50 protein-coding genes, 2 tRNA genes and 1 other RNA gene (1 of these 53 running past the window's edge) are annotated in these 57671 nt (G+C 72.3%); 35 read left to right on the forward strand and 18 right to left on the reverse strand.

Going from position 1 to position 57671, the window contains the following annotated elements; all coding sequences use genetic code 11:
* From nusG to L332_RS18760, 6 genes are all read left to right on the forward strand, one after another.
* Positions 1 to 465, forward strand: a 465-nt coding sequence (gene nusG / locus L332_RS0114815) for a transcription termination/antitermination protein NusG (protein WP_031223317.1), incomplete at its 5' end; no start/stop codon positions are given.
* Positions 466 to 543: 78 nt separating this feature from the next.
* Positions 544 to 975: a 50S ribosomal protein L11 gene (gene rplK, locus L332_RS18740; RefSeq protein WP_021009780.1), complete on the forward strand. Its 432-nt coding sequence runs from the start codon at positions 544 to 546 to the stop codon at positions 973 to 975.
* An 80-nt stretch (positions 976 to 1055) separates the two neighbouring features.
* Positions 1056 to 1745: a 50S ribosomal protein L1 gene (gene rplA / locus L332_RS18745; protein WP_021009781.1), complete on the forward strand. Its 690-nt coding sequence runs from the start codon at positions 1056 to 1058 to the stop codon at positions 1743 to 1745.
* A gap of 474 nt (positions 1746 to 2219) precedes the next feature.
* A complete protein-coding gene (locus tag L332_RS18750; RefSeq protein ID WP_021064901.1) occupies positions 2220 to 3836 on the forward strand; it encodes an ABC transporter substrate-binding protein in 1617 nt (538 codons plus the stop codon).
* Between the two features lie 108 nt (positions 3837 to 3944).
* The gene (locus L332_RS18755; RefSeq protein ID WP_021009783.1) at positions 3945 to 4949 is read left to right on the forward strand and encodes an ABC transporter permease; all 1005 of its coding nucleotides are present in this window, start codon (positions 3945 to 3947) and stop codon (positions 4947 to 4949) included.
* 14 nt (positions 4950 to 4963) lie between these two features.
* Complete coding sequence (locus tag L332_RS18760) at positions 4964 to 5884, forward strand: ABC transporter permease (protein WP_052588619.1); 921 nt, start codon at positions 4964 to 4966, stop codon at positions 5882 to 5884.
* A gap of 248 nt (positions 5885 to 6132) precedes the next feature.
* Here the strand turns inward: L332_RS18760 and L332_RS18765 are convergent, their stop codons facing one another.
* Positions 6133 to 7779, reverse strand: coding sequence for an ABC transporter ATP-binding protein (locus L332_RS18765; RefSeq protein WP_021009785.1), 1647 nt, complete (start codon positions 7777 to 7779; stop codon positions 6133 to 6135).
* A gap of 36 nt (positions 7780 to 7815) precedes the next feature.
* Positions 7816 to 8769 (reverse strand): NADP-dependent oxidoreductase, encoded by a 954-nt coding sequence (locus L332_RS18770; protein WP_021009786.1) that lies wholly within the window; start codon positions 8767 to 8769, stop codon positions 7816 to 7818.
* 92 nt (positions 8770 to 8861) lie between these two features.
* On the opposite strand from L332_RS18770, the gene L332_RS0114820 reads away from it, so the two are divergent.
* Entirely contained in the window at positions 8862 to 9578 is a 717-nt protein-coding gene (locus tag L332_RS0114820) for a DUF998 domain-containing protein (RefSeq protein WP_021009787.1), read from the forward strand.
* Positions 9579 to 9582: 4 nt separating this feature from the next.
* Here the strand turns inward: L332_RS0114820 and L332_RS18775 are convergent, their stop codons facing one another.
* Both L332_RS18775 and L332_RS18780 read right to left on the reverse strand, forming a co-directional pair.
* Positions 9583 to 10326, reverse strand: a complete 744-nt coding sequence (locus L332_RS18775) for an alpha/beta fold hydrolase (RefSeq protein WP_021009788.1) — start codon at positions 10324 to 10326, stop codon at positions 9583 to 9585.
* 16 nt (positions 10327 to 10342) lie between these two features.
* A complete protein-coding gene (locus L332_RS18780) occupies positions 10343 to 10939 on the reverse strand; it encodes a YqaJ viral recombinase family protein (protein WP_021009789.1) in 597 nt (198 codons plus the stop codon).
* A 64-nt stretch (positions 10940 to 11003) separates the two neighbouring features.
* Here L332_RS18780 and L332_RS18785 point away from each other — a divergent pair, with 64 nt between their 5' ends.
* The 6 genes from L332_RS18785 to L332_RS29750 all read left to right on the forward strand — a co-directional run bounded on the left by L332_RS18785 (position 11004) and on the right by L332_RS29750 (position 15763).
* Complete coding sequence (locus L332_RS18785; protein WP_021009790.1) at positions 11004 to 11993, forward strand: phosphotransferase enzyme family protein; 990 nt, start codon at positions 11004 to 11006, stop codon at positions 11991 to 11993.
* Between the two features lie 92 nt (positions 11994 to 12085).
* Complete coding sequence (locus tag L332_RS18790; RefSeq protein ID WP_031223321.1) at positions 12086 to 12829, forward strand: response regulator transcription factor; 744 nt, start codon at positions 12086 to 12088, stop codon at positions 12827 to 12829.
* Positions 12830 to 12869: 40 nt separating this feature from the next.
* Positions 12870 to 14357 carry a sensor histidine kinase gene (locus L332_RS18795; protein ID WP_200860946.1) on the forward strand — a complete coding sequence of 496 codons (1488 nt, stop codon included), beginning with the start codon at positions 12870 to 12872 and terminating at the stop codon, positions 14355 to 14357.
* Positions 14358 to 14547: 190 nt separating this feature from the next.
* Positions 14548 to 15066: a 50S ribosomal protein L10 gene (gene rplJ, locus L332_RS18800; RefSeq protein ID WP_021009793.1), complete on the forward strand. Its 519-nt coding sequence runs from the start codon at positions 14548 to 14550 to the stop codon at positions 15064 to 15066.
* A 33-nt stretch (positions 15067 to 15099) separates the two neighbouring features.
* Entirely contained in the window at positions 15100 to 15489 is a 390-nt protein-coding gene (rplL, locus tag L332_RS18805; RefSeq protein ID WP_021009794.1) for a 50S ribosomal protein L7/L12, read from the forward strand.
* A 106-nt stretch (positions 15490 to 15595) separates the two neighbouring features.
* The gene (locus L332_RS29750) at positions 15596 to 15763 is read left to right on the forward strand and encodes a helix-hairpin-helix domain-containing protein (protein ID WP_268743628.1); all 168 of its coding nucleotides are present in this window, start codon (positions 15596 to 15598) and stop codon (positions 15761 to 15763) included.
* A gap of 7 nt (positions 15764 to 15770) precedes the next feature.
* On the opposite strand, the gene L332_RS29295 is transcribed toward L332_RS29750, so the two are convergent.
* A complete protein-coding gene (locus L332_RS29295) occupies positions 15771 to 16247 on the reverse strand; it encodes a DUF6226 family protein (protein WP_144061011.1) in 477 nt (158 codons plus the stop codon).
* A gap of 274 nt (positions 16248 to 16521) precedes the next feature.
* On the opposite strand from L332_RS29295, the gene L332_RS18810 reads away from it, so the two are divergent.
* Positions 16522 to 18375 (forward strand): ABC transporter ATP-binding protein, encoded by a 1854-nt coding sequence (locus tag L332_RS18810; RefSeq protein ID WP_021064904.1) that lies wholly within the window; start codon positions 16522 to 16524, stop codon positions 18373 to 18375.
* A 133-nt stretch (positions 18376 to 18508) separates the two neighbouring features.
* On the opposite strand, the gene L332_RS18815 is transcribed toward L332_RS18810, so the two are convergent.
* A complete protein-coding gene (locus L332_RS18815; protein WP_021009797.1) occupies positions 18509 to 18886 on the reverse strand; it encodes an MGMT family protein in 378 nt (125 codons plus the stop codon).
* 81 nt (positions 18887 to 18967) lie between these two features.
* Between L332_RS18815 and L332_RS18820 the strand changes: the two genes are divergently transcribed.
* From L332_RS18820 to L332_RS18845, 6 genes are all read left to right on the forward strand, one after another.
* Complete coding sequence (locus L332_RS18820) at positions 18968 to 20194, forward strand: ROK family transcriptional regulator (protein WP_021009798.1); 1227 nt, start codon at positions 18968 to 18970, stop codon at positions 20192 to 20194.
* A gap of 75 nt (positions 20195 to 20269) precedes the next feature.
* Complete coding sequence (gene mmsA / locus L332_RS18825; protein ID WP_200860950.1) at positions 20270 to 21781, forward strand: multiple monosaccharide ABC transporter ATP-binding protein; 1512 nt, start codon at positions 20270 to 20272, stop codon at positions 21779 to 21781.
* Positions 21782 to 21817: 36 nt separating this feature from the next.
* Entirely contained in the window at positions 21818 to 23053 is a 1236-nt protein-coding gene (mmsB, locus tag L332_RS18830) for a multiple monosaccharide ABC transporter permease (RefSeq protein WP_374222128.1), read from the forward strand.
* Between the two features lie 33 nt (positions 23054 to 23086).
* Positions 23087 to 24196 (forward strand): substrate-binding domain-containing protein, encoded by a 1110-nt coding sequence (locus tag L332_RS18835; RefSeq protein ID WP_031223326.1) that lies wholly within the window; start codon positions 23087 to 23089, stop codon positions 24194 to 24196.
* A 113-nt stretch (positions 24197 to 24309) separates the two neighbouring features.
* The gene (locus L332_RS18840) at positions 24310 to 25680 is read left to right on the forward strand and encodes a cystathionine beta-synthase (RefSeq protein ID WP_021009802.1); all 1371 of its coding nucleotides are present in this window, start codon (positions 24310 to 24312) and stop codon (positions 25678 to 25680) included.
* Between the two features lies 1 nt (position 25681).
* The gene (locus tag L332_RS18845; protein WP_021009803.1) at positions 25682 to 26848 is read left to right on the forward strand and encodes a cystathionine gamma-synthase; all 1167 of its coding nucleotides are present in this window, start codon (positions 25682 to 25684) and stop codon (positions 26846 to 26848) included.
* Between the two features lie 104 nt (positions 26849 to 26952).
* On the opposite strand, the gene L332_RS18850 is transcribed toward L332_RS18845, so the two are convergent.
* On the reverse strand, positions 26953 to 28320 hold the full coding sequence (locus tag L332_RS18850; protein WP_021009804.1) for an MFS transporter: 1368 nt from the start codon (positions 28318 to 28320) through the stop codon (positions 26953 to 26955).
* A gap of 86 nt (positions 28321 to 28406) precedes the next feature.
* Here L332_RS18850 and L332_RS18855 point away from each other — a divergent pair, with 86 nt between their 5' ends.
* On the forward strand, positions 28407 to 28850 hold the full coding sequence (locus L332_RS18855; protein WP_021009805.1) for an SRPBCC family protein: 444 nt from the start codon (positions 28407 to 28409) through the stop codon (positions 28848 to 28850).
* Between the two features lie 14 nt (positions 28851 to 28864).
* Here L332_RS18855 and L332_RS18860 read toward each other — a convergent pair whose 3' ends face one another.
* Complete coding sequence (locus L332_RS18860) at positions 28865 to 29458, reverse strand: hypothetical protein (RefSeq protein ID WP_021009806.1); 594 nt, start codon at positions 29456 to 29458, stop codon at positions 28865 to 28867.
* A gap of 123 nt (positions 29459 to 29581) precedes the next feature.
* Here L332_RS18860 and L332_RS18865 point away from each other — a divergent pair, with 123 nt between their 5' ends.
* Genes L332_RS18865 through L332_RS18880 form a run of 4 tightly spaced genes read left to right on the forward strand, consistent with a single transcriptional unit; the run spans position 29582 to position 35400 of the window.
* Positions 29582 to 30799, forward strand: coding sequence for an amidohydrolase (locus L332_RS18865; RefSeq protein ID WP_021009807.1), 1218 nt, complete (start codon positions 29582 to 29584; stop codon positions 30797 to 30799).
* Positions 30800 to 30819: 20 nt separating this feature from the next.
* Positions 30820 to 32016 (forward strand): multidrug effflux MFS transporter, encoded by a 1197-nt coding sequence (locus tag L332_RS18870; protein ID WP_031223327.1) that lies wholly within the window; start codon positions 30820 to 30822, stop codon positions 32014 to 32016.
* 55 nt (positions 32017 to 32071) lie between these two features.
* On the forward strand, positions 32072 to 33763 hold the full coding sequence (locus L332_RS18875; RefSeq protein WP_021009809.1) for a helicase HerA-like domain-containing protein: 1692 nt from the start codon (positions 32072 to 32074) through the stop codon (positions 33761 to 33763).
* Positions 33760 to 35400 carry an ATP-binding protein gene (locus L332_RS18880; RefSeq protein ID WP_021009810.1) on the forward strand — a complete coding sequence of 547 codons (1641 nt, stop codon included), beginning with the start codon at positions 33760 to 33762 and terminating at the stop codon, positions 35398 to 35400. The genes L332_RS18875 and L332_RS18880 overlap by 4 nt, the downstream gene beginning before the upstream one ends.
* Here the strand turns inward: L332_RS18880 and L332_RS18885 are convergent.
* The 5 genes from L332_RS18885 to L332_RS0114835 all read right to left on the reverse strand — a co-directional run bounded on the left by L332_RS18885 (position 35365) and on the right by L332_RS0114835 (position 42429).
* The gene (locus L332_RS18885; RefSeq protein ID WP_021009811.1) at positions 35365 to 36840 is read right to left on the reverse strand and encodes a glycosyltransferase family 2 protein; all 1476 of its coding nucleotides are present in this window, start codon (positions 36838 to 36840) and stop codon (positions 35365 to 35367) included. The genes L332_RS18880 and L332_RS18885 overlap by 36 nt on opposite strands.
* Complete coding sequence (locus tag L332_RS18890) at positions 36837 to 37790, reverse strand: HEAT repeat domain-containing protein (RefSeq protein WP_021009812.1); 954 nt, start codon at positions 37788 to 37790, stop codon at positions 36837 to 36839. Before L332_RS18890 ends, L332_RS18885 begins: the two co-directional genes overlap by 4 nt.
* 8 nt (positions 37791 to 37798) lie before the next feature.
* Positions 37799 to 38158, reverse strand: coding sequence for a response regulator transcription factor (locus L332_RS18895; protein ID WP_021009813.1), 360 nt, complete (start codon positions 38156 to 38158; stop codon positions 37799 to 37801).
* Between the two features lie 156 nt (positions 38159 to 38314).
* A tRNA-Ser gene (locus tag L332_RS18900) sits at positions 38315 to 38399 on the reverse strand.
* Positions 38400 to 38490: 91 nt separating this feature from the next.
* Positions 38491 to 42429: a cell wall-binding repeat-containing protein gene (locus L332_RS0114835; protein ID WP_021009814.1), complete on the reverse strand. Its 3939-nt coding sequence runs from the start codon at positions 42427 to 42429 to the stop codon at positions 38491 to 38493.
* 143 nt (positions 42430 to 42572) lie between these two features.
* On the opposite strand from L332_RS0114835, the gene pta reads away from it, so the two are divergent.
* Together pta and L332_RS18910 are read left to right on the forward strand one after the other, a co-directional pair.
* The gene (gene pta, locus L332_RS18905) at positions 42573 to 44693 is read left to right on the forward strand and encodes a phosphate acetyltransferase (protein ID WP_021009815.1); all 2121 of its coding nucleotides are present in this window, start codon (positions 42573 to 42575) and stop codon (positions 44691 to 44693) included.
* On the forward strand, positions 44690 to 45880 hold the full coding sequence (locus L332_RS18910; protein WP_021009816.1) for an acetate/propionate family kinase: 1191 nt from the start codon (positions 44690 to 44692) through the stop codon (positions 45878 to 45880). Before pta ends, L332_RS18910 begins: the two co-directional genes overlap by 4 nt.
* A gap of 162 nt (positions 45881 to 46042) precedes the next feature.
* Here the strand turns inward: L332_RS18910 and L332_RS29300 are convergent, their stop codons facing one another.
* Complete coding sequence (locus L332_RS29300; RefSeq protein WP_021064907.1) at positions 46043 to 46828, reverse strand: cytochrome b5-like heme/steroid binding domain-containing protein; 786 nt, start codon at positions 46826 to 46828, stop codon at positions 46043 to 46045.
* Between the two features lie 71 nt (positions 46829 to 46899).
* On the opposite strand from L332_RS29300, the gene ffs reads away from it, so the two are divergent.
* The 5 genes from ffs (at position 46900) to L332_RS18930 (ending at position 52319) form a co-directional block, all read left to right on the forward strand.
* An RNA gene (ffs, locus tag L332_RS29755) (signal recognition particle sRNA small type) lies at positions 46900 to 46996 on the forward strand.
* 64 nt (positions 46997 to 47060) lie between these two features.
* Positions 47061 to 49301 (forward strand): DNA polymerase III subunit gamma and tau, encoded by a 2241-nt coding sequence (locus L332_RS18915; RefSeq protein WP_021009818.1) that lies wholly within the window; start codon positions 47061 to 47063, stop codon positions 49299 to 49301.
* Between the two features lie 3 nt (positions 49302 to 49304).
* Positions 49305 to 49904, forward strand: a complete 600-nt coding sequence (recR, locus tag L332_RS18920; RefSeq protein WP_021009819.1) for a recombination mediator RecR — start codon at positions 49305 to 49307, stop codon at positions 49902 to 49904.
* A gap of 67 nt (positions 49905 to 49971) precedes the next feature.
* Entirely contained in the window at positions 49972 to 51246 is a 1275-nt protein-coding gene (locus tag L332_RS18925; RefSeq protein WP_021009820.1) for an aspartate kinase, read from the forward strand.
* Positions 51243 to 52319 (forward strand): aspartate-semialdehyde dehydrogenase, encoded by a 1077-nt coding sequence (locus tag L332_RS18930; protein ID WP_021009821.1) that lies wholly within the window; start codon positions 51243 to 51245, stop codon positions 52317 to 52319. Before L332_RS18925 ends, L332_RS18930 begins: the two co-directional genes overlap by 4 nt.
* Before the next feature lie 32 nt (positions 52320 to 52351).
* On the opposite strand, the gene L332_RS18935 is transcribed toward L332_RS18930, so the two are convergent.
* Positions 52352 to 52720: a hypothetical protein gene (locus L332_RS18935; protein WP_021009822.1), complete on the reverse strand. Its 369-nt coding sequence runs from the start codon at positions 52718 to 52720 to the stop codon at positions 52352 to 52354.
* A gap of 103 nt (positions 52721 to 52823) precedes the next feature.
* On the opposite strand from L332_RS18935, the gene L332_RS18940 reads away from it, so the two are divergent.
* From L332_RS18940 to L332_RS18950, 3 genes are read left to right on the forward strand one after another with little or no spacing between them, the layout of a single operon-like run.
* On the forward strand, positions 52824 to 54344 hold the full coding sequence (locus L332_RS18940; RefSeq protein ID WP_021009823.1) for a malate:quinone oxidoreductase: 1521 nt from the start codon (positions 52824 to 52826) through the stop codon (positions 54342 to 54344).
* A 10-nt stretch (positions 54345 to 54354) separates the two neighbouring features.
* Positions 54355 to 54975: a helix-turn-helix transcriptional regulator gene (locus tag L332_RS18945; protein ID WP_021009824.1), complete on the forward strand. Its 621-nt coding sequence runs from the start codon at positions 54355 to 54357 to the stop codon at positions 54973 to 54975.
* Between the two features lie 2 nt (positions 54976 to 54977).
* Complete coding sequence (locus tag L332_RS18950; RefSeq protein ID WP_021009825.1) at positions 54978 to 55586, forward strand: thymidine kinase; 609 nt, start codon at positions 54978 to 54980, stop codon at positions 55584 to 55586.
* A 273-nt stretch (positions 55587 to 55859) separates the two neighbouring features.
* Here L332_RS18950 and L332_RS18955 read toward each other — a convergent pair.
* From L332_RS18955 to L332_RS0114850, 3 genes are all read right to left on the reverse strand, one after another.
* Positions 55860 to 55933: transfer RNA gene (locus tag L332_RS18955), tRNA-Pro, on the reverse strand.
* A gap of 46 nt (positions 55934 to 55979) precedes the next feature.
* Positions 55980 to 56882, reverse strand: a complete 903-nt coding sequence (locus L332_RS18960; RefSeq protein WP_021009826.1) for a metallophosphoesterase — start codon at positions 56880 to 56882, stop codon at positions 55980 to 55982.
* Positions 56883 to 56913: 31 nt separating this feature from the next.
* Positions 56914 to 57671, reverse strand: partial view of a transglycosylase domain-containing protein gene (locus L332_RS0114850; protein WP_021009827.1) — the end only. The gene runs 1807 nt beyond the window's last position; only the last 758 of its 2565 coding nucleotides appear in the window; its start codon lies off the right edge, out of view — the gene reads right to left on this strand; its stop codon occupies positions 56914 to 56916.

The raw sequence follows: 57671 nt of genomic DNA on the forward strand, positions 1-57671 counted from the left end.
TACGAGATCCAGGTCCCGACCGAGGACGTGCTGGAGACGAAGAACGGCCAGGCCAAGCGCGTGAACCGCGTGCGCGTGCCCGGCTACGTGCTCTGCCGCATGGACCTGAACGAGGACACCTGGTCGGTCGTGCGCCACACGCCCGGCGTGACCGGCTTCGTGGGCAACGCCCACAACCCGGCCCCGCTGCGCTTCGACGAGGCGTTCACGATGCTCAAGCCCATCGCCGACGAGCAGCTCGCCGAGCAGCAGAAGGCGGCGCCCTCGCAGCAGCCCAACCAGGTCACGGTCGAGGTCGACTTCGAGGTCGGCGAGACCATCACGATCACCGAGGGCTCGTTCGCGGGCTTCCCCGGCACCATCAGCGAGATCCAGCCGGCGAGCCGCAAGCTCACCGTGCTCGTCAGCCTGTTCGAGCGCGAGACTCCGGTCGAGCTCGGCTTCGGCCAGGTCAGCAAGCTCTAGTCCCTCTCAAGAGGGCTGGATGCGGTCCCGGGCCCCGAGCGTGCCCGCGCGACCGCGACACATCAAGAAGGAAGAGACATGGCACCCAAGAAGAAGGTCACGGGTCTGATCAAGCTGCAGATCCAGGCCGGCGCCGCCAACCCCGCCCCGCCGGTCGGTCCGGCGCTCGGTCAGCACGGCGTCAACATCATGGAGTTCTGCAAGGCGTACAACGCCGCGACGGAGAACCAGCGCGGCAACGTCATCCCGGTCGAGATCACCGTCTACGAGGACCGCTCGTTCGACTTCGTGCTCAAGACCCCGCCGGCCGCAGAGCTCATCAAGAAGGCCGCTGGCGTCAAGAAGGGCTCCGGCGTCCCGCACACCACGAAGGTGGGCAAGCTGACGATGGCGCAGGTCGAGGAGATCGCGCAGCAGAAGCTCGTCGACCTCAACGCGAACGACATCGAGGGCGCGAAGAAGATCGTCGCCGGCACCGCCCGATCCATGGGCATCACCGTCGAGGGCTGACCTCGGCATCCGAGCCGCTCGGCTCATCAGTGGGAGCGCCGGCCAGGCGCGCACCGCGAACTCTGATCTAGGAGATCCACATGGCACAGAAGTCCAAGGCCTACCGGGCCGCAGCCGAGAAGATCGAGGCTGGCAAGCAGTACACCCCCGCCGAGGCCGTCGCGCTCGCTCGCGAGACCGGCTCGGCCAAGACCGACTCGACCGTCGAGGTGGCGCTCAAGCTCGGCGTCGACCCGCGCAAGGCTGACCAGATGGTCCGCGGTACCGTTTCTCTTCCTCACGGCACCGGCAAGACCGCTCGCGTCATCGTCTTCGCGCAGGGCCCGGCCGCTGAGGCCGCCATCGCCGCCGGCGCCGACGAGGTCGGCTCCGACGAGCTCATCGAGAAGGTCGCGGGCGGCTGGACGCAGTTCGACGCCGCCGTCGCGAGCCCCGAGCTCATGGGCAAGGTCGGCCGACTCGGCAAGGTGCTCGGCCCCCGCGGCCTCATGCCGAACCCGAAGACCGGCACGGTCACCCCGAACGTCGCGCAGGCCGTGACGGACATCAAGGGCGGCCGCATCGAGTTCCGCGTCGACAAGCACGCCAACGTGCACTTCATCGTCGGCAAGGCCTCGTTCTCGGAGGAGCAGCTCAACGACAACATCACTGCAGCGCTCGAGGAGGTCGTCCGCCTGAAGCCGTCGTCCTCCAAGGGCCGCTACATCCAGAAGGCCACGGTCTCGACGACCTTCGGCCCCGGCATCCCGGTGGACGTCACGTCCATCTGAGATGCGTCTCGCGCGAGAGCCCCGCTTCGGCGGGGCTCTCGTCGTATCCCGGCGCGCGGGACGCGCGCCGGCGCTGGCGTCGCGGCGGAGGCGCGAAAGCGCCTCCGCTTCCAGCTCCAGCGCGCGCTTCGGCGGGGCTCTCGTCGTATCCCGGCGCGCGGGACGCGCGCCGGCGCTGGCGTCGCGGCGGAGGCGCGAAAGCGCCTCCGCTTCCAGCTCCAGCGCGCGCTTCGGCGGGGCTCTCGTCGTATCCCGGCGCGCGCTTCGCCGGGGCTCGTCCTGCATCCGGCACCGTCGTCACGCAATCGTGACCGCGCCGTGACATCGTTCGCGCTCTCCAGCGGCTAGGTTGGCCCTACGCATGCTCACGGCAGAGCCGCGAGCACTGCGATCAGTCCCTTCCACGAAAGGTCCAAGATCGTGAATCGATCCGCAAAGCGGCGCCTCCTCGCAGGCCTCGCGGGCGGCGCGGCGATGACGCTCGCGCTCACCGGCTGCGTGCAGTCCCAGCGCGACTCCGGCACCGACGACAGCGCTGCCCCCGAAAGCGACGTCAACTCGACGTTCATCTTCGGCGCCTCCGCCGATCCGTCGGGCCTCGACCCCGCATTCGCCTCCGACGGCGAGACGTTCCGCATCTCCCGCCAGATCTTCGAGGGCCTCGTCGGTGTCGAGCCCGGCACGGCCGACCCCGCGCCGCTGCTCGCGACCGACTGGGAGTCGAACGAGGAGGGCACCTCTTACACGTTCGACCTGCAGGAAGGCGTCACCTTCCACGACGGCACCGAGTTCAACGCCGAGGCCGTCTGCGCCAACTTCGACCGCTGGTACAACTGGACCGGCCTCACGGCGACCGAGAGCCTCTCGTACTACTACGGCTCGCTCTACGGCGGGTTCGCCGGCGACGAGAACGCGCTCTACGAGTCGTGCTCGGCCGACGACGAGCTGACGGCGACCGTCAACCTCACCCGCCCGTTCTCGGGCTTCATCGCCTCGCTCTCGCTGCCCGCCTTCGCGATGCAGAGCCCGACGGCGCTCGAGGAGTACGGCGCCGATGACGTCGGCGGCTCGGAGGAGGCGCCCGAGTACAGCGAGTACGGCGAGGCCCACCCGACCGGCACCGGCCCGTTCGTGTTCGAGTCCTGGTCGCCCGGCAGCGAGGTCGTCCTGCAGGCGAACCCCGACTACTGGGGCGAGCAGGGACAGGTGCAGGAGATCGTCTTCCGCGTGATCGACGACCCGACCGCTCGCCGCCAGGCGCTCGAGTCAGGCGACATCGACGGCTACGACCTCGTCGCTCCCGCCGACACCGCGGCGCTCGACGAGGCCGGCTTCAACGTCATGCAGCGCGACCCGTTCACGATCCTCTACCTCGGCTTCAACCAGCAGATCCCCGAGCTGCAGGACATCCGGGTGCGCCAGGCGATCGCCCACGCGATCGACCGCGAGGCGCTCGTGACGCAGGTGCTCCCCGAGGGCACCGAGGTCGCGTCGCAGTTCATCCCGCCGGTCGTCAACGGCTACAACGAGGACGTCACCGACTACGAGTACGACCCGGCGCGTGCGCAGGAGCTGCTCGCGGAGGCCGGCTTCGCCGATGGCCTCTCGCTGCAGTTCAACTACCCGGTCAACGTCTCGCGCCCGTACATGCCCAACCCCGAGCAGATCTTCACGGCGCTGTCGTCGCAGCTCGAGGCGGTCGGCATCACGGTCGAGCCCGTCGCCGACGAGTGGACGGACTACCTCGACCGCATGCGCGGCACGGCCGACCACGGCATCCACCTGCTCGGCTGGACCGGTGACTACAACGACACCGACAACTTCGTCGGCGTCTTCTTCAACGGCTACTCCAACGAGTGGGGCTTCGAGAACGCCGAGCTGTTCGGCGCGCTGACCGAGGCGCGGCAGATCCCGCAGCCGGAGGACGCGACCGAGGCCTACCAGGAGATCAACGAGCAGATCGCCCAGTTCGTGCCGGGCGTCCCGCTCGCCCACCCGGCGCCGTCGCTCGCGTTCGCCGAGCGCGTGACCTCCTACCCGGCCAGCCCCGTCAACGACGAGGTGTTCAACATGATCGAGCTGAGCGAGTAGCCTCGATCGGTCCACCCCGGATGCCGCGGGCCCTCACCGGTCCGCGGCATCCGGCACGAACGGCCCACCCGCGCGGCCCGCCACGACGGACGACCAGGAGACCTCCACGTGCTGAGAACCATCGGCAAGCGACTGCTGCTGCTGATCCCGACCCTGTTCGGGCTGACCGTGCTGCTGTTCTTCTGGGTGCGCGCGCTGCCCGGCGGGCCCGCGGCCGCGCTGCTCGGCGAGCGCGCGACGCCCGAGGCGATCGAGCGCATCAACGAGGCCTACGGCTTCAACCGGCCGCTGCCGGAGCAGTACATCACCTGGCTCGGGCGCCTGCTGCAGGGCGACTTCGGCAACTCGATCGAGACCCGCCGCCCGGTGCTGGAGGAGTTCGCGAACCGCTTCCCCGCGACCGTCGAGCTCGCGGTCATGGCGCTCATCATCGCGGTCGGCATCGGCATCCCGCTCGGCTACTGGGCCGCTCGCCACCACGGCCGCTTCATCGACCACATCTCCGTCGCCGGCAGCCTCGTCGGCATCACCATCCCGGTGTTCTTCCTCGCGTTCATCCTCAAGTGGATCTTCGCCGTCCAGCTCGGCTGGCTGCCGTCGACCGGGCGCCAGGACAGGGGAGTGGATGCGACGCACGTGACGGGCTTCTACGTGCTGGACGGGCTCCTCACGGGCGAGCTCGACGCATCCCTCAACGCCATCGTGCACCTGCTGCTGCCGGCGATCGCGCTCGCGACCATCCCGCTCGCGATCATCGTGCGCATCACGCGCGCATCCGTGCTCGAGGTCGTCAACGCCGACTACGTGCGCACGGGCCGCGCGAAGGGCATCGCGCAGTCGACGATCCGCAACCGCTTCGTGCTGCGCAACGCGATGCTGCCGGTCGTCACGACGATCGGCCTGCAGGCCGGCCTGCTCATCTCCGGCGCGGTGCTCACCGAGACGGTGTTCGCCTTCCCCGGCATCGGCGCCTTCCTCGCCGGCGCGATCTTCGCGCGCGACTTCCCGGTGCTGCAGGGCTTCGTGCTCTTCATCGCCCTCTCGTACGCGCTCATCAACCTGCTCGTCGACATCTCCTACTCGTTCATCGACCCGAGGGTGAGGATCCAGTGAGCGCCGCAGAAGCCATCCCGACCCTCCCCACGCCCGAGGGCGGCGACCAGACCCACGCGCTCCGCAGCGGCAGCTTCTGGGGCGACGTCTTCCGCCGGGTGCGCAAGAACCCGGCCGCGTGGGTCGGCGCCGTCGTCGTGCTCGCGTTCATCCTCGTGGCGGTGCTCGCGCCGCTGCTCGCGCCCTACCCGGAGCTCGCGACGCCCGGGCGCGAGTACCTGCGCCCGACGTCGCTGCCGGGCATCGGCGAGATCCCGGAGTTCCCCCTCGGCATCGACCGCTTCGGCGGCGACGTCGTCTCGAAGCTCATCTGGGGCGCGCAGGCGTCGCTCATCATCGGCGTCGTCTCGACGTTCTTCGGCCTCGTCGGCGGCATGGTGCTCGGCGCGATCGCCGGCGCGTTCGGCGGATGGGTCGACACCCTCATCATGCGGATCGTCGACATCCTGCTCTCGGTGCCGCACCTCCTGCTCGCGGTCTCGATCGCGGCGATCCTCGGCCGCACGCCGCTCGCGGTGATGATCGCCATCGGCGTCGCGCAGATCCCGATCTTCGCGCGCCTGCTGCGCTCGTCGATGCTGCAGCAGCGGGAGTCGGACTACGTGCTGGCCGCGCGCACGCTCGGCCTCGGCACGGGCCGCGTCACGATGTCGCACCTGCTGCCGAACTCGGTCGGGCCGGTGATCGTGCAGGCGACGCTCACGCTCGCGACGGCGGTCATCGACGCCGCCGCCCTGTCGTTCCTCGGCCTCGGCGGCGGGCGGCCGGAGACGGCCGAGTGGGGCCGCATGCTCACCTACGCGCAAGCGGAGCTCGCGATCGCGCCGCAGCTCGCGTTCCTGCCCGGCATCTGCATCATGATCACCGCGCTCGGCTTCACGCTGCTCGGCGAGGCGCTGCGCGAGGCGATGGACCCCCGCACGCGGAAGCGCTAGCGCCGTTCACGCGTCGGTCGTCTCGATACGGCCCTGCGGGCCTACTCGACGAGCGGGGAACGCTTACCCGGCGGATCGGAACCGACCGGTGCGGCGTCGTCTCGATACGGCCCTGCGGGCCTACTCGACGCGCGGGGTGGGCGCAGCCGGCGCCTCGAGACCGCGCTCCGGCGGAGCGTCTCGATACGGCCCTGCGGGCCTACTCGATGAGCGGAGGTTGGGCCTGCTCGACGAGCGGGCGAGCGGCGTCAGCTCGCGATCTTCAGCTCGTTGCCCGGGATCGAGGCGAGCAGCTTCCGCGTGTACGGGTCGCGCGGGTTCGTGAAGATCTCCTCGCTCGTCGCCGCCTCGACGAGCCTGCCGTTCTGCATGACGGCGACGTAGTCGCTGATGAGCCGGACGACGGCGAGGTCGTGCGAGATGAAGAGGTAGCTGAGGCCGAGCTCTCGCTGCAGGTCGCCGAGCAGCCGCAGGATCTGGTCCTGCACGAGCACGTCGAGCGCCGAGACGGGCTCGTCGCAGACGATCACGTCGGGGGAGAGGGCGAGGGCTCGCGCGATCGCGACGCGCTGCCGCTGGCCGCCCGAGAGCTCCGAGGGGTAGCGGCGCGCCATGTCGGTCGGCAGCGCCACCTGGTCGAGCAGCTCGCGCACGCGCTGCTCCCGCTCGCGCTTCGAGCCCTTGCCGTAGAACGACAGCGGCTCCTCGATGATCCGCTCGATCGTGAACATCGGGTTGAGCGACGAGTACGGGTCCTGGAAGACCGGCTGCACGCGCTGCCGGAACTGCTTCTGCTCCTCGCGCGAGAGCGCGAAGACGTCCTTGCCCTCGAAGCGGATCGTGCCGCTCGTCGGCTCGAAGGCCTTCAGCAGCATCCGCGCGGTCGTCGTCTTCCCCGAGCCGGACTCGCCGACGATCGAGACGGTCTTGCCGCGCGGCACCGAGAGCGACACGTCGTCGACGGCCTTGAACGGCTCGCGCCGGCCGCGCACGTGGAACTCCTTCGTCACGTTCTCGAACTCGACGATGACGTCGGGCGTGCCCGACGCATCCGCCCCGCCGTGCGCGATCAGGTCCTCGGGGCGCAGGCGCGCCATCGCGACCGACGGCGCCGCCTTGACGAGGGACTGCGTGTAGGGGTGCTGGGGCGACTCGAGGATCTGCCGCGCGGGGCCCTGCTCGACGACGCGTCCGCGGTGCATGACGACGACGCGCTGCGCGCGCTCCGCCGCGAGGCCGAGGTCGTGCGTGATGAGCAGCACGGCGGTGCCGAGCTCCTGCGTCATCTGGCCGATCTGGTCGAGGATCGTGCGCTGCACCGTGACGTCGAGGGCGCTCGTGGGCTCGTCGGCGATGAGCAGCGCCGGCCGGCACGCGAGGCCGATCGCGATGAGCGCGCGCTGGCGCATGCCGCCCGAGAACTCGTGCGGGTAGGACTTCGCGCGCTCGGCGGCATCGGGGAGCCCCGCGGCCTCGAGCGTCTCGACGACCTTCCGGTCGACGTCCTTGCGATCGGCGAGGCCGTGCGCGAGCAGCGTCTCGGCGACCTGCGAGCCGATGCGGGCGACCGGGTTGAGGTTCGACATCGGATCCTGCGGCACGAGGCCGATGCGACGACCGCGGATGCTGCGCATCGTCGACTCGCTCGCGCCCACGAGCTCCTCGCCGTCGAGCTTGATGCTGCCGGCGCTCACGCGGCCGTTGCCCTGCAGCAGGCCGATGATCGCCATCGCGGTCGTCGACTTGCCGGAGCCCGACTCGCCGACGATCGCGAGCGTCTCGCCCGCCGCGAGCGACAGGCTCGCCTCATGCACGGCCGTGACCGTGCCGTCCTGGGTCGTGAACTCCACCTTGAGGCCCGAGACCTCCAGCAGCGGCTTCTTCGCGTCGCTCATCCGACCATCTTGCACTGTCGCGGGCCGGTTCGCGGATCAGCGCACCTTGAGCACGAGCTTGCCGCGCACGTGCCCGCCCTGCAGCTCGGCGAGCGCCTCGTGCACGCGCTCGAGCGGGTAGGCGTGCTGCACCTCGACGCGCACGTCGCCGGCGTCGATCAGGCGCCCGATGATGCCGAGGTTGGAGCCGTCCGACTCGACCTTGACCGACGAGGCGCGCAGGCCCCGCTCGGCCGCGGCCGCGGCGTACTCGGGCCACGAGCCGGTCGGCACGTTGAGGTAGAGCCCGCCGTGCTTGAGCACGTCGAGCGAGCGGGTGCCGGTGTCGTCGGCGACGTTGCCGATGAGGTCGACGACGACGTCGACCTTCTGCAGCGCGTCCTCGAACCGGGCCTGCGTATAGTCGACGACCTCGTCGGCGCCGAGGGAGCGCGCGAAGTCGACGTTGCGCGTCGAGACGGTCGTCGCGACCGTCGCGCCGAAGTACTTCGCGAACTGCACGGCGAAGTGGCCGACGCCGCCCGCCCCCGCGTGGATGAGGATGCGCTGCCCCGCGCGCGCCTTCGCGATGCGCACGACCGCGTCCCACGCGGTGAGCGCCGCGCACGGCACCGCCGCGGCCTCCTCGAAGCTGAGCGACTCGGGCTTCGGCGCGAGCGCGAGGCTCGGCACGACGACCTGCTCGGCGTAGGTGCCGCGCGTGCGCCAGTGGTTCGCGATGCCGTAGACGGCGTCGCCCGGCTGCAGGTCGTGCGCCTCGTAGGGCGCCTCGGCGACGGTGCCCGCGACGTCGCCGCCCGGCACCCACGGCAGCAGCGGCTCGACCGCCTTCGCCGCGCCCTTGCCGAGCACGGTCTTGAAGTCGATCGGGTTCATGCCCGCGGCGTGCACGTCGACGATCACCTCGGTGCCCAGCCCCCGCGGCGCATCCACCTCGCCGATCTCCACGCCGTCGGTCGGGCCGAACTCCCGCACCAGCACTGCTCGCATGACTGCCCCCTCCAGGTCGCCTCGACGGTACTCCACCCGTATGACGAGCGGATGTCCGGATGACGTCGGGTGACGGCGCTACAGTCGGGACCGTGCCGCCGCACCGCCGCTTGGACGCCGTCGTCGCGACGCTCGCCGTCGCGAGCCTCGTCGCGGGCGCCGTCGTGATCGGCGACGCGCGCGCGATGTACGAGCGCTTCCTCTACATCTCCGAGCTCGGCGCGCAGTACATGCACTCGGCTGGGCAGTTCCAGATCGGCTTCGGGCTCGTGGTCGCCGGGATCCTGCTCGTCGCGGTCGTGGTGCGCGACGTGCGCACGCGGCTCCCGGTGCTGCGGCGCTGGGCGCCGGCCGCCTCGCTCGTCGTCGCGGGCGCGCTGTTCGGCTTCGCGGCGGCCGTGCCGTGCTCGCCGGGCTGCCCGACGCTGCTCGGGCCAGATGCGGAGCTGCGCGACTGGGCGCACATCGTCGCCGCCGTGCTCGCCTTCGCGGCCGGCTGCACCGCGATGCTGCAGTTCGCGACCGCCGACGACCGCTGGGTCGCGCGCCTCTCGATCGCCGGCGGGCTCGCCGTCGGCATCATCGCCGCGACCGGCGGCCTCATCTCGCTCGCGGGCGGCAACACCGACGTCGGCTCGACGCTCGAGTTCGTCGCGGCGGGCATCGGCGTGCTGTGGCTCGTCGCGGTGGCGATCGTGCACTCCCTGCCCGCCAGGCGGGCGGATGCGTCGGGCTCGCCCGCGCGGACGCCCGTCGGCACCGGGCAGGCAAGGGCGGCGCTGCGCCTCGGCGAGCTCGCGCGCGACTGAGCCATCACCGGATGCCGACGAGGAAGCTCCCGAGCTGCTCGCGGAACCACGCGAACATCGCGGCCTCGCCGTCGTCGCGCGCGGGCGAGACGAGCATGCGCGCGCCGAGCTCGTCGCGCCAGGCCTCGGCGACGTGCAGCGGATGCACGGGATCGCGCTCGCTCGCGAGCACGACCGTCGGGGCCGGGATGCGCAGCTCACCCGGGCGGTAGGCGGCGTTCCGCGGGATCTCGAGCAGGCGGATGCGCCGCTCGGCGGCGAGCGGCTGGGTGAGCTGCGCCTCGAGGCCGCGCGCGTGGGCGAGCGACTCGTGCGCGATCGCGCGCCACGCGCCGGAGCGGTGCAGCTCGGCGAGCGCCCGCCGGGGCCGGTGCGACTCGAGCAACCGCCCGATGACGGGGAAGACCGCGAGGTTGGCGGGCAGCGGCTCGTGCGTGAACGCGGGCCGCACGAGCGCCACCCGGTCGAGCGGGAAGCGGCCGGAGCGCGCGATGCTCGCGGCGAGCGCCGCGCCGAGCGAGACGCCGACGATCGACACGGGCGAGCCGTCGCCGGCACGCGCGAGCTCGTCGCCCACCTCGGCGGCGAGCGCTTCGAGCGCGAAGTCGCCCGGCTCGCCGATGCGCGGGTTCGCCCCGTGCGCCCGCAGGTCGGGCGCCAGCACGCGCACGCCGGGCGGCACGGCGCCCGCGAGGTAGTCGCGCATCGCGCTCGAGTCCGACCCGAGCCCGTGGATCGCGAGGAGCATCAGCGCGCGAGCAGCATCAGCGCGCCAGCAGCTGCAGCAGCTGGTCGGCGCGGTCGACGAGCATCGCGATCTCGTCCTCGTCGCGCTCGACCCACTGGTGGCGCGGCGGCCCGACGGGCACGAAGTCGACGTGCTGCTCCCACACGAAGAGCGTGCGCTCGGCGCCGAGCACGTACTGCTGCCACCAGATCTGCCGCAGGTAGCTCTTCGGGATCTTCTCGAACGGCCGCGAGGTCGTCTTGATCTCGGCGAGCACCGAGCCGTCGTCGCTCACGCAATCGGGAGTCGCGAGGTGGCGGCGGTCCGGCGCGGCGTGGAAGAGCGCATCCGAGGGCAGGAGCGAGAAGTGGTCGTGCACCCAGCGCGCGATGTGCGGCTCGCGAGCCCGGCCGTGGTCGGTGAACGCGTTGCCGCTGAAGCCGCGCAGGCTCGTCTTCTCGCGCGCGACGGCCGTGATCGAGCGCTGGGTGCTGAGCCGCGCGGCGTCGGTCGCGGTCACGCCGCCCGAGCGGGCGCGGAGCCACGCGATGCGGTCGCTCGAGTAGGCGAGGATGCGGCTCGTGTGCGACGCGAGGCGGGCCTCGTCGCCGAAGATGTCGAGCTGCAGGTCCACCCCTCCATCCTCCCACTCCGCGCCCCGCCGGCCGACCAGCGCGCCGCCGTGGTGGGATGTCGGCATGGGCTACCACGACCTCGACGAGGCGATGCAGGTCGAGGCGCTGCGCCCGGCCGCGCTCGCCGCCGCCGACGCCTTCGGGCTCGCGGTGGCGCGCATGGAGCCCGTGCTGCACGGCTACAACACCACCTTCGCGATCGACGACGAGCGCGGCCGCCGCTTCGCGCTGCGCATCGGCACGAACTCGCACAGCACGCCGGAGCACGCAGCGGCGCAGCAGGCGTGGCTCGCCGACCTCGCCGAGCGCACCGACGTGCTCGTGCCCGAGCCGCTGCGCGCGCTCGACGGGCGCTGGTCGGTCGAGGTCGACTCGCCCGTGCTGGACCGCAGCGTGCTCGTGACGATCGCGTCGTGGCTCGAGGGCCAGGATGCGCGCGAGCTCGACGAGGAGTCGGCTCGAGCGCTCGGGCGCACGATGGCCAGGCTGCACGAGCACGCCGAGCGCTGGCGCCCGCCCGAGGGCTCGAGCCTGCCGCGGCTCGACGCGCCGCTCTTCGGCGACGCCGACCTGCTCTCGGATGCGCCGGGGCTCGAGCCCCGCGAGCGATCCGTGCTCGCGGAGGCCGCCGAGCGCGCGGCCGACGCGTTCGAGCGGCTGCACCGCGGCGCCGAGCTCCGCGCCATCCACGCCGATCTCCACGGCGGCAACCTCAAGTGGCACGGCGGGCGGCTCGCGGTCTTCGACTTCGACGACTGCGGCTTCGGGCTGCCGGTGCTCGACCTCGCTATCTCGGCCTTCTACCTCCGCGGCGGCGACCCCGCGCCCGAGCGCGCGCTGCTGGCCGGCTACGCGGAGCGCGCGGCGCTCCCGGAGGCATCGGCCGCCGACTTCGAGGCGCTCGTCGCCGCGCGGCAGCTGCTGCTCGCGAACGCGCTGCTCAGCTCGTCGACCGCGAGCCTCCGCGCCCAGTCCCTGGGCTACGTGCGCACCTCGATCGGCCGCCTCGAGCACTGGCTCCGCACGGGCGCGTTCTCGCGCGTCGTGCCGTGACGACGGATGCGCCGAGCCGGGAAAGGAGACGCACAGGGAGCGCATAGGCTATGGGGCACCGATGCACAGGGGGATGTGGCGCAATGGGTGGCATGACCGACACCGCTCAGCAGAAGCTGCGGGCGCAGCCCCGCCTCACCCGCCAGGACGGCTCGCCCATCCGCATCGTGGTGGTCGACGACGAGCAGAGCCTCGCCGACCTCGTCGCGATGGGCCTCAAGTACGAGGGCTGGGACGTCAGGACCGCCGCGAACGGCCAGCAGGCCCTGCAGGCGGTGCGCGAGTTCCGCCCCGACGCCGTCGTGCTCGACATCATGCTCCCCGACATCGACGGGCTCACCGTGCTCCAGCGGCTCCGCTCGGCCGGCTTCGACGTGCCCGTGCTGTTCCTCACCGCGAAGGACTCGCTCGACGACCGCGTCGCAGGGCTCACCGCCGGCGGCGACGACTACGTCACGAAGCCGTTCGGCCTCGAGGAGGTCGTCGCGCGCCTCCGCGGCCTCATCCGCCGCACGGCGACGGCCGCCGAGGAGTCGAGCGTGCTCTGGGTCGGCGACCTCATGATGGACGAGGACTCCTACGAGGTGCGCCGCGGCGGCAAGCAGATCGACCTCACCGCGACCGAGTTCGAGCTGCTGCGCTACCTCATGCGCAACCCGCGCCGAGTGCTCTCGAAGGCGCAGATCCTCGACCGCGTCTGGTCGTACGACTTCGGCGGCCGCGCGAGCGTCGTCGAGCTCTACATCTCCTACCTCCGCAAGAAGATCGACACCCTCGGCCCGCCCATGATCCACACGGTGCGCGGCGTCGGCTACCAGCTGCGCGCCGCCGAGTGACGGAGGCCTGCTCGAGGTGAGCCAGTCGGCGCCCGCGTCCGTGGCTCAGCTGGGCAGACGCATCCAGAACCCGTCGTCGTGGTCGCTGCGACGGCGGCTGCTCGTCGTGGTCGTCGCGCTCTTCGCGCTGCTCACCGCGGCGGTCGCGATCGCGAGCGTCATGACGATGCGCGTCGTGCTCGAGACGCGCATCGACGAGCAGCTGCGCGAGTTCTCGGAGCGCACGAGCGTCTCGGTCGCGAGAGCGCTGTCGACCGGCGAGCGGCCGACCGTCGACCCGAGCGCGACGCCCACGGGTGCCCTGCTCGCGATCGAGGAGCAGTCGGGCCAGCTCGGCGACAACTTCATCATGAACCGGCTCGGGCAGCGCTTCGCGCTCTCGGAGCGCGATCAGCGGATGGTGCTCGAGGCTGAGACCGACGTCGTGACGAGCGCGACCCTGCCGAGCTACGGCTCCTACCGCACGGTCGCGACCCAGGTGGGGCAGGTGCGGGTGATCGTCGGGCTGTCGATGGCCGAGGCGAACCAGACGCTCGCCGCGCTCGCGTTCGTCATCGCGGTCGCGGCCGCGGCGGCGCTCGCGCTCGTGCTCGTGCTCGCCGACTCGATCATCCGCCGCGCCCTGCGTCCCCTCACCGCCGTCATCTCGACCGCCGAGCGCATCTCGCAGCTGCCGCTCGCGTCGGGCGACGCGCAGCTGACGAACCGCGTGCACATCGAGGACCCGGCCTCGGAGGTCGACCGGGTGCAGGAGTCGATGAACCGCATGCTCGCGCACATCCAGGAGGCGTTCGACGCGCGGGCGATGAGCGAGCGGCGCGTGCGGCAGTTCGTCGCGGATGCGTCGCACGAGCTGCGCACGCCGCTCGCGGCCGTGCGGGGCTACGCCGAGATCACGCGCAAGCACGACGGCGAGCTGCGGCCCGACAGCCGCGAATCCCTCGAGCGCATCGAGGCCGCGGCGCGCCGCATGCAGGCGCTCGTCGACGACCTGCTGCTGCTCGCGCGGCTCGACGAGGGCCGCGAGCTCGTCCGCGCCGAGGTCGACCTCTCGCTGCTCGTCGTCGAGGCCGTCGCCGACGCGCAGGCGGCCGGCCCCACGCATCCGATCTCGCTCATGCTCCCCGAGGAGCCGGTCGCCGTGCCCGGCGACGCCCTGCGGCTGCAGCAGGTCGTGGCGAACCTGCTCGCGAACGCCCGCGTGCACACCCCCGAGGGCACGGCGATCGACGTCACGCTCCGCACCGAGCCGGGGGAGGCGGTGCTCGAGGTCGTCGACGCCGGCCCGGGCATCCCGGAGGAGCAGCAGCGCACCGTCTTCGAGCGCTTCGCGCGCGGCGACCGCTCCCGCTCACGGGAGACCGGGTCGTCGGGGCTCGGGCTCGCGATCGTGCAGGCGCTCGTCGACGCGCACCAGGGCACGATCGCGCTCGAGAGCCGCCCTGGCCGCACGGCGTTCACGGTGCGGCTGCCGCGCATGGAGCCGGCCGATGCGGCGGGCTTGCGCGACGCATCCGTCGTGCCGTAGTCTGATCCCATACCAAAGACCGCTGGTCGTTGGCGCGTGCCCGCAAGGGCGTGCGGCAACCGAAGGCTCGCTCGAGGAGCGTCGTCCCGCGCAGGTGTGAAGTCCCGTCGAGGACCGAGCTCCGTGCGCGTGCGCCGGAGCTCATCTGCATGTTCGGGCCAGGGCAGCCAGCAATGACGCAAGGAGCACCATGGCGAACAAGGAAGCTGCGGTCGCCGAGCTCTCGAACCTCTTCGAGACCTCGAACGCCGTTCTGCTGACCGAGTACCGCGGTCTCACCGTCGGCCAGCTGAAGACGCTGCGCCGATCGATCAGTGAGCACGCGACGTACGCCGTGGTGAAGAACACGCTCACCAAGATCGCTGCCAACAAGGCTGGCATCGACGCGTTCGACGACTCGCTCGTCGGCCCGTCGGCGATCGCATTCGTGCACGGCGACCCGGTCGCCGTCGCGAAGGAGCTGCGTGCCTTCGCCAAGGCGAACCCGGCGCTCGTGGTCAAGAACGGATTCTTCGACGGGAACCCGCTCTCGACCGACGACGTCAACAAGCTCGCCGACCTCGAGTCGCGGGAGGTGCTGCTGGCCAAGCTGGCCGGTGCCTTCAAGGCCTCGCTGTTCGGCGCTGCGTACATGTTCAACGCCCCGCTCGCCCAGGCCGCTCGCGCGGTCGACGCGCTGCGGGTCAAGCAGGAGTCCGCGGCCGAGTAAGGCCCGGTCAGTTCCAGAAACAAGGAGAAGACGATGGCAAAGCTGTCGACTGAAGAGCTGCTCGAGCAGTTCAAGGAGCTCACCCTCATCGAGCTCAGCGAGTTCGTGAAGGCATTCGAGGAGACCTTCGAGGTCACCGCTGCGGCTCCCGTCGCGGTCGCCGCGGCCCCGGCCGCCGGTGGCGCGGGCGCCGAGGAGGAGGCCGAGGAGAAGGACTCGTTCGACGTCGTCCTCGAGGCTGCCGGCTCGGCGAAGATCCAGGTCATCAAGGTCGTCCGTGCGCTGACGTCGCTCGGCCTCGGCGAGGCCAAGGCGCTCGTCGACGGTGCTCCCTCGAACGTGCTCGAGGGCGCGAAGAAGGAGGACGCCGAGAAGGCGAAGGCCGACCTCGAGGAGGCCGGCGCGACGGTGACGCTCAAGTAGCGTTCCCCGCTCCAGCACGAAGGGCCGCATCCGCGAGGGTGCGGCCCTTCGTCATGCGCGGGATGCTCGCCGGGCGATCGGCGGCTCCGGCTCCCACCCGCCCGGCATCGGGCGGGTCGCCGCTCGGGCGCTCGCGGAGCACGGCATCACGACGCTCGAGCAGGCCGCGTCCCTGACGGAGGCGGCGCTGCTCGCCATGCACGGGGTCGGCCCGAAGGCGGTGCGCATCCTGCGCGTCGCGCTCGAGGCGCGGCGGATGCGCCTCCGCGGGTAGGCGGGCGTCAGGAGGCCCGTCGTGGCCAGTCCGCGACCGCCCGCAGCACGACGTCGACGAATGACTCGGCCACCACGACGACGTCCTCGTCGCACGCGTCGCAGCCGCAGATCGGTGCCGCGTCGGGCACGTCGCGACCGAGCTCGGCGGTGACGCCCGGGAAGTCGGTCCACGCAAGCCTGACGGCGGTAAGCCTTGGAGCGCCTCCGGCGCCCGCCGCCGCGCGGAGGGTGAGCGCGCGCAGCTCGCCGCGCTCGAGCGGGCGCTCCTCGACGCTGCACGCGCGCGTCGCGAGCACGTGCGCGACGAGCGCGTCCGCGACGTCGCGCAGCGGCGCGTAGCGCTCTTTGTGCGAGGCGACGCCGTAGGCATCCTCGGGCGGCGCCCCGAGGCCCCAGCGGGAGCCATAGGGGATCGGCCGGGCGTCGTCGCCGAGGATCTCGCGGCGCGCGATCGGCGGCAGCGCGAAGCGCTCGATCTCCACGGGCGCCCTCCCCTCGTCGCTCGCGAGCATGGCACAGCAGCTCGCGACGCCGCTCGGAGCGGGAGCTCGATCGGGCTGAGCGCTGCGCCGGCGCGCCGAGCGGCTCGATGGCGCGCTGCGCCCGATCGGTCTCCCGACCCGACCCGACCCGCAGGAAGCTCGATAGGGCTCAGCCGCGCGCCAGACGGCAGGGCAGCTCGGTGGCGGGCTGTGTCCGATCGAGCTGACCGCCGGGCGCGCTGCGCCGTCAGCGAGCGCCGATAGCGTTGGCTCCATGACCATGATGCGGGGCGGCGGCGGCCGCGTGGCGATGCGCGACGAGGCCGCCCAGCGAGCCGCGAACGCGAGCGCGCCCCGCGTGCCGAACCTGGGCCGACGCATCCTCGCCCTCTTCGCACCCCACCGCGGTCAGATCGCGCTCACGATCGCGCTCGTGCTCATCGTCGCGGCGATCGCCGTCTTCCCGCCGCTGCTGACGCAGCGGGTCTTCGACGAGGCGCTCTTCCCCGTCGACGGCTCCGGGCCCGACCTGCAGCTGCTCTGGGTGCTCGTCGGCGTCATGGTCGCGCTGTGGGTCTCGTCGAGCCTGCTCGGCATCTGGCAGACGCTCATCACCTCGAAGGTCGGCAACCGGGTGATGGGGCAGCTGCGCGTGTCGCTGTTCGACAAGCTGCAGAGCATGGAGCTCGCGTTCTTCACGCGCACGAAGACGGGCGTCATCCAGTCGCGCCTGCAGAACGACGTCGGGGGCGTCGCGAGCGTGCTCTCGAACACGGTCTCGTCGGTCGTCGGCAACACCGTCACCGTCATCGCGAGCCTCGTGACGATGCTCATCCTGTCGTGGCAGCTGACGGTCATGGCGGTGCTGCTCACCCCGGTGCTCGTGCTGCTGCAGCGCCGCGTCGGGCAGGTGCGCGCGCGCATCGCGACGCAGACGCAGGAGTCGCTGAGCGAGATGACCGCCATCACGCAGGAGGCGCTCTCGGTCTCGGGGATCCTGCTCGCGAAGGCGTTCGGCCGGCAGCGCGACGAGTCGCGGCGCTACCAGGACGAGAACGACCGCCAGGTGGGACTGCAGGTGCGCCTCACCATGAGCGGCCAGACCTTCTTCGCGCTCGTCTCGATCTTCATCTCGGTGCTGCCCGCGGTCGTCTACGTGCTCGCCGGCTACCTCATCGTCGGCGGCGACACCGGCATCACCGCCGGCACGCTCGTCGCCTTCACCACGGTGCAGTCGCGGCTCCTCATGCCGCTCATGGGGCTCCTGCGCGTCGGCCTCGACCTGCAGACCTCCGGCGCGCTCTTCGCCCGCATCTTCGAGTACCTCGACCTGCAGCCGGCGATCACGCCGCCCGCGACGCCGAAGCCGATCGAGCCCGCGCGGCTCGGCGAGGTCGAGTTCGACGACGTGCGCTTCCGCTACCCGGATGCGAAGGCCGACGAGCCGAACACGCTCGACGGCATCTCGTTCTCGCTCGAGCCCGGCACCTTCGCCGCGTTCGTCGGCCCCTCCGGCGCCGGCAAGACGACGATCGGCTACCTGCTGCCGCGCCTGCACGAGGTCACCGGGGGAGCGGTGCGCTTCGCCGGCACCGACGTGCGCGAGATCGACCCGGCGGTGCTCACCGACAACATCGGCATCGTGAGCCAGGAGCCCTACCTCTTCCACGCATCCATCGCCGAGAACCTCCGCTACGCCAAGCCCGACGCGACCGAGGAGGAGCTCGACGCCGCGACGCGCGCCGCGAGCATCTACGACACGATCCACCGCTTCCCCGACGGCTACGACACGATCGTCGGCGAGCGCGGCTACCGGCTCTCGGGCGGCGAGAAGCAGCGCATCGCGATCGCGCGCGTGCTGCTGAAGGACCCGGCGGTGCTCGTGCTCGACGAGGCGACGAGCGCGCTCGACACCGTCTCGGAGCGGGTCGTGCAGGCCGCGCTCGACGAGGCCGCGCGCGGCCGCACGACGCTCGCGATCGCGCACCGGCTCTCGACCATCCGGCACGCCGACGTCATCTTCGTCATCGACCGCGGGCGGATCGTCGAGCGGGGCACGCACGAGGCGCTGCTCGAGGCGGGCGGCACCTACGCGACGCTCTTCGCGCAGCAGTCGACGCACGCGTAGCCGGCGTCGGTGACGCCGCGCGCGACGGGTGCGCATCCGCGCGCGGGGTGGCGGCATTCCAGCACCCCCGCGGCGGGGGCGCACCCGCTGGTGCGGGGCCGGGCGCGTCTGGCGGATGCGGCTGACGGACGCATCAGGCGGATGCGTCGAGGTCGACCGCGTCTGGGTCCGGCAGGTCGGCGATCGCCTCCCGCCACCGCCGCTCGAGCTCGGCCATGTCGGCGGCGTAGTCCGCGTAGCGACAGCCGAGGCCGTTGGGCTTGAGCTCGATGCCCTCCTCCGCCCAGATCGGCCGCGCCGCGTCGTGGTGGTCGCCGCCGATGTCGCCCGCGTGCGACGTGATCCGCCACCACGGCACGCCGGAGCCGTAGTGCCGCATGATCGAGCCGACCTGCCGCGGGCCGATGCCGCAGATGGCGGCGATCGCGCCGTAGGAGGCGACGCGACCAGGCGGCACGAGCTCGACGCAGCGCAGCACTCGCTCGATGATGAGCTCGCGGCGGGCGTCCATGCGGCCATCCTGCCGCACCCCGACCCGCCCCTCTTGTCTTCATTCCTTGACAGCAACCGGGCGGCTGGACACGATGGCCGCATGGCGAAGCGAGCCCGCCCCGGCTCCCAGGGGGCGCTCCGGGCCGCGAACGAGGCGCGGCTCGTGCAAGCGCTCCGCAGCGCGCCCGCGACGCAGTCCGAGCTCGCCGAGCGCACCGGGCTCGCCAACGCGACGGTCTCGAACATCGTTCGCGACCTGCGCGAGCGCGGCGCCGTGTCGACCTCGCCGACGGTGCGGCTCGGGCGGCGCGCGAGCCTCGTGACGCTCGAGCAGGCGGGCGGGCCGACGGTCGTCGGCGTCGACTTCGGCCGGCAGCACGTGCGCATCGCGATCGCGGTCGACGGGGCCGGCGAGCTCGTCGAGGACGAGATCCCGCTGCCGCCCGGCCATCGCGCGGAGGAGAGCATCGCGGCCGCGGTCGGCCGGCTCGACGAGCTGCTGGCTGCCGCGAGCCTCGGGCGCGGCGACATCGCGGCGATCTGCGCGGGGGTGCCCGGTCCCATCGACTCCCGCACGGGCACGGTGCTCGGCCAGACGATCCTGCCGGAGTGGGAGGGCGTCGCCGCGAGCGACGTCGCCGAGGCCTTCGGGATGCCGGTCGAGCTCGTGAACGACGCGGATCTCGGCGCGATCGCAGAGCGCGCGTTCGGCCCGCACGGGCAGGTCGACGACCTCGTGTTCGTGAAGGTCGGCACCGGCATCGGCGCGGGACTCGTGCTCGGCGGGCGGCTGCATCGCAGCGCGATCGGCATCGCGGGCGAGCTCGGCCACGTGCAGGTCGAGCCGAACGGCGCGCTGTGCGTGTGCGGCAACCGCGGCTGCCTCGAGACGCTCGCGTCGGCGCGCGCGATGGCGCAGTCGCTCTCGGCTGCGCTCGGCACGCCCATCACGACCGCCGACATCGTGCGGCGGGCGCTCGACGGCGACCCGGCCACGCGCCGCGTCATCGACGACGCGGGCGTCGCGATCGGCCGCGCGGTCGCGACGGCGGCGAGCCTGCTCGCGCCGTCGCTCGTGGTGGTCGGCGGCCCCGTCGCCGAGGTGGGCGACCTGCTGCTCGGCCCCGTGCGCGAGAGCTTCCGGCGCTTCGCGCTCCACCCGCTCACGACGACGACGCGCATCGAGCGCACGACGCTCGGCAGGCGCGCGGAAGCGCTCGGCGCGGTGACCCTGGCCGGCCGGAGCGCGGTCGACGATGCGTTCATCGGTGGACCGCGAGAGGCGCGGATGCGTTCAATGCTTGACCTCAACGAGGTGCGCGCGTAGGTTGATCGGCGATCCCGCCGAGGGCGGCGGGATCGGGGGAAGGAGCCGACGGTGGCGGACCCGGTGATCCTGGAGATGCGGGGCATCACGAAGGAGTTCCCCGGCGTCCGCGCGCTCGAGGACGTGAGCCTCGAGGTCCGGAAGGGACGCATCCACGCCATCTGCGGCGAGAACGGCGCAGGCAAGTCCACGCTCATGAAGGTGCTCTCGGGCGTCTACCCGCACGGCACCTTCGACGGCGAGATCGTCTACCAGGGCGAGCCGGTCGCCTTCGGCAGGATCAACGACTCCGAGCGCGCGGGCATCGTCATCATCCACCAGGAGCTCGCGCTCGTGCCGGAGCTGTCGATCGCCGAGAACATCTTCCTCGGCAACGAGCCGCGGAAGGGCGTCGCGATCGACTGGGACGCCGTGCACGTGCGCGCGACCGAGCTGCTCGCCCGCGTCGGCCTCGACGAGGATCCCGAGACGCCCATCAAGCACATCGGCGTCGGCAAGCAGCAGCTCGTCGAGATCGCGAAGGCGCTCGAGAAGGACGTCAGGCTGCTCATCCTCGACGAGCCGACCGCCGCGCTCAACGAGGCCGACTCGCAGCACTTGCTCGACCTCATCGTCGGGCTCAAGGGCAAGGGCGTGACGTCGATCATGATCTCCCACAAGCTGGGCGAGATCGAGCAGGTCGCCGACGCCATCACGATCATCCGCGACGGCCGGGTCGTCGAGACGCTCGACATCGAGCACGGCGCGGTCGACGAGGACCGCATCATCCGCGGCATGGTCGGGCGCACGCTCGGGCACCGCTTCCCCGAGCGCTCGGGCGCGGCCGGCGACGTCTTCTTCGAGGTGCGCGACTGGACGGTGCAGCATCCGCTCTCCGCCGAGCGGCTCGTCGCGAAGGGCTCGAGCTTCACCGTGCGGCGCGGCGAGATCGTGGGCTTCGCCGGCCTGATGGGCGCCGGCCGCACCGAGCTCGCGATGAGCCTCTTCGGCCGCCAGTACGGCACGTGGCTCGGCGGCACGATCGTGAAGGACGGGCAGGAGATCCGCGTGCGCTCGGTGCCGGAGGCGATCGAGCACGGCATCGCGTACGTGAGCGAGGACCGGAAGGCGCTCGGGCTCAACCTGCTCGACACCATCAAGCGCTCGGTCGTCTCGGCGAAGCTCGGCAAGGTCTCGACCGCGGGCGTCGTCGACCCGATCCGCGAGCTGCACGCGGCGGAGGAGTACCTCAAGGCGCTGCGCATCAAGGCCCCGGACGTCGAGCAGGGCGTCGACACGCTCTCGGGCGGCAACCAGCAGAAGGTCGTGCTGTCGAAGTGGATGTTCACCGACCCCGACCTGCTCATCCTCGACGAGCCGACGCGCGGCATCGACGTGGGGGCGAAGAGCGAGATCTACCAGATCATCCGGCAGCTCGCCGATCAGGGGAAGGGCGTCATCCTCATCTCCTCCGAGCTGCCCGAGCTGCTCGGGCTCGCCGACCGGATCTACACCATCTTCGAGGGCCGGATCACGGGCGAGCTGCCCGCAGCGGAGGCCGACCAGGAGATGCTCATGCGCCGCATGGCGCCGACGAAGGGTGACTGACGGATGAGCGATGGGGCGACGCCGCGGCGCGGGTTCCTGGCCGAGGCGAGCATGCTGTTCGGCAAGAAGGGATCGCTGAAGGAGTTCGGCATCCTGGGCGCGCTCATCGTGATCGTGCTCGCGTTCCAGCTCGCGACGAACGGCACGACGCTCTCGTCGGGCAACGTCATCAACCTCGTCCAGTCGCAGTCGTACATCCTCATCCTCGCGATCGGGATGGTGATGGTCATCATCGCCGGCCACATCGACCTCTCGGTCGGCTCGGTCGCCGCGTTCGTGAGCGTCGTCGTCGCCATCTCGATGACCGACTGGGGCATCCCGTGGTGGTCGAGCATCCTGCTGGGCCTCGGGCTCGGGATCGCGATCGGCGCGTGGCAGGGCTTCTGGGTCGCGTTCGTCGGCGTGCCCGCCTTCATCGTCACGCTCGCGGGCATGCTCATGTTCCGCGGGCTCAACCAGCTCGTCGGCCAGTCGCGCGGCATCGGCGTCGACTCCGAGTTCGTCGCGCTGCTCGCGGGCTACCTGCCCGAGATCGGCCCGGACACCGGCTACAACAACCCCACGCTGCTGCTGGGCCTCATCGCGATCGTCGCGGTCGTCGTGCTCGAGCTGCGCCGCCGCGCCCGGCGGCAGAGCGTGGGCGCCGAAGTCGCACCCATGTGGGTGCTCGTCACCCGGCTCGTGCTCGTCGCCGGCGTCATCGTCGCGGCGACGCTGCTGTTCGCGAGCGGACGCCCCGGCACGAGCTTCCCGCACTCGGGCATCCTGCTCGCGATCTTCGTGCTCGCCTACGGCTTCCTCACGCAGCGCACGACCCTCGGCCGCCACATCTACGCGGTCGGCGGCAACCGCCGGGCGGCCGAGCTCTCGGGCGTGCGCACGCGCTGGGTCGACTTCTTCGTGATGGCGAACATGTCGGTGCTCGCGGCGGTCGCCGGCATGCTCTGGATCGCGCGCTCGCAAGCGGCCGGTCCCGCCGACGGCACGGGCTGGGAGCTCGACGCGATCGCGGCCGTCTTCATCGGCGGTGCCGCGGTCGCGGGCGGCATCGGCACCGTCGCGGGCAGCATCATCGGCGGCCTCGTGATGGCGGTGCTCTCGAACGGCCTCTTCGCGATCGGCACGGGATCCGACTGGATCCAGGTCATCAAGGGCCTCGTGCTGCTCATCGCGGTCGCAATCGACGTGCTCAACAAGCGCCAGGGGCGCTTCTCCATCATCGGCCTGCTGCAGCGCGGGATGCGCGGCAGCCGCGCCGCCGATCCCGCTTGACCGAACCGACCCATCCGCACTGAAGGAGCAACCATGAGGAAGACCACCACGGTGGCGCTGGTCGGCATCGTCGCCGTCAGCGTCGCACTGACCGGCTGCGGCCGCGGCGACACCGGGAGCAGCAGCGCCGACCCGAGCGAGGGGGCGGCGGCCGAGGGCTTCGCCGCCGACGCGACGATCGGCGTCGCCCTGCCCGACCGCACGAGCGAGAACTGGGTGCTCGCGGGCGACCTGTTCACGAACGGCCTCGACGAGGCGGGCTTCGACGGCAACGTGCAGTACGCGGGCTCGTCGAACTCGGTCGGCGACCAGCAGCAGCAGATCCAGACGATGATCGACGGCGGCGCCGAGGTGATCGTGATCGGCGCGGCCGACACGAACCAGCTCGCGACGCAGCTGCAGGCGGCCGACGCCGCCGGCATCACCGTCATCGCCTACGACCGGCTCATCCAGAACAGCGAGCTCGTCGACTACTACGTCGCGTTCGACAACTTCCACGTCGGCGAGCTGCAGGCCGAGTCGCTGCTGCAGGGCCTCGAGGAGCGCTACGGCGACCAGGAGGCCTGGAACATCGAGCTGTTCTCGGGCTCGCCCGACGACTCCAACTCGGCGGTGTTCTTCGACGGCGCGATGAGCGTGCTGCAGCCGCGCATCGACGACGGCACGCTCACGGTCGTCTCGGGCCAGACGACGGTGCAGCAGACCTCGACCGAGGACTGGGCGGCGGAGAACGCGCAGAACCGCATGGACACGATCCTGCAGAGCTCCTACCAGGGGCAGGAGCTGCACGGCGTGCTCTCGCCGAACGACAACCTCGCGCGCGCGATCCTCACCTCGGTGCAGAACGACGGCCGCGAGGTGCCGGTCGTGACGGGCCAGGACTCGGAGGTCGAGTCGGTGCGCGCGATCGTCGCGGGCACGCAGTACTCCACCATCTACAAGGACACGCGCGCGCTCGTCGCCGCGACCATCGAGATGGTGCAGGCGTTGCAGGCCGGCGAGGAGCCGGAGACGACCGCGACGTCGGACAACGGCGCGATCGAGGTGCCCTCGAACCTGCTCGAGCCGGTGATCGTCACGCAGGCGAACGCGGCCGAGGCGTACGCCGACAACCCGGATCTCGCGCCCCTCACCGAGGGCTGAGCGACCGCGGCGGGCGGCTCCCTCGAGGGGCCGCCCGCCGCGCTGCGCTCGGGGCCGCCCGCATGCCGCCGTGGCCGCGCTCGCTAGGCTGGAGCGCCGACCTGGAGGAGCACATGCACTACGCCGAGTCCGTCCTCGAGACGATCGGGAACACCCCGCTCGTGCGCCTCTCGAGGGTCACCGAGGGCATCGCCGCGACCGTGCTCGCGAAGGTCGAGTTCCTCAACCCCGGCGGCTCGGTCAAGGACCGCATCGCGCAGGCGATGATCGAGGACGCCGAGGCGAAGGGCCTGCTGCGCCCCGGCGGCACGATCGTCGAGCCGACGAGCGGCAACACCGGCGTCGGCCTCGCGCTCGTCGCGCAGCAGAAGGGCTACCGCTGCGTCTTCGTGTGCCCCGACAAGGTCGCCGAGGACAAGCGCGCGACGCTGCGCGCCTACGGCGCCGAGGTCGTCGTGACGCCCACCTCGGTCGCGCCCGACAGCCCCGAGTCGTACTACGGCGTCGCGAACCGGCTCACCGACGAGATCGAGGGCGCGTTCCAGCCCAACCAGTTCTTCAACCCCGCCGCGCCGGCCGCGCACGAGGCCTCCACCGGCCCCGAGATCTGGCGCGACACCGACGGCCGCGTGACGCACTTCGTCACTGGCGTCGGCACGGGCGGCACGATCACCGGCACCGCGCGCTTCCTCAAGCGCGTCTCCGACGGCGCCGTCCGCATCATCGGAGCCGACCCCGAGGGCTCGATCTACTCCGGCGGCACCGGCCGCCCCTACCTCGTCGAGGGCGTGGGCGAGGACATGTGGCCCGGCAATTACGACCCGAGCGTCGTCGACGAGGTGATCGCGATCGGCGACGCCGAGTCGTTCGCGATGGCCCGCCGCCTGGCCCGCGAGGAGGGCCTCCTCGCCGGCGGCTCGAGCGGCATGGCGGTCGCGGCTGCACTGCGCGTCGCGCGCGGGCTCCCCGCCGACGCGGTCGTCGTCGTGCTGCTGCCCGACTCCGGCCGCGGCTACCTGCAGAAGCTCTACTCCGACTCCTGGATGCGGTCCCACGGCTTCGCAGCGGCGGACGCCGGGCCGACGGTGCGCGACGTGCTCGCCGGCATGGGCGCCGAGCCGTCCGTCCTCGCGCACGTGCGCCCGAGCGACACCGTGCGCGCCGCGATCGAGCGGATGCGCGAGCTCCGCGTGCACCAGCTGCCCGTGCTCCGCGCGGCGCCGCCCGTCGTGCTCGGCGAGGTCGCGGGCGCCGTCGACGAGCGCGCGCTCCTCGACGCGGTCGTCGCCGAGCGCGCGAGCCTCGCCGAACCCGTCGGGAAGCACCTCGGCCCGCGGATGCCGCAGATCGGCATCACGGAATCGGTGGATGCGCTCCGCGCGGCGCTGCGGGACGCCGACGCCGTCCTCGTGCTCGACGCCGCGAAGCCCGCCGGCGTCGTCGCCCGCACCGACCTGCTCGCCCACCTCGCGAAGGACGCCTGACATGAACGACGACCACCACGCATCCCACGGCTTCTCGACTCGCGCCATCCACGACGGCCAGCCCTTCGACCCGCGCACCGGCGCCGTCATCCCGCCGATCTTCATGACCTCGACGTTCGTGCAGGACGGCGTGGGAGGGTTCCGCGACGGCTACGAGTACTCGCGCGGCGGCAACCCCTCGCGCGACGCGCTGCAGCAGCAGCTCGCGAGCCTCGAGGGCGGCTCGCACGCGTTCGCGTTCGGCTCCGGGCTCGCCGCGGAGGACGCGATCCTGCGCGCCGTGCTGCAGCCGGGCGACCACGTGCTCATGGGCAACGACGTGTACGGCGGCACGCACCGGCTCGTCTCGCAGATCCACTCCCGCTGGGGCGTCGAGATCTCCACCGCCGACGCATCCGATCTCGACGCCGTGCGCGCGGGCCTGCGGCCGAGCACGAAGATCCTGTGGGTCGAGACGCCCTCGAACCCGCTCATGAAGGTCGCCGACATCGCCGGGCTCGCCGAGCTCGGCCACGCGGCCGGCGCGATCGTCGTCGCCGACAACACCTTCGCGACGCCCTACCTGCAGCAGCCGCTCGGGCTCGGTGCCGACGTCGTCGTGCACTCGACGACGAAGTACATCGGCGGGCACTCCGACCTTGTCGGCGGCGCGGTCGTGACGGCGGATGCGTCGCTCGCCGAGCGCATCGGCTTCCAGCAGTTCGCGGTGGGCGCGGTCAACAGCCCGTTCGACGCGTGGCTGACGAGCCGCTCGCTCAAGACGCTCGCCGTGCGCGTCGAGCGGCACTGCCAGAACGCGCAGCTCGTCGCCGAGTCGCTCGTCGGGCACCCGGCCGTCACGGCGGTGCACTACCCGGGCCTCGCCGATCACCCGCAGCACGAGCTCGCGGCGCGGCAGATGCGCGGCTTCGGCGGCATGGTGTCGCTGCAGCTCGCGGGCGGGAAGGCCGCGGCGCTCGAGCTCGTGCGGCACACCGGGGTCTTCCAGCTCGCCGAGTCGCTCGGCGGCATCGAGTCGCTCGTCTGCTTCCCCTCCGAGATGACCCACGCATCCGTCAAGGGCACCGAGCTCGCCGTGCCGGAGGACCTGCTGCGGCTCTCGGTCGGCCTCGAGGATGCCGACGACCTCGTCGCCGACCTGCAGCAGGCGCTCGGGAAGCTGGCGTAGCCGGGAGGCGTGCGCTCCGTGCGACGGTGACCGGGGCCCGGGACGGGCCCCGGCGCTGGCGTCGCGCGGAGGCCCGAAAGGGCCTCCGCATTAACTCCAGCGCGCTACTCGAGCGCGGCGCCGCGCCGCTCGGGGAGCGTCCACGCGGCGACCGCCGCGATCGCGAACGCCGCCGCGAACACCGCGAACAGCAGCAGCGGACCGCCGAGGCCGAGCAGCGGCGGCACGGCGAGCGGCGCGATGATCGAGGCGATGCGGCCGAAGCCCGCCGCCGCGCCCGTGCCCGTGCCTCGCACGTTCGTGGGGTAGAGCTCGGGCCCGATCGCGTAGAGCGCGCCCCACGCGCCGAGGTTGCAGAACGAGAGGGCGCAGCCGGCGGCGATGATCATGCCCTCCGTCGACGCGGTGCCGAACCACGCGGCGGCGAGCGCCGAGCCGGCGAGGAAGGCCGTGAGCGTCGGGCGTCGTCCCCAGCGCTCGATGAGGAACGCCGCCGTCGCGTAGCCGGGCAGCTGCGCGAGCGTGATGATGAGCGTGAACCCGAACGAGCGCACGAGCGGGAAGCCGGCCTCGACCAGCAGCGACGGGATCCAGATGAACGCGCCGTAGTACGAGAAGTTGATGCAGAACCACACCGCCCACAGCGCGATCGTGCGGCGGCGGAGCGCGGGCGACCAGATCGAGACGCGATCGGCGTCGGCGACCGTGCCCCGGGGATCCGGAGCCGTCGGCTCGGACCGTGCCGACGCATCCGTCGTCTCGTCCTCGACCGGCGCGGCGACACCCGCCGATCGCTCGAAGCGCCGCACCGTGCGCTCGGCCTCGGGGATGCGCCCGCGGGCCTCGAGGTAGCGCACCGACTCGGGCATGCCCCAGCGCACGACGATCGAGAAGACGGCCGGCGCCATGCCGATCGCGAGCCCCCACCGCCAGCCGTCGTCGGCGGCGCCGACGACGAAGGTGCCGATGACCGCGGCGGCGATCCAGCCGAGCGCCCAGAACGCCTCGAGCCAGACGACGACGCGACCGCGGATGCGCTTTGGCGCGAACTCGCTGATGAGCGTCGAGGCGACCGGCAGCTCGGCGCCGAGGCCGAGCCCGACGACAAAGCGCAGCACGAGCAGGGCCGCGAGCGAGCCGACGAGCGCCGAGGCGCCGGTCGCGAGCCCGTAGACCAGCAGCGTGAGCGCGAAGACGCTGCGGCGGCCGATCCGGTCGGCGAGCAGGCCGCCGACCGTCGCGCCGATCGCCATGCCGACGAAGCCGATCGAGGCGATCCAGCTCGACTCGGTCGCCGTGAGGCTCCACTGCTGCGCGAGCGCCGCGATGACGAACGAGATGAGGCCGACGTCCATCGCGTCGAGCGCCCAGCCGATGCCGCTCGTGCCGAGCAGCCGGCCGTGGGCGCGCGAGAACGGCAGGCGGTCGAGCCGCTCGGAGCGGCTGAGGCCTTCGGCGGTCGGGAGGGTCACGGGGATCGCTCTCGTCTGCGGCGCACGGTCGCCGGTCGGCCACCACGATAGTGCGCGGTCGGGCCGCGCGCGGCTAGCGTTGCGGCATGGGCGAGCAGCTGCGGATCCCCGACGACATCGAGCACGCGGAGGTCATCGGCTTCGTCGAGATGACGACGGATGCGCTGTGGCCGCTGTGGACGACGGCCGAGGGCCTCGAGCGCTGGTGGTGGCCGATGTTCGACGACACCCGCTACGAGATCGACGGCCGGGAGGGCGGCTCGTACCGGATCCAGACGGGCGACGGCGGCTTCGGCGTGCAGGGGCGCTACCTGCAGCTCGACGAGGGCGAGCGCATCGCGCAGTCGTGGATCTGGCTCTCCGGCGACGACCAGGGCGCGCGCGAGGAGCTCGTGACGATCGACTTCGCCGAGGTCGAGGGCGGCGTGCGGATCGTCGTGCGGCAGACAGCGCCGATCGACGAGGTCGACGACTTCCAGCAGGGATGGCAGGACTGCCTGACGCGGCTCGAGGAGCTCGTCGACGACTGAGCCCAGCGCCGCGGTCAGCGCTCGCGCCGGAGGCGGATCGCGCTCACGACGTGGCTCGCGCCGAGCGCGACCAGGGCCAGCGGGAACAGCGCGCCGACGAGGGCGATCAGGCCGACGGACGGCACGGCGAGCAGCACCCAGCCCCACGCGAGGGCGTTCAGCGCGTCGGCGAGCACGACGACGAGCATCGCCCAGCGGTCGTAGCCGCGCACGGGCCAGCTCCTCGCGATGACGATCGCCGCGACGAGCCCGACCAGCAGTCGCGTCACCGAGATCGCGTCCCAGGAGTGCGCAGCCGCGAGCGCTCCAGGGACGAGGTACAGGGCGAACCAGGAGCAGAAGTAGCAGAGGGTCAGGATGCCCCCGACCTTGACCCAGCTCAAGCGCGCGCGGTCGCCGACGATCCCGAACTGCAGCAGCACGGCGCCGAGCAGCACGAGCCCCGGGGCCGTCGCGCTGGGCAGCGGCATCGCCGCAGCTGTGCCCGGGAGCAGCGCCGGGAGCAGCCAGACGCCGCCGCCGAGCGCGATCGCGATCCCGCCTGCGAGCCGCTGGCCGTCGCGGGTCCGTGCCGCGCGGGGATTGCGGTCGTGCACTGTCGCGGTCATGCGCCTCCCTTCCCTCCGAGTCAACCCAGCCTCGCCGGAGCGGTCAAGCGACGAGCCCAAAGTCGTTCGTTCGGCTAATCAGGCGTACGCTGGAGCCGACCCACCGATCCGAAGAGGAACCGCATGCTGCTCGCCATCGTCAACGCCCAGGTCGTGCCCGTCGAGGGCCAGGAGTTCGAGGGCACGGTGCTCGTGCGCGACGGCCGCATCGCCGAGCTCGGCCCCGACGTCGCGGTGCCGGAGGGAGCGACGGTGATCGACGCCGGCGGCGCGCAGGTGACGCCGGGCCTCGTCGACGCGCACGTGCACCTCGGCGTGCACCCCGAGGGCGACGGCGCCGCGGGCAACGACACCAACGAGATGACGAACCCCAACACCGCGGGCGTCCGCACGATCGACGCGATCGACCCCTTCGACGAGGGCTTCGACCTCGCGCTCGCGGGCGGCGTGACGACGGTCAACGTCAACCCCGGCTCGGGCAACCCCATCGGCGGCCAGGCGACGACGCTCCACACGCACGGCCGCATCGTCGACCACATGGTGCTGCGCGAGCCCGCGGGCCTCAAGAGCGCGCTCGGCGAGAACCCCAAGCGCGTGTACGGCGACAAGAAGCAGACGCCGTCGACCCGGCTCGGCACGGCGAAGATCATCCGCGACGCATTCGTCGCCGCGCAGAACTACCAGCGCAAGCACAACGACGTCGACGCCGGCGCGACCGCCGAGGTCGACCTCACGATGGAGGCGCTCGGCAAGGTGCTGCGCCGCGAGATCCCGTGGCGCCAGCACGCGCACCGCGCCGACGACATCGTCACGGCGCTGCGCCTGCAGGCCGAGTTCGGCTACGACCTCATCATCGACCACGGCACCGAGGCGCACGTGGTCGCCGATCTGCTCGCCGAGCGCGGTGTGCCCGTGCTCATCGGGCCGCTCTTCACGACGAAGTCGAAGATGGAGCTGCGCAAGCGCTCGATCGCGAACCCCGGCAAGCTCGCGAAGGCGGGCGTCGAGCTCTCGATCATCACCGACCACCCGGTCATCCCGATCTCATTCCTCGTCCACCAGGCATCCCTCGCCGTCCGTGAGGGCCTCGACCGCGAGACCGCGCTGCGCGCGATCACGATCAACCCCGCGAAGGCGCTCGGCGTCGCGCACGAGGTCGGCTCGATCGAGGTCGGCAAGCGCGCCGACCTCGTCGTGTGGGGCGGCGACTGGATGGACCCGATGGCCCGCCCGCGGACCGTGCTCATCGACGGCCGCGTCGTCTTCGAGCATGACGCCGCGACCGGCGAGGAGCGCGTCGCCCCGCGCGACGAGGTGCCGCTGGCGCTGCCCGCCGCGTGACGGGCGCGCCCGGGGAGCCCATGAGCCCGGGCCGGCGCTTCCGGGTGCTGCTCGTGCTCGGGCTGCTCGCCGGGCTCGGGCCCTTCACGATCGACCTCTACCTGCCGGCGTTCCCGGCCGTGAAGGACACGTTCGCGACGACGGATGCGGTGGTGCAGCTCACGCTGTCGGCCACGACGCTCGGCTTCGCGCTCGGGCAGCTCGTGATGGGGCCGCTCTCCGATCGCATCGGGCGCCGGGTGCCGCTGCTCGCCGCGACGAGCGTGCACGCCGTCGCGAGCGTCGGCGTCGCGATCGCACCCGACATCGCCACGCTGCTCGCGCTGCGCGTCGTGCAGGGGTTCGGGGCCGCGGCGGGCACCGCGGTCGCGATCGCGATGGTGCGCGATCTCTTCGGCGGCCGACGGCTCACGACCGCCCTGTCGCGGCTCGCGCTCGTCATCGGCATCGCGCCGATCGCGGCGCCCGTCATCGGCTCGTGGCTCATGGGGGTGCTGGAGTGGCGAGGGCTGTTCTGGGTGCTCGCGGCGTACGCGGTCGTCGTCATCGGGCTCCAGCTGCTCGTGTTGCGCGAGACGCTGCCCGCCCACTTGCGGCAGCCGAGCGGCCGGGTGCCGCTGCGAGCGCAGTACCGCGCCGTGCTGACCGACCGCGTCTTCGTCGGTGTCGCGATCATCGGCGCGAGCATCTTCGGCGGCATGTTCGCCTACCTCTCGACCTCGTCGCTCCTGCTGCAGGAGGTCTACGGGTTCACGCCGGGCGAGTTCGGCCTCGTGTTCGCCATCTGCTCGGTCGCGGTGCTGTGCGGCACGCAGTCCGCGGCGGCGGCCGCGAACCGCTGGGGCGCCCAGTGGGTGCTCGCCGTGTCGACGGCGCTGCTCATCGTCGGCGCAACGCTCATCGTCGTGCTCGATCTCGCCGGCGCCGGAGTGCCGGGCCTCGTGCCGCCGCTCGCGCTGTTCGCGCTCGCCTTCGGGCTCTCGATGCCGTGCGTGCAGACGCTCGCGCTCGCGAACCACGGTCGCGAGGCGGGCACCGCCGCATCGCTGCTCGGTGCGCTCAACATGTCGATCGCGGGACTCGTGAGCCCCGTCGTCGGGCTCTTCCGCGTCGAGAGCGCGGTGCCGATGGGGGTCATCATGCTCGCGTGCGGCGTGCTCGCGACCCTGTCGCTGTGGCTCGTCGTGCGGCCGCGGCAGGTGCCGCCCGTCGAGTGACGCGTCGCCGTACCGGGACAGGGATCGCGGCGGCCTGCGTGCAAGGATGGGCCGCATGAGCGACGAGCTGGCGCAAGCGCAAGCGGCACTCGAGGCAGCGCGCAAGGCGCAGGCCGAGGCCGAGGCGCGCATCGCCGCGCTCGAGGCGGCGCGCCAGCGCGCGAGCGACGACGACCCGGCTCGCGAGCGTCCGCTCGACGAGGCCGCGGTCGAGGCGGTTCGCGCCGGCTACGCGTTCGACGGCCCCGCGCTCGAGCTCGGCGCGCTCGTCAACGGCGACCCGGACCCGGAAGCCAAGGTGCGCATCCCCCTCTCGATGCTCAACCGCCACGGGCTCATCGCCGGCGCGACGGGCACGGGGAAGACGAAGACGCTGCAGGTGCTCGCCGAGCAGCTCTCGGCCGCGGGCGTGCCGGTGTTCGCCGCCGACATCAAGGGCGACCTCTCGGGAGTCGCGCAGCCCGGGGAGTCGGACAGCGCACTGCTCGCGCGCACCGCGGGCATCGGCCAGGCCTGGGAGCCGACCGCGTTCCCGGTCGAGTACTTCGCCCTCGGCGGGCGAGGCGTCGGCGTGCCCATCCGCGCGACCGTGCTGTCGTTCGGGCCCACGCTGCTCGCGAAGGTGCTGGGCCTCAACGCGACGCAGGAGTCGAGCCTCGCGATCGTGTTCGCGTACGCCGACGAGCAGCAGCTGCCGCTGCTCGACCTCGAGGACCTGCGCGAGCTGCTGCTGTGGCTCACGGGCGACGGCAAGCCCGAGCTGCGGAGGCTCGGGGGCGTCTCGACCCAGACGGCGGGCGTCATCCTGCGGGAGGTCACCGCCTTCAGCGAGCAGGGCGCCGACGTGTTCTTCGGCGAGCCGGAGTTCGACCCGCAGGACCTGCTGCGCACGAGCGCCGACGGTCGCGGCATCATCAGCCTGCTCGAGCTGCCGAGCGTCGCGAGCCAGCCGGCGCTGTTCTCGACCTTCCTCATGTGGCTGCTCGCCGACCTGTTCGAGGAGCTGCCGGAAGTGGGCGACCTCGACAAGCCGAAGCTCGTCTTCTTCTTCGACGAGGCGCACCTGCTGTTCCGGGATGCGTCGAAGGACTTCCTCGCCGCCATCACCCAGACCGTGCGGCTCATCCGCTCGAAGGGCGTGGGCATCGTCTTCGTCACGCAGTCGCCGAAAGACCTGCCCGCCGACGTGCTCGCGCAGCTCGGCTCGCGCGTGCAGCACCAGCTGCGCGCGCACACGCCCGACGACGCGAAGGCGCTGCGCGCCGCGGTGCGCACCTACCCGACGAGCGGCTACGACCTCGAGCAGGTGCTCACGAGCCTCGGCACCGGGGAGGCCGTCGTCACCGTGATGGGCGAGCGCGGCGCGCCGACGCCCGTCGCCTGGACGCGGATGCGCGCGCCGCAGGGATCGATGGACCCGAGTCCGGAAGCCGCGCTGCGGCGGGCGGTCGAGTCGTCGAGCCTCCTCGGGCGCTACGGCACCGCCGTCGACCGCGAGTCGGCGCGCGAGATCCTCCAGGCGCGGCTGCGCAGCGCCGAGGAGGCCGCGCAGCGTGCGCGCGAGCTCGCCGAGGCAGAGGCGGAGGCCGCGCGACTCGAGCGCGAGGCGGCATCGCAGCGCAGTCGCTCGCGGGGGCGCTCGAGCGACCGCAGCGGCAGCCCGGTCACCGACTTCATCGGCTCGCGCACCGGCCAGACCATCCTCCGCGAGATCGTGCGCGGCGTCTTCGGCAACCGGCGCCGGTGAGCGCGCTGGAGCCGGGAGAGCGCTCCGACGCCGCGCTCTCCCCGCAGACCCGCAAGCTGCAGGTGCCCTACGCCCTGCTCGCCGCGACGGTCCTCCTCGTCATGGGAATCGCCAATCCGAGGGTGTGGTCGAATCCGTGGGCGTGGACGGCCGTCGGCATCCTCGCTGTCGCGACCATCATCGCCCTGATCGCGACGCTGCTGCCCGCCGGGAGCGGACGGGCGAGAGCCGTCGTGCCGATGCTCGACCTCGCCGCGAGCGCGGTGCTGCTCGTCGACGCGAGCGCGCCTCGCACCCTCGCGCTGCTCGCGGTGCTCCCGGCGTTCTGGATCGGCATCGTGGCGGGCAGGCGCGGCATCGCGATCGTCGCGGGCGTGAGCGCGGTGATCGCGGCGATCCTCGGCGTGCACCTGGCCGGTACGACGGGCACGCTCCTGACGGCCAACGCGGTCGGCACCGTGCTCATCCCCGCGTCCCTCCTCGCCGCCGCCTGGTCGGCCCACTACTACTCGCGCCTCCTCGGGCGGCAGCAGCGCGCGCTGCTCGAGCGCGAGCGCGAGCGCACCGAGATCGCTCGGAAGGCGGCAGCCGACGCGACGCTCATCGACGCCGTCTTCGAGACCGCGCGCATCGGCCTCATGCTGCTCGACCCCGAGGGTCGCATCGAGCGCGTCAACCCGACGCTGCGCGAGCATCCCGCGATCGCCGGGGAGTCGGTCGCAACGATGCTCGACGGCGTCCGCTTCCTCGAGATCGACACCCGCCGACGCATCCGCCACTCGCGGACGCCCCTCGTGCGCGCCGCGCGGGGCGAGGCCTTCGACAACGTCGACTGCTGGATCAGCCGGCCGGGCCACGACCTGGTCGCGATCCGCATGTCGTCGCGGCCGATCCTGCTCGACGGCGAGTTCCGCGGCTCGATCGCCTCGATCGACGACGTCACCGCCTACATGCGCATGCTCGAGGATCGTGACGACTTCGTCGCGCTCGTCTCCCACGAGCTGCGCACGCCGCTCACGTCGATCGCCGGCTATCTCGAGATCGCGCTCGACGAGGACCTGCCCGGCGACCTCCGGTCGTGGCTCGAGACCGCGCAGCGCAACTCCAACCGCCTGCGGGCGCTCGTCGAGGACCTGCTCGTGGTGGGCGAGATGAGCCGCGGCGAGGTGCAGCTGCAGTCGACCGACGTCGACCTGCGGGCGCTCGCCGTCGACGCCGTCGCCCTGCTCGACCATCGCGCTCGGCGCAAGCGCGTCTCGCTGCGGCTCGTCGACGGGCCCGTCGCCATGGTCGAGGGCGACGCCCGGCGGCTCAGCCAGGTGATCGAGAACCTCATCTCGAACGGCATCAAGTACACGCACGACGACGGCGATGTCGAGGTGCGCATCGAGCTCGACGGGCAGGAGGCGGTGGTCTCCGTGCGCGACGACGGTCCGGGCGTACGGCCCGACGAGGTCGCGCGCGTCTTCGAGCGCTTCTACCGCTCGAGCTCGGCCCGGGAGTCGCAGCTGCCCGGTGCGGGACTCGGCCTGTGGATCTGCCGGATGATCGTGCACGCGCACGGCGGCTCGATCGACTTCTCGAGCGAGCTCGGCGTCGGCTCAGTCGCCTCGTTCCGCTTGCCCCGGGCCGCTTGAGCCGCTCGCGCTCGCGCCGGCGAAGCCGGTGCGGGTCATCTCGCCCCAGACCTGCTTGCGGCCCGTGAGCGCGGCCCACCAGCCCTGGATGCGCCAGATGGCGGTCAGCTGTCGGTAGCCGAGGCTCTCTGCCAGCACCGCCCAGAGCACGGCGGCCAGGTCGCGCCAGCGCTCGTAGCGGTGGAAGCTCGCCTCCTCGACGACGACCGCGGCGAGCGTGACGATCGTCCCGTAGCCGTACGAGACGAGCAGCAGGAGCAGCGCGGCGACCGGGTCGACCGCGCCGACGAGCAGACCGAGCACGACGATGACGATGCCCACCAGCTCGATGAGCGGCGCGAGCAGCTCGAAGAGCCAGTAGTAGGGGAGCGCGAGCATCCCCACGCGCCCGTAGCGCGGGTGGAGCAGCATGCCGCGGAACTTCCACAGCACCTCCCACAGCCCGCGATGCCACCGGCGGCGCTGGCGCGCGAGCACCTTGAGCGTGGACGGCGCCTCGGTCCAGCTCACCGGCTCGGCGACGAATCGCACGCGCGCGTCGCGGTGGCCGTCGCGGATCCAGCGCTGGATGCGCATGACGAGCTCGAAGTCCTCGCCGATCGAGTCGGGATCGAGGCCACCGAGCTCGACGAGCACGTCGCGGCGGAACATGCCGAACGCGCCCGAGATGAGGATGAGCGCGTTCAGGTCCGACCACGCGGTGCGGCCGAGCAGGAACGCGCGGAGGTACTCGACCACCTGGATGCGCGTGATGAGCTGCTTGGGCATCCGCAGCTCGACGATGCGGCCGCCGAGCACGCGCGAGTTGTTGACGATGCGGACGACGCCGCCGGTCGCGACCACGCGGTCCGGATCGTCGGCGAACGGCTTCGACACCGAGAGGAGCGCGTCGGGCTCGAGGATCGAGTCGGCGTCGACCATGACCACGAGCTCCTTGCTCGCAAGGTCGAGGGCGGCGTTCACGGAGTCGGAGCGACCCGAGTTCTCCTTGTCGACGACGACGAGCGGCACGGCACCCTCCGGAGCGCGCCAGACACCGCGCAGCCGCCCGCGCACCGGGATCCGGCCGGGCAGGTCGCGGTCGTCCTCGACGAGCGCGAACTCCTGCTTGAGCAGCTGCATCGTCTCGTCGGCGCTGCCGTCGTTGACGACGATCACCTCGTGGTCGGGATAGCGGAGGTCGAGCATCGAGCGCACGCTCGTGAGGATGACGGCGCCCTCGTTGTAGGCGGGGACGATCACCGTCACGCCGAGGCTCACGGGCGACCCGGCCATCGCGTCCTCGCCGCGGTGCTCGCTGCGGCGCAAGTACCGGGCGAAGTGGCGAGAAGCCACGAGGATGAGCACGAGCATCGAGGTGTTCGCGACGATGAAGTAGACCGCCGACGGCCACGCGAGCACCGCGAAGATGGCCTCGAGCGCGTCGTGGAGCCAGCTCATGCGAGCGCTTCCCGACGCGGCAGGCCGGCCGCGCGACGCACGCCAGGCTCGGCGCGGTCGAGCGCGCGCAGCGCCTCCCCGCGCCACGCGCTCGGCATCGCGGCGATCGTGCGCGCCGCTGCCTCGCCCCTCGTGCCGCCCGCGAGCGCCTGCTCGACGAGCGGGCCGAGCGCGTCGCGCACCGGCAGGCGCTCGAGCGAGCGCATCGCCGCGAGCCGCACCGACTCGTGCTCGTCCTGCACGAGTCGCACGAGCTCCTCGCCTGCGCCGGGCACCTGCAGCAGCCCGGCGACGCGCGCGGCGCCGCGGCGGATGCCGGCGTCCGGGTCGCGCAGCGCCTGCCGCACGCGCTCGCTCGCCGCGCTGCCCTGCTGCAGCAGCGCCGTGGCCGCGACCGTCGACGGCACGCCGCTCTCGGTCGCGAGCGCCCGCGTCACCGCGTCGACCGCGATCGGATCCTCGAAGGAGCCCAGCGCGCGCACGGCGACCGTGCGCACCTCCGGCTCCCGGTCGTCGGCGAGCTCGAGCAGCAGCTCGAGCGCGCCCTCGGGGGCGAGGCGGCCGAGCGCTTCGGCGGCGTCAGCGCGGCGCACCGCGCTGCGGTGCCGGGCGGCGTCGAGCACGAGCGGTGCGAGCCCGACCGCGGCAGCGACCGCGCGGAGCCGGTCGGCGGCCTCGCCGGTGACGTCCTGCAGCATCATGAACACGGTGCGGCCGATGTGCGCGTGCTCGCCGCGGTCGAGTGCGCGCATCCGGTCGAGCAGCGCCGGCAGCTCGTCGTCGTCCGCGATCGTCGCCTCGAGCACGAGGCGCCGGAGGCGCCCGTCGAGCTCGCGACGTCGCCGCTCGCGCGCTCGCCGCGAGGAGCGCTGCACGACGAGCGTGCCGAGCATGCCGAGCGTGACCAGCAGGGCGGCGATCAGTAGGGCCCACAGCAGCTCGGGGGCCACGAGGGGATTCATCCCAGCGCGGCGGTGACTCGCGCGAGCAGGGCCCGCGGGCTGAAGGGCTTCGTGACGTAGTGGTCGGCACCGGCGGCGAAGCCCGCTTCGATGTCCTTCTCCTGCCCGCGCGCGGTGAGCAGGATCACGGGCGTCTCCACGCCGCGGTCGCGCAGGGCGCGCAGCACGTCGATGCCTGACATGCCGGGCATCATGACGTCGAGCACGATGACGTCCCAGCCGCCCTCCATGCCGGCTTCGAGCGCTTGCGCACCGTCCGCCCGAGTGACGACATCGTGGCCGGCGGACTCCAGCTTGATCGCGACGAGGTCGCGGATGTCACGATCGTCGTCGACCACGAGGATGCGGCCGCTCACCGGGCCGCCCTCCCGCGGAGTGCTCGCGGCTGACAGCTCTCGCTCATGGTGCTCCATCGTGACAAGTCGAGGTGGCCGGGGCCGATGGCTCAAACCTACACGGAAGGCACCTGGGGACGCGGATGGGGCGGGCTGGACGCCCGCCCCATCGCTCGGCGGAGGATAGGGGATTCGAACCCCTGAGGGCTTGCACCCAACACGCTTTCCAAGCGTGCGCCATAGGCCACTAGGCGAATCCTCCCGGCGACCGCGGACGGTCAACCCTGCGATCCTACCCGAGACGGCGAAGGGGGCGAGGACCTCGGTCCTCGCCCCCTCCGTTCACCGGCCCGCTACGGGCAGATGGCGTACTCCGCGACCGCGGCCGAGAGCGTCGTCTCGTCGCCGAGCAGGGTCACCGGCGGCTGTCCCAGCCGCAGGCTCTCCGTCACGATCGACGAGTTGATGCAGCTCGACGTGGCCAGGTAAAGCGGCGAGCCCTCGGCGGCCGCGAGCGCCGAGGCGCTCAGGGCATCCGGGAACTTCATCCCGCTCGCGATGAACATCCGCGGCACGGGGCCGTCGAAGATCGCCTGGTTGACGAGTACCGCCGTCTGGAAGCGGTCTGAGCCGGCGAAGCGGTGGACGACGAGGCCCTCGTTGTCGAAGTCCAGCTCGATGCCGTTCGACATCGAGGCCTGGTCTCCGAGGAGGTACACGCTGTCCGCGCCGAGGCGGTCGAGCTCCGCGAGCGTACCCGCGTCGATGTCGTCCGCCTTGCCGTCCACGAGCAGGATCGGTGCGTCCATCGAACCGGCTGCCGCGCCCGCCGACAGGGCGTCGGGGAAGTTGCGGCCGGTGGCGATGAAGGCGCTCTCCGAGCCCTCGAAGGCATACTCCGCGATGAGACGGCTCGTCTCGTAGCGGTCGACGCCGCCGATGCGCACGACCTCGGTCGCGAGCCCCTCGAGCTCGGCGGCGACCGCCGGGCTCACCGAGGGCTCGCCGCCGACGATCACGACGAGCTCGGGCGACAGGCGCTCGATCTCCTCGGCGATCGCGTCGGGCAGGAAGCCCGCACGGGTCAGCAGGAGCGGAGCGTCATCCGACGCGGCCGCAGGTGCCGCTGCGAGGCCGTCGGGGAAGCGCTCTCCGCTGGCGACGTAGACGGTGTCAGCGCCCTCCGGGAAGCCCTCCTGCGAGATGGCGACAGCCGTCTCGAAGCGGTCGGCGCCAGCGAGGCGATCCGGGGTCGGCATGGTGACATCACCCGTCGTCACGCGGACGATCGTGCGCTCGGACGTGCCGCCGTACTCCAGCACGCCGAGGTACTCGGAGTCGATGGCGAGGCCGTTCCACTTCACCTCGAACGTCGACGACTCGCCGAGCGCGCCGTCGATCGCCGCAGGCTCCGTACGGAACATCCCCTCCTGCTGACCGTCGCCCACGCCGACGTGGTCGACTTCGAACGAGCTCGGCGCGCCCTCGGAGCCGACCGCGTACAGGACCGCGATGGCCCGGTAGCTGCCGGCCTGGGGTGCCTCGAGCATGACGGCCTCGTCGGCCGCACCCGTGCCGCTGACCCACTGCTCCACCGGTGTACCGGAGGCGTTGAGCCGCTGGATGTACAGGTCGAAGTCAGAGGTGTCGTCGGCCGCGTCGAGCGTGATGTAGTGCACGAGCTCGCCGGCGGGGATCTGGAACGGGTAGATCCAGAGGTCGCCGTCGGCGCCCTGGTCGGCGCCGAGCTGCGCGAACTTCGCGAGCCCGTTGGCGTCGATCGGGATCGTGGCGTCGATGCCCGAGACCACCGTCACCGGGGTCTCGCCCGAGGTGCCGATGCCCTCGACCCACTCCGGCGCGGCGACTGCGACCGGCTGCACGGCGAGCGGCGAGCGGACGGCGTGCTCTGAGCTGTTCCAGGTGAGGAAGCCCGACGACCAGGTCGACAGCGGCGCCGTGGTGACGTCGAACGTCACCTCGAACGTCGCGGTCTGGCCCGCCTCCGTGAAGGAGAGCGTCGAGGGTGAGACCGACACGTCGACACCCGGCATGCCGGAGGTCGAGGCCGTGTACTGGCCCGGCTCGAGCGCCGTCACCGTGCGGGTGACGGTCTGCGTGCCGGCGAGCGCACCGATCGCGATCGAGGCGATGTTCACGTCGCTCGGGTCGATCGGGCTGCCCACCCACTCATCCGGGAGCACGTAGCCGAGGCCGCGCAGGTACCCGAACCAGTCGGCAGTGCCGTTCTGGTAGATGAGGCCGGGGTCGAGCATCGACTGCGTGTTGACGAAGCCGGCGCCCTGCGCCCAGGGGTCGGTCGACGGGGTGCCGTCGGCGTTCACGACGTCAGTGGCCGTCGTCATGAGCGCCGACTTGACCTCGGCGGGCGTCGCGAGCGGCTTCGCGCCGAGGTAGATCGCCGCGAGGCCCGCGACGTGCGGAGCGGCCATCGAGGTGCCCGAGAGGAACGAGAAGGTCGGCTCCCCGTCCTCCGGGTTCGCGGTCGCGGCGATGATGCCGACGCCGGGCGCAGCGATGTCCGGCTTCAGGACGTCGCCGCCCTCGGCGACGGCGGGGCCGCGCGACGAGAAGCCTGCGACGACCGGCGCGGGCGTCTCGATGCCCGAGCTGTTGCCGGCCTCGAGCGTGATGACCGTGCCGGGCGTGCGCGCCGCGGCGAGCAGCTCGTCGCGGTACTGCGCGTCCGCGTGGACCGTCGGCACCGCGTGGTCGTCGAGGTCGATCGAGCCAGGCGTCACGTTGACGAGCACGGAGGCGATGCCACCCGCGTCGGCGACGACCTGCGACTTCTCGGCGCGCGCGTTCTCGCCGCGGTCGCAGAGCACGATCATGCCCGCGGCGCGCTCGGCGTCGAGCGTGCCGGGGAGGCAGAGCGCCGCACGCGCGGCCTGCTGGCCAGCGGCAGGGATGTCGCCCGCGTAGATGAACTCGCCCGTCACCGGCTCGGCGTCCTCGCCCATCGGCACGGTGATCGACGCACCGGGGATGCGCTCGTCGCCAGGCAGGATGATGGTCGCCTCGTAGTTCGGGACGGTCGTGGCCGCCACGGTCGTGTACCAGGGCGAGGCGTGGTCGAGCGTCGAAGCGCCCGGTCCGGCGTTGCCCGCCGAGGCCGAGACGAAGACACCGGCCGCGGCAGCGCCGAGGAACGCGATGTCCGTCGGCGTCGCCACCGACGTGGCAGCGCCGCCGCCGATCGAGTAGTTGATGACGTCGACGCCGTCGATCGTCGCCTGCTCGATCGCCTGGATCGAGTCGCTCGTCGCGCAGCCGTCGTCGGTGGTCACCGAGGGGTCGGGTCCCGTCCAGCAGACCTTGTACGCGGCGATGCGCGCCTCGGGGGCGACTCCGCTCATCGTGCCGAGGTCGGCGCCGCCGGCCGAGCTGATCGGCACGTCGGCGTTGCCCGCCGCCGTCGAGGCGGTGTGCGAGCCGTGGCCGTCGCCGTCGCGCGGCGACACGTACTCGCCGACCGATGCGTCGCCGAGGTCGGCCTCGCCGAAGCCGTCGACGTAGTAGCGGGCCGAGACGATCTTTGTGGAGCAGTCGTCAGCCGAGAACTGCTCGCCCTCCTCGCAGTAGCCGGTGAACGTCGTGCCGTCGGCCTTCTCGAAGACGATCGTGTCGCCGTCGAGGTAGGGCTCGGCGCCCGGCGTGGTGCCGAGGGGGTCGCCCGCGAAGAGCGGGTTCTCGGGCGCGATGCCCGTGTCGAGGATGCCGACGACGACACCGGCGCCTGCCTCCTCCTGGCGGCCGACCTCGTTCCAGAGGTTCTCGAGCTCGAGGTACTCGTTCGCCGGGCTCTGCGTGATCTGCAGGATCTCGTCGGGGAAGATCTGCGAGACGCGGCCGTCGCGCGCGAGCTCGAGCGCCTGCTCGGTGCTGAGGTCGGCGACGAAGCCGTTCATCGTCACCGTCAGGCTCGCGTCGATCTCGGCGCCGATCGAGGTCGCGACCTGCGACTGCGTCGACTCGAGGTGCGCGGCGTAGGCGTTGGCTGCCGGGGAGTCGACGTCGATGCTCCGGGTGCCGACCGGCGCCGTGCGCGCGAGGCCCTGGAGGCCGCCGCGGTAGGTCGCCATCGCGTCGTCCTTCAGGACGACGATGTAGCGGCCGCTCTCGAAGCCGCTCGTGTCGATCGATGGTGATTGAGGCGCGGCGCTCGCTGCGGCTGCACCGAGCACCGACGCCCCCGCGCTGAGCGCGAGGGCGGTGGTGAGTGCGATGCCGCGGCGAAGGCGCACACGCTTCGAGTTGAGTGTGCTCACAGAGTGATCCTTCGTTCAGGACGAAGCCCCCGACGTTGGGGGCGGATGCGGTCAAACCTAAGCCGCCGCAAAGGTTCAGAACAGGGTGGGGCACAAGCGTTACCGTTTCGTGACCTTCAGGCGCGTGGCGCTAGCCTGGGCCGGTGCCGACCCGCATCGTCATCGCTTCGCCCGAGGGCCACGCAGGCAAGTCGATCGTCGCCCTCGGGCTCGTCGAAGCCCTGAGCCGGCGCGTCGAGCGCGTCGGCGTGTTCCGCCCCATCGCCAGGTCGTCCGCCGAGCGCGATGCCGTGCTCGAGCTGCTGCTCGCGCACGACGCCGTCGACCTCTCCTACGAGGAGGCGATCGGCACGACGTACGCGGCGGTGCACGATGACGCCGACGCGGCGCTCGCGACCATCGTCGACCGCTTCCACCGCATCGACGAGCGCTTCGACGCGATCGTGATCGTCGGCTCCGACTACACCGACGTCGGCAGCCCCACCGAGCTCGGCTTCAACGCGCGCGTCGCCGCGAACCTCGGCGCCTCGGTGCTCCTCGTGCTCGGCGGCCACCACCCCGAGACCGACGCTCCCCGCTCCGCCGACGAGCTGCGGCAGCTCGCGGAGGTCACGACGGCAGAGCTCGCCGCCTCCCACGCATCCCTCGCGGGAGTCATCGTCAACCGTGCCGACGCATCCGCGATCGACGGCATCCCCGCCGCGATCGCCGACGCCGTGCCCGCCGGCGTGCCCGTGTGGTCGATCCCCGAGGATGCGCTGCTGAGCGCGCCGAGCGTCGGCACGCTCTTCCGCGCGACCGAGGCCGAGCTCGTGCGCGGCGACGCCGAGCTGCTCGCCCGCGAGTCGCTCGGCACGGTCGTGGCCGGCATGTCGATGGAGAACGTGCTCGACCGGCTCATCGAGGGCGGCATCCTCGTCACGCCCGGCGACCGCTCCGACGTGCTCGTCGGCACGCTGCTCGCGCAGCAGTCGGGCACGTTCCCCTCGATCGCCGGCATCGTGCTCAACGGCGGCTTCGACCTGCACCCCGCGGTGCAGCGGCTGCTCGACGGCCTCGACCTCGACGTGCCGATCGGCCGCAGCCCGCACGGCACCTACGAGACCGCGCGGCGCATCGCCGTCACGCGCGGCTCGCTCATCGACGGCACGCAGCGCAAGCGCGACTCTGCGCTCGCGCTCTTCGAGCAGCACGTCGACGCCGAGGCGCTCCTCGAGCGACTCGAGGTCGCGACGACCGACGTCGTCACGCCGCTCATCTTCGAGCACAGCCTCGTCGAGCGGGCGCGCGCCGACCTGCGCCACATCGTGCTCCCCGAGGGCGACGACGACCGCATCCTGCAGGCCGCGTCGACCGTGCTCGCCCGCGGCATCGCGCGGCTCACGATCCTGGGCGACGAGACGTCGATCCGGCAGCGGGCGGCGCGGCTCGGCCTCGACCTCGCCGACGCGCGCATCGTCGCGACCGACGACGCCGAGCTGCGGCCGAAGTACGCGGCCGAGTACCAGCGGCTGCGCGCGCACAAGGGCGTCACGATCGAGCAGGCGATGGAGCGGCTGCTCGACGTCAGCTACTTCGGCACGCTCATGGTCCACACGGGTGACGCCGATGGCATGGTGTCGGGCGCGGCGCACACGACCGCGCACACGATCAAGCCGTCGTTCGAGACGATCAAGACGAAGCCGGGCGTCTCGGTGGTCTCGAGCGTCTTCCTCATGGCGCTCGCCGACCGCGTGCTCGTCTACGGCGACTGCGCCGTCATCCCCGAGCCGACCGTCGAGGAGCTCGCCGACATCGCGATCTCGTCGGCGCAGACGGCGCGCGACTTCGGCATCGAGCCGCGCGTCGCGATGCTCTCGTACTCGACGGGTGAGTCGGGCACGGGCGCCGAGGTCGACCGCGTGCGGCAGGCGACGGCGCTCGTGCGCGAGCGCGCGCCCGAGCTGCTCGTCGAGGGCCCGATCCAGTACGACGCAGCGGCGGATGCGGCCGTCGCGAGCAAGAAGATGCCCGGCTCCGAGGTCGCCGGGCGCGCGACGGTGTTCGTCTTCCCCGACCTCAACACCGGCAACAACACCTACAAGGCGGTGCAGCGATCGGCGGGCGCGCTCGCGATCGGGCCGGTGCTGCAAGGGCTCAACAAGCCCGTGAACGACCTCTCGCGCGGCGCGCTCGTGAGCGACATCGTCAACACGATCGCGATCACCGCGATCCAGGCTCAGGGGGCGGATGCGCCAGGCGGGGCGGGAGAGGAGCGCTCGTGACCCGCTCGGTCTTCGTCATCAACGCCGGCTCGTCGAGCCTCAAGTACCAGCTCGTCGACGTCGACTCCGGGGTGGCGCTCGCGAGCGGGCTCATCGAGCGCATCGGCGAGACGTCGAGCGACGCGAAGCACGAGGTGCCGGGTCGCGAGGCCGTGGTCGAGCGGCGCATGATCCCCGACCACGAGAAGGCCTTCGGATGGGTGCTGCACCAGTTCACGGAGCACGGGCCCGACCTCGGTGCCGCGCGGCTGCTCGGCATCGGCCACCGCGTCGTGCAGGGCGGCGCGCGCTTCGACCGCGCGGTGCGCATCGACGACGACGTCGCGCAGCAGATCGACGACCTCGCCCCGCTCGCGCCGCTCCACAACCCCGCGAACCTGCAGGGCATTCGCTCGGCCCGCGCGACGTTCGCCGGCTACCCGCACGTCGCCGTCTTCGACACGGCCTTCCACCTCACGATCCCGCCCGCCGCGCACCGCTACGCGATCGAGGCGCGCATCGCGGCCGAGCACCGCGTGCGGAAGTACGGCTTCCACGGCACGAGCCACCAGTTCGTCTCGCGCCGCTTGGCCGAGCTGCTCGAGCGGCCGCTCGAGGACGTCAACTCGATCGTGCTGCACCTCGGCAACGGGGCCTCGGCGACCGCGGTGCGGGGCGGCCGCAGCGTCGAGACGTCGATGGGCATGACGCCGCTCGCGGGGCTCGTGATGGGCACGCGCTCGGGCGACATCGACCCGGGCGTCATCTTCCACCTCCATCGCGTCGCCGGGCTCTCGGTCGACGAGATCGACACCCTGCTCAACAAGCGCTCGGGACTGCTGGGCCTCACCGGCACCGGCGACATGCGCGACGTGCTGCAGGCGGCCGACGCGGGCATGCCGCGCGCGGTCGAGGCGCTCGAGATCGTCGGCCACCGGCTGCGCGGCACCGTCGGCGCCTACCTCGCGCACCTCGGCCGCACCGACGCGATCGCCTTCACCGCCGGCATCGGCGAGAACGCCGCGCGGGTGCGCGAAGTGGCGCTCGAGGGTCTCGAGGGGCTCGGCATCGTGCTCGACCCCGAGCGGAACGCCGGCCGCGGCGAGCGCCGCATCTCGGCCGACGGCTCGCCGATCGAGGTGTGGGTCGTGCCGACGAACGAGGAGCTCGAGATCGCGCGGCAGGTGGCCGCGCTCGTCGAGCCCTAGCCGCCGGCCCCGCGCCGCGCCGCGCCGCTCGAGCGCAGAGTGTCGGCACTCTGTGCTTCGGGGGCGCGAAGATCGCAGAGTGTCGGAACTCTGCGCTTCGGGGGCGCGAAGATCGCAGAGTGTCGGCACTTTGCGTGGAGGTGCGCTGGCGCTCGGGGCCGCTCAGCGCTCGGCGAGCTCCCCGATCGCGAACTCGCTCAGCCGCTCGGTCGGGAGCGCCTGCCCGCCGTGCTGCTCGCCGAAGTCCTCCGACGCATCCGTGCCGCAGATCGCGAGGATGCGGTCAGGCCCGCCGGGGTGCCGCGTCACCCACGACGTGACGTCGTAGACGGTGCCCTCGATCGCGACCCAGCACGACGCCGAGTCGTCGTGGTTGGCGACCTCGGCGATCGAGATGTCGTCGTCGGCGTCGTCCCCGTCATCGGATGCGCTCGGGGACGCCGAGGCGGACGGCTCGGTTGGGGGAGCGGCGACGCGGTCGGCCCACACGGAGGTCGCGCCGGAATGGCCGGTGAGCACCGCGATGATGACCGCGCCGAGCGCGACCGTGCCGAGCAGCATCCCGGCCAGCACGCTCATGACGCCGGTCGAGCGGCGGGCGCGAGCGCTCCGGCGCTGCCACAGCCACCACGCGAGGGCCGCGACGAAGAGGACCGCGGAGGTCGCGAGCAGCCAGTTGCCGAGCTGCTCGTGCTGGCCGGGGGAGCCGACGCGCGCGGCGAGCGCCTCGCCCGAGAGCTTCGCGACGAGCGCGCCGACGGTCGCGACGCCGAGGACGCCGACGACCGGCCAGGCGAGCGGGGCGCGCCAGCGCGGCACTGCGATGAGCACGAGCAGCCCGAGGGCGCCGAGCGGGAGGAGCACGACGGGCACGTGCACCGCGAGCGGATGCAACGGCAGGCCGGCGAACAGGTCGAAGGGGCTGCCCGATGCGGCGAGCGGATGCATGCGGCACACGCTACAGCCGCCCGCAGGCCTCGCCCCCTCCATCGCCCCGCGCTCGAGCGCGCTACGATGGAGGCGGCTCCCCGCGTGGCGCCATCCAGGCCAACTCCCCCAGGTCGGAGACGAAGCAAGGGCAACCGGGCTCTGGCGGGTGCGCGGGGAGTCCTTCATGTCCGGACACCGATGCCGGCCACCCCGGCTCGGCGAGTCACCGGCGGGAAGTAGCCTGGATCCCATGGTCGCCGCCCTCTACCGCCGCTATCGGCCGGAGTCGTTCTCCGAGCTCATCGGGCAGGCGCACGTGACCGATCCGCTCCGCACCGCGCTGCGCGCGGACCGCGTCAATCACGCCTACCTCTTCTCGGGCCCGCGCGGCTGCGGCAAGACGACGAGCGCCCGCATCCTCGCGCGCTGCCTCAACTGCGCCGAGGGGCCGACCCCCGAGCCGTGCGGCAAGTGCGACTCGTGCATCGAGCTCGGCCGTGACGGCGGCGGCTCGCTCGACGTCGTCGAGATCGACGCGGCGAGCCACGGCGGCGTCGACGACGCCCGCGACCTGCGCGAGCGCGCGACCTTCGCCCCGAGCCGCGACCGCTACAAGGTCTTCATCATCGACGAGGCCCACATGGTGACCTCCGGCGGCTTCAACGCGCTGCTGAAGATCGTCGAGGAGCCGCCCGAGCACATCAAGTTCATCTTCGCGACGACCGAGCCCGAGAAGGTCATCGGCACGATCCGCTCGCGCACGCACCACTATCCGTTCCGCCTCATCGCGCCCGCGCCCATGCTCGAGTACGTGCAGCAGCTGTGCGCCGAGGAGGGCGTCGAGGCCGACCCCGGCGTGCTGCCGCTCGTCGTGCGCGCCGGCGGCGGCTCCGCGCGCGACACCCTCAGCCTGCTCGACCAGCTCATCGCCGGCTCCGACGGGCCCGTCACCTACGCGCACGCGGTCGCCCTGCTCGGCTTCACGCACGGCGAGCTGCTCGACGAGATCGTCGCGGCGCTCTCGGCGACGGATGCGGCGAGCCTGTTCGCGTCGATCAATCGCGTCGTGCAGTCGGGCCAGGACCCCCGCCGCTTCGTCGAGGACCTCCTCGAGCGGCTCCGCGACCTCATCGTCGCGCGCGCCGCGAAGGACCCGGCGGCGATCCTGCACGGCGTGCCGGCCGAGGAGCTCGAGACGCTCGTCGCGCAAGCGCGCGGCTTCGGCGGCGCGGAGCTCTCGCGCGCGGCCGACATCGTCGCGAAGTCGCTCACCGACATGGCCGGCGCCACGAGCCCCAGGCTCCACCTCGAGCTCATGGCCGCGCGGCTGCTCGTCCCCGAGTCGGGCGACCCGGAGGTCGGGACGATCGCGCGCGTCGAGCGCATCGAGCAGCGCCTCGACGGCGCGGCGCCCGGGCCCGCCGCATCGGCGCCGACTGCCTCCGCGCCACCCGCGCCCGCATCAGTCGGGACCGCACCTGCGACCCCGGCCGCTGCTCCCGTGACATCCGCGCCCGCTCCGGTGAAGTCGGCTCCCGCCTCGGCGCCGCCTGCGGAGTCCGCTCCGACAGCAGCCGCCGCTCCTGTGCCCGCTCCCGCCCGGGAGTCGGCCACGCGAGCCGAAGCGGATCCGATCCCGGCGAGCGGACCCCGGATCTCGGGTCCTGTTGCCGGAACGGGGTCCGCGAAGGCAGACCAGGCTCCAGCGCCGGCGACGCCGCCCGTGGCGGCCCCGGCCGAGCCGATCACCTTCCAGCAGCTGCGCGACTCGTGGGACGAGGTGCTGCAGAAGCTCGCCGACCAGCAGCGCTCCGCGTGGATGGTCGCGACCGCGATCACGCCGAAGGAGCTTCGACCGGGCGACGTCCTCGTGCTCGGGTTCCAGTCCGAGGCAGACATCCAGCACTTCCGCGAGTCGCAGCCCGGCAAGCCGAGCGTCGCAGACCTGCTCCGGGCGGCGATCAAGTCGCTGCTCGGCATCGAGGTGAAGTACATCGCCCGCGCGGAGGCCAGCCCGCGCGCCGCGAAGGAGCGGCCCGCCGACGCCGGCGACGACGTGCACCGAGGCGCGCCGCCCGCCGCCCCGCCCGCGCGCGCCGCGGCGCCCGAGCGGGCCAGGGCATCCGCCCCCGCACCGACCGCGACGGCAGCGCCCGGCCCGGTGACCGGCTGGGCGGTCGCGGCGATCCCGAGCGATGCCGAGGCGCCGCCGGAGGACCTGCCCGAGCAGCCGCTGCCCGACGAGCCCGAGCCCGACCCGTTCTCGTTCGTGTCGGCACCCGAGGCCCCGGCGCCCGCGATGCCGGCACCGGTCGGCGAGGAGCGGCCCGCGCCGACCGGCCCATCGCTCGCCGAGCTCGCCCGCTCGGCGCCCGCGCCCGAGCCGGCGCTCAGCGCATCGCAAGTCGCGCGCTACGGGGAGGCCGTGGTGCGGGAGGAGCTCGGAGCTGAGCTCATCGAGGAGCGCCCGCGGGTGCGAGGGGAGCGCTAGCGCGTGTACGACGGCATCGTCCAGGACCTCATCGACGAGCTCGGCCGGCTCCCGGGCGTCGGCCCGAAGTCGGCGCAGCGCATCGCGTTCCACATCATCCAGACCGAGTCGTTCGACGTCGACCGGCTCGCGACGATCCTGCAGACCGTGCGGCAGCGCGTGCGCTTCTGCGTCGTGTGCGGCAACATCGGCGAGGAGGAGCGGTGCGCGATCTGCCGCGACCCGCGCCGCGTGCCCACGACGATCTGCGTCGTCGAGGAGCCGAAGGACGTCGTCGCGATCGAGCGCACCCGCGAGTACCGCGGGCTCTACCACGTGCTCGGCGGCGCGCTGAACCCCATGCAGGGCGTCGGTCCCGACCAGCTGCGCGTCGCCTCGCTCATGACCCGGCTGCAGGACGCCTCGGTCGAGGAGGTCATCATCGCCACCGACCCCAATGTCGAGGGCGAGGCCACCGCGACCTACCTCATCCGCACGCTCCTGCCGCTCGGCGTGCGGGTGTCGCGGCTCGCGAGCGGGCTGCCGGTCGGCGGCGACCTCGAGTTCGCCGACGAGATGACGCTCGGCCGCGCCTTCGAGGGGCGCCGCACCGTCGAGCGCTGACGCCGAGGCCCTCAGGGCATGCCGCCGAAGCCTAGACTTGATCAGTCCGGGACGTGTAAGGAGCGGCGTGAGCCTCATCGTGCAGAAGTTCGGCGGGTCCAGCGTGGGCGACGCCGAGGGGATCAAGCGCGTCGCGAAGCGCATCGTCGAGTCGCGCAAGCGCGGCGACGACATCGTCGTGGTCGTCTCGGCGATGGGCGACACGACCGACGAGCTCCTCGACCTCGCGAACGCCGTCGTGCCGAACCTCCCCACGGGCGGCCGCGAGCTCGACATGCTGCTGACCGCGGGCGAGCGCATCTCGATGGCGCTGCTCGCGATGGCGATCAAGTCGCAGGGGGCGGAGGCCGTCTCGTTCACCGGCAGCCAGGCGGGCATGCTCACCGACGACCGCCACGGCTCCGCCCGCATCATCTCGGTCACGCCCGGCCGCGTGCGGCAGGCACTCGACCGCGGCCAGATCGCGATCGTGCAGGGCTTCGCTGGCTTCAACAAGGTCACCGGCGACATCACGACCCTCGGGCGCGGTGGCTCCGACACGTCCGCCGTCGCCCTCGCCGCGGCGCTCGGCGCCGACGTGTGCGAGATCTACACCGATGTCGACGGGGTCTTCACCGCCGACCCCCGCGTCGTCCCGCGCGCCCGCCGCATCCCGCGCGTCACGAGCGAGGAGATGCTCGAGCTCGCCGCCGCCGGTGCGAAGGTGCTGCACATCCGCAGCGTCGAGTACGCGCGCCGCCACGGCGTCACCCTCCACGTGCGCTCGTCGTTCACGAACGACGAGGGCACCATCGTCTACGACTCGAAGAGAGCTGGTTCCACCATGGAAGAGCCGATGATCGTCGGGGTCGCCCACGACCTCTCCGAGGCGAAGGTCACGGTCGTCGGCGTGCCCGACGTGCCGGGCACCGCCGCACGCATCTTCACGATCGTCGCCGAGACCGGCGCGAACGTCGACATGATCGTGCAGAACGTCTCCGAGGCGGCGACCGGCCGCACCGACATCTCCTTCACGCTCCCCAAGGCCGAGGCGGGCCCCGCGATGGCGGCGCTCGAGGCCGAGCGGGCCGAGGTCGGCTTCGAGTCGATCCAGCACGACGACCAGATCGGCAAGCTCGCCCTCGTCGGGGCGGGGATGCGCACCAACACCGGCGTCTCGGCGCGACTGTTCCGCGCCCTCTCGGAGGCGGGCATCAACATCGAGATGATCTCCACCTCCGAGATCCGCATCTCGGTCGTGACGCGCGCCGACCAGGTGGTCGACGCCGTGCGCGTCGTGCACTCGGCGTTCGAGCTCGACGCCGACCAGGACGCGGTCGTGCACGCTGGGACGGGCCGATGATCCGCCGGCTGGCCGACGAGCCCGGCGAGGCTCGCCCCATCCGCCTCGGCGTGGTCGGCGCGACCGGCCAGGTCGGCGGCGTCGTGCTGCGGCTGCTCGAGCAGGGCTCGCTCGAGCTCGCCGAGCTGCGGCTGTTCGCCTCCGCGCGCTCCGCCGGCTCGACGATCGAGTTCCGCGGGCAGTCGATCACCGTCGAGGACGCGGATGCGGCCGACCCGTCGGGCCTCGACGTCGCGATCTTCTCGGCGGGCGGCAGCACCTCGAAGCGGCTCGCGCCCCGGTTCGCCGAGGCGGGCGTCATCGTCGTCGACAACTCGTCGGCGTGGCGGATGGACCCCGAGGTGCCGCTCGTCGTCTCGGAGGTCAACCCGCACGCGATCACCGGCGCGGTCAAGGGCATCATCGCCAACCCCAACTGCACGACCATGGCGGCGATGCCGGTGCTCAAGCCGCTCGACCGCGAGGCCGGCCTCGTGCGACTCGTCGTGGCGACCTACCAGGCGGTCTCGGGCTCCGGCCTCGCGGGCGTCGACGAGCTGCGCGGCCAGCTCGAGCGAGCGGCGTCGCAGGCGCCCGAGCGGCTCACGCACGACGGCGGCGCCGTCGACCTCGGTGAGCCGGGCGTCTACCGCGAGCCGATCGCCCACAACGTGCTGCCCTTCGCGGGCAACCTCGTCGACGACGGCTCCGCCGAGACCGACGAGGAGCAGAAGCTGCGCAACGAGTCGCGGAAGATCCTCGAGCGGCCCGAGCTGCGCGTCGCCGGCACGTGCGTGCGCGTGCCCGTCTTCACGGGCCACTCGCTCGCGATCCACGCGGAGTTCGAGCGCGACCTGTCACCCGAGCAGGCCGCGGCGCTGCTCGAGGGCGCACCCGGCGTCGAGCTCGTCGAGATCCCGACCCCGCTCCGGGCCGCCGGCGCCGACGCCTCGCTCGTGGGACGCATCCGCGCCGACCAGTCGGCCGAGCCCGGCAAGGGCCTCGTGCTGTTCGTCGCGAACGACAACCTGCGGAAGGGCGCCGCGCTCAACGCGGTGCAGCTCGCCGGGCTCGTCGCGCGGCTGCTCGACTGACGGGGCGCGGGCCGGAGCCCGCGCCCCGCGCGTCAGAGCGGGTTCTGCGGGCCGTCGACCGGCTCGTCGCCGGACTCGCCGTCGGCCTGCGGCCCGCCCGCGTGCGGGTCGGTCGACACGTCGACCCACTCGCTCGCGAAGTCGCCGCCGCCGCCCGAGTGCGACGCGGCGTCCGCCGTGCTTCCGTGCGCCGGCTCGTCGCGGGCGGGCTCGGTCTGTGCGGAACCGAAGTCGGCGCCGTCGCCGCCCTTCGCACCCGTGACGCGGTGCCGCGCCTCCGCCGCCTTCTCGCCGAGCGCGCGGCCCGCGCCCTGCGTCGACTCGCCCAGCTGCGATGCCGTGCCCTTGACCCACTCGGCCGCCTCGCCGAGCCGGCCCTTCGCCTCATCCAGGATCCCCATGTCGGGCCCCTCTCGTCGTCGGATGGCTCAGGCTAGACCCAGGATGCTGGACGCCAGCACGGCGTGCGGCGTGCTTCATGGGCGAACGTCCTAGAATCTCGGTGTGACCAAGACCATCGACGTCGCCCTGATCGGCGGAGGCATCATGAGCGCCACGCTCGGTGCCGTCCTCCACCGCCTCGAGCCCTCCTGGAGGATCGAGGTGTTCGAGCGACTGCCCAAGGTCGGCATGGAGTCCTCCGACCCGTGGAACAACGCCGGCACCGGTCACGCCGCGCTCTGCGAGCTCAACTACATGCCCGAGGGCCCCGACGGCTCGATGACCGCCGCGAAGGCGATCGACATCAACGAGCAGTTCCAGCTCTCCCGCCAGCTGTGGGCGTCGTTCGTCGAGGACGGCACGCTGCCCGACCCCAAGGGCTTCATCTCGCCCACGCCGCACATGACCTTCGTGTGGGGCGACGCGAACGTCGACTACCTGCGCCGCCGCTGGGAGCTGCTGAAGGACGAGCCGCTCTTCCGCGGCATCGAGTACTCCGAGGACCCGGAGGTCATCCGCGAGTGGGCGCCCACGCTCATCCCCGGCCGCAAGAAGTCGCAGCGCATCGCCGCGACGCGCTCGACCGACGGCACCGACGTCGACTTCGGTGCGCTCACGCGGATGCTGTTCGCGGGCCTCGTCGCGGACGGCGCGAAGGTCTACACCGACACGACCGTCACGGGGCTCAAGCGCCGCTCCGACGGGTTGTGGCGCCTCAAGCTGCGCCACGAGGTGGGGCAGAACAGCACCGAGATCCACGCGCGCTTCGTCTTCGTCGGCGGCGGCGGCGGTGCGCTCAAGCTGCTGCAGAAGTCGCGCATCCCGGAGGCGAAGGGCTTCGCGGGCTTCCCGATCACGGGCGCGTTCCTGCGCACCGACAACCCCGAGGTCGTCGCGCGCCACAACGCGAAGGTCTACGGCAAGGCGAGCGTCGGCGCTCCGCCGATGTCGGTGCCGCACCTCGACACCCGCGTCGTCGACGGCGAGGCGAGCCTGCTCTTCGGTCCCTACGCCGGCTGGAGCCCGAAGTACCTCAAGACCGGCTCCTACACCGACATGTTCGAGACCATCAAGGGCCACAACCTCTACCCGATGGTGCGCGCCGGTCTCGCGAACCTCGACCTCGTCGGCTACCTCATGGGCGAGGTGTTCGCGAGCCGCTCGCAGCGCCTCGAGGCGCTGCGCGAGTTCATGCCCAACGCGAAGGACGAGGACTGGCGCCTCATCACGGCCGGCCAGCGGGTGCAGGTCATGAAGAAGGACCCGGAGAAGGGCGGCGTGCTGCAGTTCGGCACCGAGGTCGTCACGGGCGCCGACGGCACGATCGCCGGCCTCCTCGGCGCCTCGCCGGGCGCCTCCACCGCCGTGCACATCATGCTGACGATCTTCGAGCGCTGCTTCCCCGAGCGCCTGCCCGAGTGGCGCCCCAAGATCCAGCAGCTCATCCCGAGCTACGGGACCAAGCTCAACGACGACCCCGAGGCCGCGCGCGAGGCGCTGGAGCGCACCGCGCGCGTGCTGCGGCTCGTCGACACGCCGAGCGCCGAGCTCGAGGCCGCCGGCGCATCCAACGCCATCGCCTGACAGGACCACCATGACCAGCACCGGCGCGCCTCCCCAGCGGCGCAAGGTCAGCGTCGTCGCCCCGCCGACGACCGCTGCGGCGCTGCGTGCCGCGATCGCGGCCGAGCCCCGGCTCGAGCTCGTCGCCACCGCCGAGCGCTTCGTCGACCTCGTGCGCGCGAAGGAGTTCCCCGGCGACGTCGTGCTCCTGGTCGAGCCCGCCGGTGCCCCCGTGCTCGCCCACGCGCGCACGGCGATCACCGCCGGGGCCGCCGTCGTCGTCCACGGCGAGGCGGACCCGGCGCTCCGCGAGTCGCTCGAGGCCGCCGGCGCTGTCGTGCTGGGGGAGGACCCGTCCCCTGCCGAGGCCGTGCGCTCATGCGCCGAGCTCGACCGCACCAGCCGCAGGCGCCGCCCGCGCGCCGTCGACCCGGCCGATCGCCGCCCGCGCCTCTCGCACAGCGAGCGCCGCGCCCTCGCGCACTACGTGCAGGGCCACTCGACCGTGCAGGTCGCCGCCGAGATGGGCGTCGGCTACGAGACGGCCAAGACGTTCCTCCGCCGGGTGCGCGCGAAGTACGCCGCGATGGACCGCCCGGCAGGCAAGCGCGCCGAGCTCATCTCGCGCGCCGAAGAGGACGGCATCCTCTAGGGGTGGCGAAGCTCTACTTCCGGTACGGGGCGATGAACTCCGGCAAGTCCACCGGCCTGCTGCAGGCCGCGTTCAACTACGAGGAGCGCGGCCAGCGCGTGCTGCTCGCGAAGCCCGCGACCGACACGAAGGGCGCGCGCGAGATCGTCTCGCGGCTCGGCGTGACGCGCGAGGTCGACTTCCTCGTCGCGCACGACGAGTCGGTGATGGATGCGTTCGACGCCGCGGCCGCGCAGGACGACGCCCACGTCGCGTGCCTGCTCGTCGACGAGGCGCAGTTCTTCCGCCCCGAGCAGGTCGACGAGCTGCTGCGCATCGCCGTCGAACGCGGCGTGCCGGTGCTCGCCTACGGCATCCGCACCGACTTCCTCACGCGCGCGTTCCCCGGTTCGGCCCGGCTGCTCGAGCTCGCGCACTCGCTCGAGGAGCTCAAGACCATCTGCCGCTGCGGCCGCAAGGCGCTGTTCAACGGCCGCAAGGTGGGGGAGCGGTTCGTCTTCGACGGCGACCAGGTCGCGATCGACGGCGAGACCGTCACCTACGAGTCGCTCTGCGCGACGTGCTACCTCGAGGAGTCGGGCGGGCGGCTCGGGGCTGCTGCCCCTCGTTGAGCGGCGGTCCAGCCTCACCCGCTCGTCGAGTAGCTGCCGGAGGCGGCGTATCGAGACGTCGTCGCGGCGACAGCGAGTCCGTGGTCGGGTCCGGCGGAGCGGTGCTCCGCCGGGAGGCTGGGGACCGGTGACAGCGGAATCCGCGCGGCTCGCGATCGCTTCGCGATCGCTCGGACCGGCGGATTCCGTATGAACCTACGGTTCAAATCGTGTCACGACAGCCCGACAGACGACGAAGGGCCTCCGCCATCGGCGGAGGCCCTTCGTCGTCTGTCGGGGTGACAGGATTTGAACCTGCGACCTCGTCGTCCCGAACGACGCGCGCTACCAAGCTGCGCCACACCCCGGTGCTGCCCGACTCGAGCCTAGGCTCGCGCGTGCAACCGCACCAGTCTACCCGACGTCGCGGGGCACGAGCGACATCACGACCGCCTCCGGGGGAGTGCCGAGCCGGAACGGCGCGAAGATCGACGATCCGATGCCCTGCGAGACCCCGAGCGGCACCGAGCGCCCCTCGTGGCTCCACGTGCTGACCCCCGAGGCCTGCGCGCGCGGGATGTCGCAGTTCGTGACGATCGCGTGCCCGCCCGGCACCCGCACCTGGCCGCCGTGCGTGTGCCCCGCGAGGATCGCATCCGCCCCGAGGTCGACGAAGGCGTCGAGGATGCGCCGGTACGGCGCGTGCGTGATGCCGAGCGTCGTGCGCGGCGCGTCGCCGAGCGCCTTCCGCATGCGCGAGATGGCCGCCTCGGTCTCGTCGAGCCGATCCCAGGAGCGATGCGGGTCGGCGACGCCGAAGGCGGCGATCGTCGTCCCCTTGACCTCGATCGCGCGCGCCGAGTTGTTGACGTCGAGCCAGCCGAAGCCCTCGTAGGCTCGCTCGAGCGCCGCGAGGTCGAGCCGTTCGGGGCCGCTGCCCGCGGGCTCCTTCGAGGGCCCGGCGAAGTAGCGCAACGGGTTCTTCAGCTGCGGCCCGAAGACGTCGTTCGAGCCGTGCACGAAGAAGCCGGGCACGCCCTGGAAGACGCGCAGCGCATCCGCCAGCACAGGCACTGCGGCGCTGTGGCCGAGGCTGTCGCCCGTGTTGACGATGAGGTCGGGCTCGACCGACGCGAGCCCCTCGAGCCACTCGAGCTTCGCGCGCTGCCACGGCGCGAGGTGGATGTCGGCGAGGTGCAGGAGCGTCAGCGGGCGGGCGCCCGCCGGCAGGATGCGCAGCTGCTCATGGCGGATGCGGAAGGCGCGCGGCTCGATCGCGGTCGCGTAGGCGCCGACGGCGGCGCCGGCGGCGAGCACGCCGCCGACGACCGCGCCGAGGGCCCGCGGGCTAGCAGCCAGGGTCGCCCCCGGAGGCGTTCGTGCCCACGACGAGCGAGATCGGGTCTGTCGGTGCGCCGGGGCTGCCCGCGAGCGGGTTCTGCGCGAGCACGGTGCAGAGGTTGCCCGCGCCGTGGTCCTGCCACGTCACCTGCACGAGCGCGGGATCGAAGCCCGCGTCGGCGAGCGTCGCCTTCGCATCGGCGAGCGACTGCGCCACCAGATCGGGCCACGTCTGCGCCCCATCCGATGCTTGCGTCGGGTTCGACGCGGGGGCGCCGCTCGAGGGGTAGATGATGATCGGCGTCGACGTCGTCACGAGCGCGCCCGCGCCGGGCGCGGTGTACTCGACGCTGCCCTCGGCTTGCGTGCCCTCGACCGGGTCGGCGACCTGCACGGTGAAGCCGGCGGCCTCGAGCGCAGCCTGCGCGTCGGCGACCGGCTGGCCGCTCACATCCGGCAGCTCGCTCGCGTTGCCGCGCAGCGTGTCTGCATCGGGCGTGAGGAACTGCCCACCGGGGTAGCGGGCGATCGCCTCACCCATCGCGGTGCGGAAGATGGTCGAGCGCACGTTCCAGCGCGACTGCAGGTTGTACTTGCCCGAGATGTTGCCGACCCACACGGAGGTCGCGACAGTCGGGCTCGAGCCGTTCACCCACGTCTGCTCGACGTTGTTGTTCGTGCCGGTCTTCGAGACGACGGGGGTTGGCCCGGGCGGGTTGTTCGCCGGGTTGCGCTCCGTGACGGTCTGCAGCACCGACTGCATCA

The sequence above is a fragment of the Agrococcus pavilionensis RW1 genome, assembly GCF_000400485.1.
GTDB classification, from domain to species: domain Bacteria; phylum Actinomycetota; class Actinomycetes; order Actinomycetales; family Microbacteriaceae; genus Agrococcus; species Agrococcus pavilionensis.

What these genes read in the sequence shown, in the direction of transcription:
- rplA (WP_021009781.1), top strand. Translation starts at nt 1,056, where the DNA reads ATGGCACAGAAGTCCAAGGCCTACCGGGCCGCAGCCGAGAAGATCGAG.
- rplK (WP_021009780.1), top strand. Translation starts at nt 544, where the DNA reads ATGGCACCCAAGAAGAAGGTCACGGGTCTGATCAAGCTGCAGATCCAG.
- L332_RS18885 (WP_021009811.1), bottom strand. Translation starts at nt 36,840, where the DNA reads ATGAGCTGGCTCCACGACGCGCTCGAGGCCATCTTCGCGGTGCTCGCG.
- L332_RS18790 (WP_031223321.1), top strand. Translation starts at nt 12,086, where the DNA reads ATGACCGACACCGCTCAGCAGAAGCTGCGGGCGCAGCCCCGCCTCACC.
- L332_RS18750 (WP_021064901.1), top strand. Translation starts at nt 2,220, where the DNA reads ATGACGCTCGCGCTCACCGGCTGCGTGCAGTCCCAGCGCGACTCCGGC.
- L332_RS18770 (WP_021009786.1), bottom strand. Translation starts at nt 8,769, where the DNA reads ATGCGAGCAGTGCTGGTGCGGGAGTTCGGCCCGACCGACGGCGTGGAG.
- L332_RS18930 (WP_021009821.1), top strand. Translation starts at nt 51,243, where the DNA reads ATGATCCGCCGGCTGGCCGACGAGCCCGGCGAGGCTCGCCCCATCCGC.
- L332_RS18945 (WP_021009824.1), top strand. Translation starts at nt 54,355, where the DNA reads ATGACCAGCACCGGCGCGCCTCCCCAGCGGCGCAAGGTCAGCGTCGTC.
- L332_RS18935 (WP_021009822.1), bottom strand. Translation starts at nt 52,720, where the DNA reads ATGGGGATCCTGGATGAGGCGAAGGGCCGGCTCGGCGAGGCGGCCGAG.
- rplJ (WP_021009793.1), top strand. Translation starts at nt 14,548, where the DNA reads ATGGCGAACAAGGAAGCTGCGGTCGCCGAGCTCTCGAACCTCTTCGAG.
- L332_RS18845 (WP_021009803.1), top strand. Translation starts at nt 25,682, where the DNA reads ATGAACGACGACCACCACGCATCCCACGGCTTCTCGACTCGCGCCATC.
- L332_RS18840 (WP_021009802.1), top strand. Translation starts at nt 24,310, where the DNA reads ATGCACTACGCCGAGTCCGTCCTCGAGACGATCGGGAACACCCCGCTC.
- L332_RS18810 (WP_021064904.1), top strand. Translation starts at nt 16,522, where the DNA reads ATGACCATGATGCGGGGCGGCGGCGGCCGCGTGGCGATGCGCGACGAG.
- L332_RS18855 (WP_021009805.1), top strand. Translation starts at nt 28,407, where the DNA reads ATGGGCGAGCAGCTGCGGATCCCCGACGACATCGAGCACGCGGAGGTC.
- L332_RS18820 (WP_021009798.1), top strand. Translation starts at nt 18,968, where the DNA reads ATGGCGAAGCGAGCCCGCCCCGGCTCCCAGGGGGCGCTCCGGGCCGCG.
- L332_RS18915 (WP_021009818.1), top strand. Translation starts at nt 47,061, where the DNA reads ATGGTCGCCGCCCTCTACCGCCGCTATCGGCCGGAGTCGTTCTCCGAG.
- L332_RS18865 (WP_021009807.1), top strand. Translation starts at nt 29,582, where the DNA reads ATGCTGCTCGCCATCGTCAACGCCCAGGTCGTGCCCGTCGAGGGCCAG.
- L332_RS18875 (WP_021009809.1), top strand. Translation starts at nt 32,072, where the DNA reads ATGAGCGACGAGCTGGCGCAAGCGCAAGCGGCACTCGAGGCAGCGCGC.
- rplL (WP_021009794.1), top strand. Translation starts at nt 15,100, where the DNA reads ATGGCAAAGCTGTCGACTGAAGAGCTGCTCGAGCAGTTCAAGGAGCTC.
- mmsA (WP_200860950.1), top strand. Translation starts at nt 20,270, where the DNA reads ATGCGGGGCATCACGAAGGAGTTCCCCGGCGTCCGCGCGCTCGAGGAC.
- L332_RS18785 (WP_021009790.1), top strand. Translation starts at nt 11,004, where the DNA reads ATGGGCTACCACGACCTCGACGAGGCGATGCAGGTCGAGGCGCTGCGC.
- L332_RS18815 (WP_021009797.1), bottom strand. Translation starts at nt 18,886, where the DNA reads ATGGACGCCCGCCGCGAGCTCATCATCGAGCGAGTGCTGCGCTGCGTC.
- L332_RS18870 (WP_031223327.1), top strand. Translation starts at nt 30,820, where the DNA reads ATGAGCCCGGGCCGGCGCTTCCGGGTGCTGCTCGTGCTCGGGCTGCTC.
- L332_RS18775 (WP_021009788.1), bottom strand. Translation starts at nt 10,326, where the DNA reads ATGCTCCTCGCGATCCACGGGCTCGGGTCGGACTCGAGCGCGATGCGC.
- L332_RS18835 (WP_031223326.1), top strand. Translation starts at nt 23,087, where the DNA reads ATGAGGAAGACCACCACGGTGGCGCTGGTCGGCATCGTCGCCGTCAGC.
- L332_RS29300 (WP_021064907.1), bottom strand. Translation starts at nt 46,828, where the DNA reads ATGCATCCGCTCGCCGCATCGGGCAGCCCCTTCGACCTGTTCGCCGGC.
- L332_RS18860 (WP_021009806.1), bottom strand. Translation starts at nt 29,458, where the DNA reads ATGACCGCGACAGTGCACGACCGCAATCCCCGCGCGGCACGGACCCGC.
- L332_RS18765 (WP_021009785.1), bottom strand. Translation starts at nt 7,779, where the DNA reads ATGAGCGACGCGAAGAAGCCGCTGCTGGAGGTCTCGGGCCTCAAGGTG.